Genomic DNA, 57077 nt, shown 5'->3' with positions numbered 1-57077 from the left:
ACCGTCGCCTTGGCGCAGACCATCGAACATTCCGACAAATTCGATGTCGAGCGCGCGATCAAGGCGACAGCCCAGACCCATCTTGCCTATGTCGAAACCGGTGACGCGGCGGAGGACGACAAATCCGAGGCGGGTCTGCGCGGCCTCACACGCTATATCGCCGCCAAGACCGCGCTCGAGCCCGGCGCGCCGATGGGCGTCGACATCACCAAGGACGAACTTGCCTTCTATCCGCTGATCTATTGGCCGATCAGCGCCACCGATCCCATGCCTTCGACCGACGCGATCAGTCGCATCGACGCTTATATGAAACAAGGCGGGACGGTGTTGTTCGACGTTCAGGGCGACACGCTATCGTCCCTCAATGGCGACGTCTCGGCGGGACAACGGCGGCTGCGGGACATTCTCGGCGACCTCGACATCCCCCCCCTGGAGCCGGTCCCGGCCAATCACGTTTTGACCAAGGCGTTTTATATTCTCAACAGCTTTCCCGGCCTCCACGACGACTCGCCGCTCTGGGTGGAATCGCTGGTGCAGGACGCCGATGGCAACAAACGCCCGGCCCGCGGCGGCGACGGCGTCTCCTCGATCATGATCACCGCCAATGATTTCGCCGGCGCCTGGGCGATCGACGACCAGGGCCTGTTTCTCTATCCGACGGATTCCTCCGACCCGCGCCAGCGGGAAATGGCCTATCGGGCGGGGGTCAACATCGTGATGTATGTGCTGACCGGCAACTATAAGGCCGATCAGGTCCATGTGCCGGCGCTCTTGGAAAGGCTTGGCCAATGAGCTGGTCGATCGCCTTCGCCCCGTTCTTTTCCTGGACCATCCTCGTGGCGCTCGCGGTGCCCGCGGCGCTCCTTGCGCTGGCGTTGTTCGTCGCCCGCACGCCGGGCGCGCTGATCCGTATCCTGGCGATCGCGGCGCTGATCCTCGCCCTCGCCAATCCGGTGATCCTGCGCGAAGAGCGCGATCCGATGAAGAGCGTTGTCGCTCTCGTCGTCGATCGCAGCCAGAGCCAGTCAATCGAGAACCGAACCGCCCAAACCGATCAGGAAGAGGCGGCGCTGAAGAAGAGCCTCGCCCGCTTTCCGCAGTTCGACGTGCGCACGGTCGAGGCAAAATCCTCAGGGACACCGTCGAGCGATGCGACCACGGCGCTGTTTGGCGCCCTGTCCGAGACGCTCAAAGACGTCGCCCCCTCGCGGGTTGCCGGGGCGATCATGATCACCGACGGCCAGGTGCATGATATTCCCAAGGATGTCTCGAAACTCGGCTTCGATGCGCCCATTCACGCCCTGATCACCGGCCATGCCGACGAGTTCGACCGGCGCATCGAGGTCACGCGGAGTCCCCGCTTCGGTCTCGTCAATCAGGATCAGCGCCTGACCTATCGGGTAATCGAAGAGGGCAAAGGCGCGGCGCAAGCCCCGGTCCCCGTGCAGGTCTATCTGAATGGCGATCTGATCGCCCGCGAGCAGGCAACGCCCGGGGCCGACGAAGCAGTAACCTTCCAGCTGCCCCGCGCCGGCAAGAATATCCTGGAGCTAACGGTCGCGCGCGATAAAGGCGAGATCACCGGCGTCAACAACAAGGCGATCGCCGTCGTCGATGGCATCCGCGAGAATCTGCGGGTGCTTCTCGTCTCGGGCGAACCCCATGCCGGCGAGCGCACCTGGCGCAATCTGTTGAAGTCCGACGCCGCGGTCGATCTGGTGCATTTCACCATTCTGCGTCCGCCGGAGAAGCAGGACGGCACGCCGATCGACGAACTTTCGCTGATCGCCTTTCCGACCCGCGAGCTGTTCGTGGAAAAGATCCACGACTTCGACCTGATCATCTTCGATCGCTACCAGGAACGCGGCGTCCTGCCCTCGCTTTATTTCGACTACATCGCCCAATATGTCGAAAATGGTGGCGCGATGCTGATCGCCGCCGGACCGGAATATGCCGGCCCCGAAAGCATTGCCAACACGCCGCTGCAGGCCGTTCTGCCGGCACTGCCGACCGGCCAAGTCGAGGAGAAGGCGTTCTATCCGGACGTCTCCGACCTCGGCAAAAAGCATCCCGTCACCCGCAATCTGCCCGGCTCGGACTCGACACCGCCCGACTGGAGCCCCTGGTTCCGCTCCATCGACGTCGATCAGCCGAAAGGCGAGACGGTGATGACCGGGCCAGACAAGAAACCGCTTCTGGTGCTCAATCGCGTCGGCGAAGGCCGGATCGCGCTGCTTCTGTCGGATCAGGAATGGCTCTGGTCGCGCGGCTTCCAAGGCGGCGGCCCGCATGTCGCGCTGTTTCGGCGCCTCGCCCATTGGCTGATGAAAGAGCCGCAGCTCGAGGAGGAATCCCTCGACGCCTCGGCCCGTGGCTCCGATCTCGTCGTTACCCGCCAGACGATCGGCGACGATCCGGGGCCCGCGACGGTGATCACGCCGTCGGGCAAGGCGGTGAAGGTGCCGATGAAAAATGTCAGCTCCGGTCTTTGGGAAGGCGTTTTGAAGACCAACGAGATCGGGCTCTTCCAGGCCGCGAATGGCGATCTGCGGGCGCTTGGCACCGTCGGCCCGGTCAATCCCCGCGAATATCGCGACGCGATCTCCACCACCGCCAAGCTGCAGCCGATCGCCGATGCCAGCCATGGCAGCGTCCGGCGCATCGGCAGCGCGGACACCAGCGATGTCGTCGTGCCGCGGATCGTCCCGATCAGCGGCCGGGCCGATGGCAACGGGCGCGACTGGATCGGCCTGAAGACGACCGATGAGACAATCCTCAAGGGCGTCGATCGCACCCCGCTGTTTGCAGGCTTCCTCGGCCTCGCCGTCCTGCTGCTGGCGCTTTCAGCGACGTGGTACCGGGAGGGACGATGAATGACCGCTGTAACGTTAGATACAATTTATTTTAAAGAAATCGAAATCGGCGTGGCTATGATTTGCTCGCAGGGATCTGCGCTCTTTGTGGAGGCAATATTTCATTTTGCATCCATAAAACTCACGCAACACTGACGTTTCTAGAGTTGGTTATTTTGAAAAGTTCACTAAAAATATGAAATTTCAATAATTTATTCACTTTCTATTGCGTAGACGTCTCGACGACTATTGAAAATTCGCACGAAGGCATTAGGAGAAATCCAGTAGCTGCGTTGCTAAGCGTGTCGGTATGCAAATTTACGAACAACTTCAGGATATGCAGAACGTCGCTCTCGCGGCGATGGCCGATGGTGCGCACTTCGACACCGTCGCCGACATGGTGTGTCGTCAAGCCGAAGCACTCTCGCACGACTCGATCTGCACCATCGCCGTGATCGAGCCGAACGGGCGGATGCGAAGCGTCGCGGCCCCCTCGCTACCGAAAGAATACGCGGCGGCGGTCAACGAACTGACGATCGGCCCGATGGTCGGTTCGTGCGGGAGCGCAGCCTATCATCGCCGTCCGATTCAGGTCACCGATATCGAGACCGATCCCAGATGGGCTTCCTACAAATCGCTGGCTCTGTCGCTCGGGCTGCGGTCCTGCTGGTCGATCCCGATCATGCAGTCGGATGGCAAGGTCGCCGCGACCTTCGCGTTCTATTCCAGAGAAAGCCGGGAAGCGAACAAGATCGAACGTGCGATCGCCCAGACCTGCGTGCATCTTTGCCGGGTCTCGATCGCCTTCGGCGATGTCTTGAAACGCAATTTCACCCTGGCTCATTTCGATCGCCTGAGCGGCCTACCGAACCGCCATCGCTTCGAGGAAACTCTCCTCAGTAAGCTGACGATGCCGGACGGCTTCGGGCTAATCATACTCGACGCCGATCATCTCAAGACAGTCAACGACACATTCGGGCATGCCGCCGGCGACGGGCTGATCGCCGAAATTGCGAAACGCTTGTCTGGCCTACCGCCGGAATTTTCCGCCTATCGAATCGGCAATGACGAATTCGCTGTGCTGCTCGACAATTGCTCGGATCGGCAAGGGCTCGAGGCGATGGCCGAAACGGTTCGCGCTTTGATGACCCGGCCATTCGAAACAAATGGCCACAAGCTGCAACCGTCCCTGTCCATGGGCGGGGCGGTGCGCGGCCTTGATGGGGAAGACAGCCAGGCTCTCCAGCGCAACGCCGATCTCGCGCTCAGTCATGCCAAACAGACCAAGCGCGGCGGGTTTGTCGCCTTCGACTCCGACCTGCGCAACGCCATCACCCGACGACGTGAGACGATCCTGGCGGTCAACGAAGCGCTGGGCGACAAGCGGATCGTCAGCTACTATCAGCCAATCACCGACATCGCCTCCGGCGAAATCCTCGGCCTCGAGGCTCTGGTGCGCATGCGCTGCCCGGACGGGCGAGTCGCGGTGGCGAGCGAGTTCGGTGATGCCTTCATGGATCGGCAGGCCTCGATCGGCATCACCCGGTACATGGTCGAGCAGGCTGCGGCCGACATGGCGCGCTGGCTGGCCCTCGGGATCGAGCCGCAGCGGCTGTCGATCAACCTGTCCAGCGCGGATTTCGCCGAAGACGGATTCTGCAACGATATCATCAATGCCTTCAAGCGTCACGGCGTCCCCCCCAGCAATATCGCCTTTGAGATCACTGAGACCGTGATCATTGAAGGCGGCGCCTACCGCATTGCGCCAATGGTCAGCGCCCTGCATCGCCAAGGCTTTCAACTCGAGCTCGACGATTTCGGCACCGGCTACGCCTCGCTGACCCATCTGCTTGAATTGCCGATCGACGCGATCAAGATCGACAAGTCCTTTATCTCACGCATGGAGAGCGACGCCGGCGGCGGCGCGATCGTCGAGGCGCTGATCAATATCGCCGATCGGATGGGCCTGAAGGTGGTCGCCGAGGGAATCGAACACGCCAGCCAGGCCCAACGCCTTTTGGGCTACGGCTGCAAACTCGGACAGGGCTACTATTTCGGCGCACCGGCCGATGCGGCGACAACCGAACAGCGCCTCATCGACACCCACGCGCTGTTCTAGAGCGCCCGGCGTCCTATCGGACGTAGAAAGGTCGCTCTGACCCTTTGGATCGACGCACCGGCCCGAAAATCGATTCCGATTTTCGGGCCGGTGCTGTAGAGCGCCGTGCGTGCGATGGGACGCACACAGACAGGATCCGCACTCTGATGGAGTCGAGCATCGGGCTCTCCCGTCTTGAATTCCATCGCCGAACAATCTTGGGCGGCCCCGCGCGAACGAAAGCCGGCTTATCTGAGCGATGACGAACGGGCGCGAATTGCGCCTGCCACGCCGTCAAGGCCGCCGGCGACGAGTTCCAGCCCGAGCAGCCGCCGCGGATCCACCGGGCCGGGCATTGCAATGGTCCCCGGCGGAAGGGGATAATAGCCGAGCGGCTCGTAATAGGGCGGATCACCGACCAGGATGATCGAGCGCTCGCTCTTAGCCTTCGCCGCCTCCGCCGACAGCCGCATCAGCGCCTTGCCCGCGCCCCTGTTCTTATAGGCCGGGCGAACCGCGAGCGGCCCGAGCAACAGGCTCGGCGCCGCGCCGACGAGGATCGGCGTCAGCCGCACCGATCCGATGATTTCGGCTTCATGCTCGGCGACAAAGGACAGTTCGCGGTCGTGCGGCGCCATTTCGCGCACGCGCTCTGCAGCGCGCGCAAAGCGACCGGGTCCGAAGGCTTCGTCGGCGATCAGCTCGATCGCGGCGTCATGGTCGGGGCGTTCGGGCAGAAACCGGACGTCGTTCAGGTGAAACATCGGGGGAGCAGTCCAGAGGCAGGTGTCGAGCGGTCGCGCCGCTCGCAGAGCCCGGACGCGCGCCCGGGTGCCAACGACGAGAATTCAGCGCCCAAAGGCGCGAAGCGTCTTTCGTCGTCGGTTGATGGTCATGACAAGCGTTCCCCAGAAACAAGTGGTGCCGCCGTTAGCACCTTCCCGTAGCAAGAGCAATCGCCACGACGCAGGTTGCGGATGCGATTATCCCGTGTCCGGCGTCGCGCCGCCCGCAGCGGTGACGCACCGTCGCGTCGAAAGCAGGAACACCGCAACGCTCCTTTCGGTTACCAACCAGCGACCAACCGGACCGCGCGCGAACCGGTGGCCTCTTAAAACACGCCAATCCAGGAGACGGCGCATCATGGGACTTCTCGTCGACGGCCAGTGGCAGGACAAATGGTACGACACCGACAAGACCGGCGGTAAGTTCGAGCGAACCACAACGACGTTCCGAAACTGGATCACGCCCGATGGCGCGCCTGGACCGGATGGCAGAAGCGCCGTTCAAGCCGAAGCCGGCCGTTATCATCTCTATGTCTCGCTCGCCTGCCCCTGGGCGCATCGCACGCTGATCGCCCGCAAACTGAAGAAGCTCGAAAACGTCATCTCGCTGTCAATCGTCGACGATCACATGGGCGAAGAGGGCTGGGTGTTTTCCGAGCGGCCGGGCACGATCCCCGATACGGTGCTCGGCAAGCGACGGCTCTACGAGATCTATCTCGAAGCCGAGCCGCGCTACACCGGTCGGGTCACCGTTCCGGTTCTGTGGGACAAGAAGCAAGGCACGATCGTCAACAACGAGTCGGCCGAGCTGATCCGGATCTTCAACACCGGCTTTTCCGCCTTCGCCGACAACAGCGTCGACCTGACACCCGCCGAGCATCGCGCCGCGATCGACGCGATCAACGAACGCGTCTATCACACCGTCAACAACGGCGTTTACAAGGCCGGTTTTGCGACCACGCAAGAGGCTTATGAAGAGCCGTTCCACGCACTCTTCGAGACGCTCGACGCGCTCGAAGACCGTCTCTCGAGCCAGCGCTATCTCGTCGCCTCGCACGCACCGACGGAAGCGGACTGGCGGCTGTTCACCACACTGATCCGCTTTGATCCGGTCTATCACGGCCACTTCAAATGCAATCGGCGCCGGATTGCCGACTATCCGGCGCTCTTCGATTATATGCGGGAGCTCTATCAATGGCCGGGCGTCGCCGAAACGGTGAATTTCGACCATATCAAGGGCCACTATTATTGGAGTCACAAGACGATCAACCCGACCGGCATTGTCCCGCTCGGCCCGGACCAAGATCTGAACCGGCCGCATCGCCGCGACAGCGTCCCCTTCGGCGACTGATCCGGCGCAGCCTTTGCCGGCCCACGGCCCCTGCGCGGTGCTCAGTCGACGGATGCGCCGCGCGAAAGTTGCGGCGCAGGCGTGACCGACAGCGCGGACCGGTTTCCAAAGCGCGGCATCTCACCTGCCAACCAAGCGCTCGGCGCCAGGCCGGTGACGCGGCGAAAGATGCCGCCGGGCTCTACCAGTAGCGGTCGATCGGCTGCCGGCCGGCGAGTTCGTCGAGCCGGCGGCGCGTGGCGTCGGTCAGCCCGTCCGGGAGATTGTCGAGGGTGAAAAAACCCGACTCGGCGATCTCCCGATCCGGCGTCTTCACTTCGTGTTGCGTCACGCCGTCACAGCGATAGAGGATGACGTGATCCCGCTTCGACTGGGTGTTGTTGCAATAGACGCCGATCAGCGTCGGGCGCGCCTCAACCTCGAGATTGCCCTCTTCCGAAAGCTCCCGCAGCAGCGCGTCCTCGGCCGCCTCACCGGCATCAACGCCGCCGCCGGGCATGTACCAACCGCGGATATAAGTGTGGCGAACCAGAAAGATCCGGCCTTGCGCATCGAAGGCCGCGCCGCGCACGCCGAGCGTCATCGGGCGCGTCAAAAGATGAACGCCATGCATGGCCCCGACCAGGATTTTCTGAAGTCGCACGGTTCACCTCTCCCTCATGGCGTCTACAATTCGAAGAGCGACCAATTGTGCGGTTTTACAGCCGCGCCGTTCGCATGACAGAACACGCCCGTCGCACGGCGCTGGTGGTCTGATTCCGACATTTGGTCCCGTGTTGTGGAAACCGCTCGGCAACTGTCGGAGTCGCAATGACCACGAGCCAAGGTTATGATCCTCGTGGATTTTTCGAATTTGACATTTCATTCAACGGACGAACCCAACTGGGATGCAAATGTCAAATTCAATCCACGAGCAGAGGCCGCGCCTCTCCCGCGCGCGGTCTTGCAACGGCCATCGAGAAAGCCCGCTTCATGTTCCGACTCGCCCATCTTTCCGACATCCATCTGGGGCCGCTGCCGGAACTCTCCTTTCGCGAACTCGCCTCCAAACGGGTCACCGGCTACGTCAACTGGCATCGCAACCGCCGCCGGGTGATGTTCGGCGACACCCTGACCAATCTCCTCCAGGATCTCAAGGAAGAAGCGCCGGACCATGTGGCCGTGACCGGGGATCTCGTCAATCTCGCCACCAAGAAGGAGACGGCCGCCGCCCGCCTGTGGCTCGAAGATCTCGGCACGCCTCACGACGTCTCCGTCGTCCCCGGCAATCACGACGCCTATGTGCCCGGCGCGCTGAAGCGCTCCTATCGCGAGTGGAACGCGTATATGGTCGGCGACAACGCCCTTTCGGCAATCGGCAGCTCGTTCCCCTATATGCGCTGCCGCGGACCGGTGGCGATCCTCGGCGCATCCAGCGCGGAGGCAACGGCGCCGTTCTTTGCCACCGGCACCTTCAAGCGACACCAGGCGCTCGCCCTTGCTCGGCTGCTTGAACGGGCCAAGGCGACCGGCCACTTCCGCGTGGTGATGATCCACCATCCGCCGATCTCGGGCGCGACCGCCTGGCACAAGCGGCTGATCGGCAAGCAGTTTTTTTCCAAGGTCATGCGCGAGGTTGGGGCCGAACTCGTGCTGCACGGCCACACCCATCTCGACACACTCTATTGGTTGGACGGACCGGAGGGAAAAATCCCGGTCGTCGGCGTCCCCTCGGCGAGCCAGGCGCCCGGCGGCGAGCATCCGGCCTCGCGCTACAATCTCTTCGAGATCACCGGCGAGCCCGGCAATTGGTCGCTGATCCAGCGCGAGCGCGGCGCGCGCGACCATGAAAGCGGCATCGGCTGGGTACGCGAGCGCGAGTTGTTGTCCGACGGACGGACGATCGATGCCCGCCCGCGCGAGGATGCCAAGGTCGCCGTCTGAGCGATGCGTCGATTCAAAGAGGTAGAGCGACCTTTCTGCGTCCGATAGGACGAAGGGCGCTAGGCGCCGGCGCCCTTGCCGAACAGGGCGTTGGCGTTGGCGAAAGCGATCTTTTCGACGATATCGCCAGCCAGTTCGAAATCCGGCGGCATCAGCCCCTCTTCCATCCAACCGCCGACAAGATCGCACAGCACCCGGCGGAACAGCTCATGGCGCGGGAAGGACACGAAGGAGCGCGAGTCGGTCAGCATGCCGATGAAGGTGCCGATGACGCCGGTGGAGGCGAAGTCGCTCATCTGCCGGCGCATGCCGTCGACATGGTCGGCATGCCACCAGGCCGAGCCGAACTGCATCTTGCCGGCGACGCCGTCGCGATTGAAGCTGAAGGCCATCGCCGCCATCGCGACATTGCGGGCCGGATCCACGTTGTAGAGGATCGTGCGCGGCAGGCCGTCCTCGCGGTCCATCGCGTCGAGCAGCCGGGACAAGGGCTCCATCATCGGCCGATCGTCGATCGCATCGAAGCCCGTATCCGGCCCAAGCTTTGCGGTCATCAAGCTGGAATTGCGCCGGCGCGGGCCGCAGTGGAACTGCATGACCCAGCCCTTCTCGACATAGCGACGGGCGAGATGACGCTGGATCTCGGTCTCGAAGGTGGCGATTTCCTCGTCTTCGAGCCGATCGCCGCTTCGCGCCCGCTCGATCAGCCGATCGAAGGACGAGCCGGAGGCACGAGCAAAGCGCACCACGTCGAGGCCATGATCGGCGGCAAGGCAGCCATGGGCGGCGAAATGCTCGATCCGCCTGTCGAGCGCCTCGACAAGGTCGGTAAAGCGGCGGATCTCGATATCGGCCGCGCGGCCGAGCCGATCCAGCGCCGCGCCAAAGCCCCGCGCGCTGATCTGGATCACCTTGTCGGGCCGGAAAGTCGGCCGCACCAGAACGCTGCAGTCAGGATCATCGGCGATCGACCGATGGTCGGCCAGATCATCCGCCGGATCGTCGGTGGTGCCGATCATCTCGACCGTCATCCGCTCGATCAGCCGGCGGGTGGCAAATTCCGGCGCGGCGAGCTGCTCGTTGCAGGCCTGCCAGATGCGATTCGCACTGTTGGCCGACAGCGGCTCCTCGATGCCGAAAAAGCGCCGCAGCTCCAAATGGGTCCAGTGATAGAGCGGGTTGCCGATCATCATCGGCATCGCAGCTGCATAGGCGTCGAACTTCTCGCGCCAGGATGCATCGCCCGTGATCAGCCGCTCGTCGATCCCGCAGGCCCGCATCGCCCGCCATTTGTAGTGATCGCCCTCCAGCCACAGCGACCCGATGTCGGAGAAGCTGCGGTTTGCGGCGATCGCGCGCGGCGGCAGATGGGAGTGATAGTCGACGATCGGCGCATCCTTGGCGACCTCGTGAAAGAGCCGCCTCGCCGGGTCGTTCGAAAGCAAAAAGTCTTCGCCGAGAAAGGGCTTCATCGCTTGCTCTCCCCTGCCACCTTTGCCACGCTGCGCACCGCTCCGTCCTGAATCAAGCCGCCAAGCGCCTGGCTCAGCGTGTCGAGGAACGCCCCATCGCCGGCCAGACGCGGCGGGAAGATGCCGCTCGTCTCGACAACGGCACGCACGCGCTCGACCGGGGTCTCGCTGCCGTCAGCCTTCAGCCGCGCGGCCATCGGATCGCGCACGTCGATCGCCTGCCCGCGCTCGTCAATGCCGCCGACATAGCGGATCCAGGCCGCGACACCGAGGGTCAGGAGCGGTGCCGGGCGGCCGTGTTCGACATGCCACTGCAGCGAGCTCAGCATGCGCTGAGGCAGCTTCTGACTGCCGTCCATGGCGATCTGCCAGGTGCGATGGCGAATGGCCCGGTTGGTGAAGCGCGCGATCAGCTCGTCGGCATAGGCGGTGAGATCAATGCCCTCGGGCGCAGCGAAGCTCGCCGCCTGCTCGCCCAGCATCAGCGCCCGCGCCGCCGCAGCGTAATTGAGATCCGCCATGGTGTCGGCGATGGTCTCGAAACCGCCGAGATAGCCGAGATAGGCAAGGAAGGAGTGCGGCCCGTTCAGCATCCGCAGCTTCATCATCTCAAACGGGGCAACATCGCGAGTAAAGGTCGCGCCGGCCACGTCCCACGCCGGCCGCTCGCCGACGAAGTCGTCCTCGATCACCCATTGGCGGAACGGCTCACAGGCGACGCCGTCTGGATCGGGCCGGCCGATCACGTCGAAAATCCGCGCCTCGGTCTCCGGCGTCGTCGCCGGCACGATGCGGTCGACCATCGTCGAGGGGAAGCGCCCTTCGCCTTCGATCCAGGCGGCGAGATCGGCATCGCGCTCACCGGCAAAGGCGAGAACCGCATCGCGCGTCCTGGCGCCGTTGTCCGGGAGGTTGTCGCAGCAAAGAATGGTGAAGGGCTTCAGGCCCTGTCGCCGCCGCTCGGCGAGTGCCGCCACCAGCACGCCGATCGCCGAGCCCGGCCGGCCCTGATCGGCAAGATCCGCCTTGACCTCGGGATGGTCGAGATCGAGCCTGCCGCCCGGCGTCAGCATGTAGCCCTTTTCGGTGACCGTCAGCGAGACGATCTCGACGCCGGCGTCGGCAAGACCGGCAACCACGCCTTCGCGCCCATGGGTCTCGGGATGGCGGTGATCAATGACCGAGCCGACGATCCGCGCCTGATCACCCTGGCGCGAATCGCGCTTGAGAACGGTGTAGAGATAGGCGTTTTCGGCGAGCCGCTGCAGCGCCTCGGCGCCGCTCTTCAGCTTGACCACCCGGTGTCCCCAGTCGCCGCCGATCGCGTTCAGCATCACATCGGTGTAGACTGCCTGATGGGCTCGATGAAACGCGCCGAAGCCGAGATGGACGATGCGGGATCTCAGGGCAGCGCGATCGTATCGCGGTCGGGTCACCAGAACTTCTTTGTTCTCGTCGCTCATGGCATGTTCCCCCTCCCTTCGGGCGGCCGGTGGGTCGCCGATCGAATGTCGGGGGGTGGCTTGCCATGCCAGCCGATCGGTCGCAAGCGCCAAGGCCTTCGAAGGTCACTCCACGACGCTTGCATCCGCCTCCGCTTCGCAGAAGATGCCGTAGAGGCTCTCCATCAACGGCCGGATCTGGCCCTCGCCCAGACGATAGTGGATCGCCTGACCTTGCCGCCGTGAGGCAACGAGATCGCCGGCCCGCAGTTTTGCCAGATGTTGCGACAGGGCCGACTGGCTCAGACCGATGTCATCTGCAAGCGCGCCGACCTGCCGTTCTCCCTTGGCAAGCGCGCACAAAATGCGCAACCGCGCGGGATTGGCGATCAGCGCCAGCAATGACGCGACCTCGGCAGACCGGGCCTCCAGATTTTTTATATTAGCATCTTCTAATTTAGACATACCTGATATATATAGACCTCACACACCCTTTGCAATGTCTGTTGGAACGACACCATGCTCACCCGTCACAGCCCATCGACCGGCCCCGCCTCCCCTGACGTCTGGGGCTTTTATGAGGAAAAGAGTGGCTCGATCCAGTATCTCGTCGCCGATCCTGCAACCCGGCGCGCCGTTCTCATCGACGTCGTGCAAGATTTCGATCCCGCCGACGCCCGGACGAGCCACAACAGCGCCGAGGAGATCCTGGCGTTCGTCCGGCGCCAAGGTCTGACGGTCGAGCGCATCCTCGACACCCATCCCCATGCCGACCACTTGATGGCCGCGGCTCATCTGAAAGCCGCGCTGAAGGTTCGCAACGGCATCGGCGAAAAGGTCATCGAGATCGCCAAGCTGTGGGAGGGCCTTTATAACCTGCCCGGCGCCTTCGCGCCCACCGAGGACTTCGACGATCTCTTCACCGACGGCGACCGCTTCAAGATCGGCGATCTCGAAGCCCGGGTGATGCTGTCGCAAGGCCACACGCTCGGTTCGATTACCTATATCGTCGGCGATGCCGCCTTCGTCCACGACACGCTGATGTATCCGGACATGGGCTCCAGCCGCGCCGACTTTCCCGGTGGCGACGCCGGCATGCTCTACGATTCAATTCAGGCGATCCTCGCCCTGCCCGAACAGACCCGCCTCTTCGTCGGCCACGACTACGGAACGAAGCAGCGCACCGAGATCCGCTGGGAGGCGACGGTCGGCGAACACCGCGAGCGCAACGCCCATGTCGGCAACGGCCGGAGTCGGGCGGAGTTCGTCGCCATCCGCGACACCCGGGATGCGGGCCTGAGCCTGCCCGATCGCATGCTCGCGGCGCTGCAGATCAACCTGCGCGCCGGACGCCTGCCGCCGTTCGAAAGCGACGGCAATGCCTATCTGAAAATTCCTCTCAACCGCTTTTAACGGAGCCGAAGATGGCAAAGACCATGAAGGATTTCATCACCGAAGCACGCGACAAGACCGGCGGGTCGGTTTCGCCGCGGGATGCCGAAGGCGCGAACGCGCTGATCCTCGATGTCCGCGAGGCCGAGGAACTGGCGAGCACCGGACGGGTCGCCGGCGCCCTGCACATCCCGCGCGGCCTCCTGGAAGCCAAGGCCGACCCATCGAGCCCGGCCCAGGCGGCGGAACTGACCGGCGCGCTGGCGGCCAACCGCCCCGTCAACGTCCTCTGCGCGTCCGGCGCCAGAGCCGCGCTCGCCGCCGCCCGGCTCGTCGAGATGGGCTACACCGCCAAACCCATCGAGGGCGGGATCAAGGCCTGGCAGGACGCCGGCCTGCCGATCGCAAAGGGCGGCTCCGCCTGAGCGAGGGTTTGCGCCGTCTGCCCCGGATCTCTTTCGTTCAAAGTCGAATTTATGGAACAGTTTACGCCACTCTCCGCCCTGATCGGCGGCGCGCTGATCGGCCTGTCCGCCGTGATGCTGCTCGTCTTCAACGGTCGCATCGCCGGCATCAGCGGCATTTTCGACGGCGCGCTGCGCTTGCACACACGCGGTCTTGGCTGGCGCCTCGCCTTTCTGGCAGGGCTGTTCGCCGCCGCTCCCCTTCTCGCGCTCATTGGCAACGACCTTCCGAACGTTAGCTCCGGCGCCTCGACTTGGGCGATGATCGCCGGCGGCCTGCTCGTCGGCTTCGGCAGCCGGCTCGGCTCCGGCTGCACCAGCGGCCACGGCGTCTGCGGTATCGGCCGCGCGTCGCCCCGCTCGCTGGTCGCCACCGCGACCTTCATGGCGGCCGCGATCGTCACCGTCTTCGTCTCGCGTCATCTTTTGGGAGCTTGATCCCATGATCCAGATTGTTTTCGCCCTTGTCTCCGGCCTGCTCTTCGGCGCCGGGCTGGTGATCTCGCACATGGTCGATCCAGCCAAGGTGCTGGCTTTTCTCGATCTTGCCGGTGACTGGGATCCGAGCCTCGCCTTGGTGATGGGCGCGGCGGTGGCGGTCTTCTTCGTCGGCTATCGCGCCGCGATGCGGATGGATCAGCCAGTCTTTGCGCCGCACTTCGAAATCCCCGATCGACGCGACTTCGACCGCCGGCTGATCGGCGGCAGCATCCTCTTCGGTGTCGGCTGGGGGCTGATCGGCCTGTGCCCAGGGCCGGCCCTTGCCGATCTGACATTGGCGCCGCAGAGCGTGTTGTTGTTCGTCGCGGCAATGATCGCCGGGATCGGACTGTTCCATCTCCTGCCCAAGCCTGCGCCCCGCATCGCGCAAGCCGCCGCTTCGGGAGCGGTCGACGCATGACCCTCACCACCTTCGTCACAGCCGCGGCGCTCAGCTCCGGCCTCACCGTCGGCTTGGTTCTCGGGCTGTTCGGCGGCGGCGGATCGATCCTTGCGGTGCCGCTCCTCGTCTATGTGGTCGGCGTGAGTTCGACCCACTTGGCGCTCGGCACCAGCGCCGTCGCGGTCGCCGCCAGTGCGCTTGCCAATCTCGTGCCTCACGCCCGTGCCGGCCACGTCAAATGGCGCTGCGCCGCCGTCTTTGCAGCCAGCGGCATCCTCGGCGCACTGGCCGGCGCCCACGTCGCCAAGGCGATGAACGGCGAACGGCTTCTCGCCCTCTTCGGCATCGTTATGATCGTCGTCGGCATCGCCATGCTGCGGCGCCGCTCCACCGAAGGCAATTCCGCCGTTCGGCTCACCAACGAAAGCGCGCTGAAATTGCTGCCGCCGCTCGTCGCTACGGGCTTTGCTGTCGGCTTGTTTTCCGGATTCTTCGGGATTGGCGGCGGCTTTTTGATCGTGCCAGGCCTGATCTTGGCGACGGGCATGCCGCTGGCCTTCGCGATCGGCACCTCGCTCGTCGCCGTCGCCGCTTTCGGCGCCGCGACGGCCGCGAGCTACGCGGTCTCCGGCTTCGTCGACTGGCGGCTGGTCGGACTGTTCGTCGGTGGCGGACTGGTCGGCGGCTTCGCCGGAACCGCACTCGGCAAAGGGCTGGGCGACGGCAAGCCCTGGCTGAGCCGCGCCTTCGCCGTCCTGGTGATGGCGGTCGGCGTCTCGATCGTGATCAAGGGACTGCCGGCATTGATCGGGCGTTAGCGCTCTGCGTTCGATCGGACGCAGAAAGGTCGCTCTCACCCTTTGAATCGACGCATCGTGCTCTGCCTCACCTGCCCTTCAGCACAGCGACGGGCCGGCCGTTCTTCGGAAGCTCGGCCCGGCCTGATCCCCCTCGATTCGCGCTCAGCGAGAGGCAACCAGCGGCGCTTCGTTGGCCGGAACCAGCCGCACGACCTTGAACCCGCGGCTCTGAAGAGCCGCAAGGAAGCTCGGCAGCATGGTCGCTGTGCGCGCCTGGATGTCGTGGAACAGAATGATGCCGTGGTTGTGGACGTCGAGAGCATGCAGAACCCGCGTCCTCACCATTTCCGGCGTTCCATGGAAATAGTCCTTGGAGTCGATATCGACATCGATGGCGACAATGCCCTCGTTCGCCAGATGGTGGCGGATGCTGGTGGTGCTGGCGAGATAGGGGAAGCGGAAGAATGGCGCCGGGGTCACGCCGATCGGCGCCAACGCCTCGGCAACGCTGATCTGTCCTTTGCGGATTTCGGCCATGGCGGCCTCATCGCTCATCATGCGCAGATTGGCATGGCGAAAGGTGTGCGTGCCGATCGTGTGGCCGGCCTCGGCGACATCGCGGGCGATCTTGGGATAGGCCTTCGCCATCTCGCCGACCATGAAGAAGGTCGCGCTAATGCCGTAATCGCCGAGAGTCTTCAGAATCTTGTTGGTCTTGCCGGGCATCGGGCCATCGTCGAAGGTGAGCACCACCTCCTTCGGCTTCAAGGCGATATCGGAATAGCGCGAGACGGCGATCGTCCTCCCGGCGAGCGGCGACGCGACCACCGGTTCGAAGGACTTGAACAGCGGAAAGCGCTGATCGTCCTCCCGGGACTGATAGGCCAGAGCCGGAGCGGCGTCGACCGCCGGATCCGCCGTCCTCTTGATCGCCATGGAAAAGCGTTCATTGCTGGCACAACCGGCGAGCAGCGTCGTTGAGACGATGGCGGTGAGGAGAAGTCGCACAACGCGCATTGTGACCGGCCCAGTTCGATTGCTGACCCGATCGTAAGTAAATTGTTAGGGTTAATAACTTGTTGAGCTCGCCCCGACGTTGCGCAAGCGCTTTCAACTCTTGGGACGTCGCTACTCTTGGGATGTCGCTCCAGCATCGGCCCGAAAATCGGAATCGATTTTCGGCAAAGCACGATGCGTCAATTCAGAGAGTGAGAGCAGATCTTCAGGATGCGGAAGCATCTTGCTGCGACGTGGTGCGCGCTTCGAGCGGCGCCGCCGGCCGGCGAATTTCGGGTTGCGCCTCGATCACCAGCGGGTGCATGCCTTCGGTCCGGCCTTCGTCGAAGCGTTCGAAGAGCTGGGTTCGCATCCGCGGCTCCCAGAATTTGTTGATGTGGTCGGCAACCCCTTGCGAACGCGCACCCTCGGGCGACGACTCGAAAAACTTGGCAATCTGATTGGCCATGTAGACGAGCTTGTCACGCTCCATAAACCGCTCTCCCTTGTCTTGTCGTTTCCGGATCGGCCGGTGGCGCGGCGGTCTGCGTCGCCCGCGCGATCCGCTCCGGATGACTGAACACCTCGAAATCAGCCCCTCGCGCGACCGCGACGAGGGTGATCCCGGCCGCCTCGGCCTGCGAAATGGCAAGCGTCGTCGGCGCGGAGACCGCTGCGATCAGCCCGCAACCCATTCGAGCCGCCTTCTGGATCAGCTCCACAGAAACCCGGCTGGTGATAGTCAAAAAGCCACCTGCCGGATCAATTCCAGCGCGGGCGAGATGCCCGGCCACCTTGTCGAGCGCGTTGTGCCGGCCCACGTCCTCGCGGCTGACGACCAGCCCCCGGCTCACATCGTGCCAGGCGGCGGCGTGGACGGCGCGCGTCAGCCGGCCGAGTTGTTGCTCGCGCCCCATCGCCGCAATAGCCGTCGCGATTGTCCCCGGCGAAAACGCACCCTCATTGCCCGCCGCGACCTCAGGCAACTGCGGCGCGGCTAGCTCCAGCGACTCGACCCCGCACAGGCCGCAGCCGACCGGGCCGGTCATCTGGCGGCGGCGCGCCACATAAGTCGCGGCCCGCGCGGCAACGAGGCGGACCTGGCAGTCGATGCCGGCCGCTGTCTCGACAATATCGAGATGCTCGATCTCTTCGGCGCGATCGACGATGCCCTCGTTGAGAACGAGCCCCATCGCCATGTCTTCCAGGTCGGCGGGTGTCGCCATCAGCACGGCGTGGGTCGAGCCGCCGACCGAAATCGCCACCGCGACCTCCTTCGGCACCGCCCGGCTTGCAGAGGCAAAGGCACCGTCGCGAAAGACGAGCCCCTCAACACGCTGTGCCCTTGCATCGCTCATCGAACGACCCTACTCGCCAATCTGGCCCGCGTCTCACTCCGCCGCTTCGGAAGGAACGATCCGGCGACTTTCCATCGTGAGTTCGCGATAGTCCTCCTGCCACTCGGTCGGACCGTTGGACGGCGAGATCTGCACCGCGGTCACCTTGTATTCGGGGCAGTTGGTCGCCCAATCCGAAAAGTCGGTAGTGATCACATTGGCCTGGGTCATCGGATGGTGGAAGGTCGTATAGACGACGCCCGGCGCGACCCGATCGGTGATCTTCGCCTTGATCGAGGTTTCACCGGCGCGGCTCTGCAGCTTCACCCAATCGCCGTTGCGCACGCCCCGCTGTTCGGCATCGTGCGGATGGATTTCCAGAAGATCCTGGTCGTGCCAGACGACATTTTCGGTGCGCCGGGTCTGGGCGCCGACATTGTACTGCGACAGGATCCGCCCGGTCGTGAGAAGCAGCGGGAAGCGCGGCCCCGTGCGCTCGTCGGTCGCGACATATTCGGTGACGATGAACTTGCCCCGCCCCCGCATGAATTCGCCGACATGCATGACCGGCGAGCCCTCGGGATGAGTCTCGTTGCAGGGCCACTGGACCGAGCCCTTTTCGTCCAGAAGATCGTAGGTGACATTGGCGAAGGACGGCGTTGTCGCCGCGATTTCCGCCATGATCTCCGACGGATCGGCATAGGTCATGTCCATCCCGATCGCCTGGGCGAGCATCTGGGTAACCTGCCAGTCCTCGTAGCCGTTCTTCGGGCTCATCACCTTGCGCACACGGTTGATCCGCCGTTCGGCATTGGTGAATGTGCCGTTCTTCTCCAGGAAGGAGGAACCTGGCAGGAAGACATTGGCGTAGTTCGCCGTCTCGTTCAGGAAGAGGTCGTGGACGATGAGCAGTTCCAGCGCTTCGAGGCCCGCCGACACATGCTTGGTGTCGGGATCGGACTGCAAGATGTCCTCGCCCTGGCAATAGAGGCCTTTGAAGGTTCCCTCGACGGCCGCGTCGAACATGTTCGGAATGCGCAGGCCCGGCTCGTTGTCGAGCTTGACGCCCCAAAGCTCCTCGAAGCTCTCGCGCACCGCGTCGATCGAGATGTGCCGGTAACCCGGCAGCTCGTGCGGGAACGAGCCCATATCGCAGGAGCCCTGGACGTTATTCTGGCCCCGCAGCGGGTTCACCCCGACACCCTCGCGGCCGATATTGCCGGTCGCCATGGCAAGGTTGGCGATGCCGATGACGGCGGTTGAGCCCTGGCTGTGTTCGGTGACGCCGAGACCGTAATAGATCGCCGCATTGCCGCCGGTGGCGTAAAGTCGCGCCGCGTTTCGCACCTCGTCAGCCGGCACGCCGGTGATCGCTGCGGTGGCCTCCGGCGAATGCCGCTCTTCGGCAACGAAGGCCGCCCATTCCTGGAACTCGTCGAGCTCGCAGCGTTCGCGCACAAAGCGCTCGTCGATCAGGCCCTCGGTGACGATGACATGGGCGAGCGCGGTCAGCATGGCGACGTTGGTGCCAGGTTTCAGCGCCAGATGGTGGTCGGCCTTGATATGCGGCGTCTTGACGAGATCGATCCGGCGCGGATCGATGACGATCAGCTTGGCGCCCGGCTGGCCCGGCTTACCGCGCAGCCGCTTTTTCATCCGCGAGCCGAAGACCGGGTGCCCGTCGGTCGGATTGGCACCGATCACCAGGATGACGTCGGAATGCTCGACGGAGTCGAAATCCTGCGTGCCGGCCGAGGTGCCGAAGGTCGAATTGAGGCCGTAGCCGGTGGGCGAATGGCACACCCGCGCGCAAGTGTCGATATTGTTGTTGCCGAAGCCCGCCCGCACCAGCTTCTGGACGAGAAAGACCTCCTCGTTGGTGCAGCGGGAGGAGGAAATGCCCCCGACCGCGCCGCGGCCGTATTTCGCCTGAATGTCCTTGATCTTGCCGGCCGCGAAGGACAGCGCCTCGTCCCAAGAGACCTCCTTCCAGGGTTGGCTATAATGATCGCGGATCATCGGGTTGAGGATGCGATCCTTATGGGTCGCATAGCCGAGCGCGAAGCGGCCTTTGACGCACGAGTGGCCGCGATTGGCCTTGCCGTCCTTGTATGGCACCATGCGAACCAGTTCCTCGCCGCGCATCTCCGCCTTGAAGGAGCAGCCAACGCCGCAATAGGCGCAGGTGGTGACGAGCGAATGCTCGGGCGTGCCGATCGCGATGACCGATTTTTCCTCCAGCGTCGCGGTCGGGCAGGCCTGCACGCAGGCGCCGCAGGAAACGCATTCGGACGACAGGAAGTCGTCGAACTGCGTGCCGGCGGAAATGATCGAGTCGAAACCCCGTCCTGAGACCGTCAGCGCAAAGGTGCCCTGCACCTCGTTACAGGCGCGCACACAGCGCGAGCAGACGATGCATTTCGACGGATCGAACTGGAAGTAAGGGTTCGAGACGTCCTTCGCCTTGCCGAGATGGTTTTCGCCATCATAGCCGTAGCGCACCTCGCGCAGGCCGACGGCGCCGGCCATGTCCTGCAGTTCGCAGTCTCCATTGGCCGCGCAGGTCAGGCAGTCGAGCGGGTGGTCGGAGATGTAGAGCTCCATCACCCCCTTGCGGATCGCCTTCAGCCGGTCGGTCTGGGTGGAGACCTTCATGCCCTCGGCGACGGGGGTGGTGCAGGAGGCCGGTGTGCCGTTGCGCCCCTCGACCTCAACGACGCAGAGCCGGCAGGAGCCGAACGCATCCATCATGTCGGTGGCGCAGAGCTTGGGCACCTGCACCCCCGCCTCCATCGCCGCCCGCATCAAGGAGGTTCCCTCAGGTACCGTCACCGCACGGCCGTCGATGCTGAGCGTGACGTCCTTTTCGGCCTTCGAGGCCGGCGTGCCGTAGTCGATTTCGTGAATGAGGCTCATAGGTTCCTCCCTGGCGCCGCCGCGCCGAATTCAAAATCTTCAAGATGGTCTTCGAGCAACCGACGTAAGATGTCGCCCTCCGCGACCCCATCCTGTTTCGCTTTCGCAGACAGCTTTCGAACAAGATCCGGCGAAAGCTCGAACGTCATGCGATCCGCCTGGCCCAATCTGCGGAAAGTCATAGGCTTGAACTGAGCTGGATCGCATTCTGTCAGATCGGCCTCTTCGATGAAGCGCTCCGCATCCTCATCTGAGTGCAAAGGTGGCAGAGGCTTAAGTTTGGTGTCGCTCATAAAAACGCACCTCCTTCAAACGCATGTAGCGCGCGCTCATCGGCCGAATAAGTCGACGCCCATCGCGATGGCGAAAGGTGCAGACGACCAGGACATGACGTCCGTTCGAACATCGCCCAATGGCGCGGAACCACAGCTCGCTCCGTTTCCAAAAGCTACTCCGCCGCCACCTTCATCGGCTCACCATGAAAATCCTCCGGGAAATGCCGGATGGCGCTCATCACCGGATAGGGGGTGAAGCCGCCGAGAGCGCAAAGCGACCCGAACTTCATCGTGTTGCAAAGATCCTCGACGAGAGCGAGATTGTCCGCCGGCTTCTCGCCGTCGATGATCTTCTCCATCGTCTCGAAGCCGCGCACCGCCCCGACCCGGCAGGGCGTGCATTTGCCGCAGGATTCGATCGCGCAGAACTCGAAGGCAAAGCGCGCCTGATGCATCATGTCGACCGTGTCGTCGAAGACGACGATGCCGGCATGGCCGATCAGCCCGTCTTTGGCCGCGAAGGCTTCGTAATCGAACGGCGTATCGAACAGCGAAACCGGAAAATAGGCGCCCAGCGGGCCGCCGACCTGCACCGCCCGCACCGGGCGTCCAGAGGCCGTGCCGCCGCCGATCTCCTCGACAATCTCGCCGAGCGTCATGCCGAAGGGGGCCTCGAAGAGACCGCCGTGCTTGACGTTGCCGCCGAGCTGGATCGGGATGGTGCCACGCGAGCGGCCCATGCCGAGCGTCTTGTAGCTCTCGGCACCTTCGGCAACGATCTCCGGCGTCGAGGCCAGCGAGATGACGTTGTTGATCACCGTCGGCATGCCGAACAGCCCCTGGAGCGCCGGCAGCGGCGGCTTGAAGCGCACTTGGCCGCGCTTGCCCTCGAGGCTGTCGAGCAGCGAGGTCTCCTCGCCGCAGACATAGGCGCCCGCCCCGACCCGCACCTCGATATCGAAGGCATGGCTCGAGCCGAGCACCGAGTCGCCGAGAACGCCGGCGTCCTTGGCCCGGCGGATCGCCTCGCGCATGACATCGATCGCGATCGGATATTCCGAGCGCAGATAAATGTAGCCTTTGGTCGCACCCGTCGCGACGCCGGCGATCGCCATGCCCTCGATCAGGCAGAACGGATCGCCTTCCATGATCATCCGGTCGGCGAAAGTGCCGGAGTCGCCCTCGTCGGCATTGGCGACGATATATTTGCGCGCGCCCTTTGCCTCGAAGACGGTCTTCCATTTGATCCCGGTCGGGAAGCCTGCGCCGCCGCGGCCGCGCAGGCCGGAGTCGGTGATCTCGGCGATGATCGCCTCGGCGCCGATGCCGATCGCGCGCTTCAGCCCGTTCAGGCCGCCATGAGCCTCATAGTCGGCAAGCGACAGCGGATCGATCACGCCGCAGCGCTTGAAGGTCATGCGCGTCTGGCGCTTGAAGAACGGCTGGTCCTCGACCGCCCCGATCCGCTTGGCATGGCCGGCACCAGACAGGATACCCGCATCCAACAAACCACCGGCCTCGCCAGACTCGATCGGGCCGTAAGCGATCCGCCCGGTCGGCGTTTCGACCTCGATCATCGGCTCCAGCCAGGCGAGCCCCCGCGAGCCATTGCGCACGATCTCGAAGGACAAGCCGCGCTCGGCCTTCAGCTGCGCGAACTCCTCGGCAATCATGTCGGCGCCGCAGGCGACGGCGAAGGAATCGAGTGGAATGAAAAGCTTGGTCACAGCCGGGCCTCCTCGATCAACGCACCGACCCGCGACTCGCTGAGCCGCCCGACGACCCGGCGATCGAGCATGGCCGAGGGCGCCGTCGCGCAAAGACCGAGGCAATAGACCGCTTCCAGCGTCACCTGCCCGTCCGGAGTCGTCTCGCCAAAGCCGATGCCCAGCGCCGCCTCGATGGCCCCGGCCACCCGGTCACCGCCCGCCGCCTGACAGGCTTCCGCCCGGCAAACCTTCAAGACGTGCCGGCCGCGTGGTTCCTTGTGGAAGTCGTGATAGAAGCTGACCACGCCATAGACTTCGGCCCGGGTCAGATTGAGCGCCGCCGCGATCTGGCGCACGGCTGCGTCGGGCACATGACCGAAGCGCGCCTGGATCGCGTGCAGGATCGGCAGCATCGGACCTTCCAGCCCGCGCCGCTCCTCAATCAGCTCCGCAACCTCTGCCTCGTCGTATCTCGCTTGCGAAACCAAGCGCTTACCTCCCGCAACCGTATTTGAATCCTTCTAGGGACCGAACACCCCCGTCGGCCTTGAATCAAGTGATAATCCTCGTCTTGCGATAGAAGATTTCTATCACAACGATAGAAGGCGACGCTTAGCCAACGCGCCATGGGCTCGATAACCGGACGCTCGAAGCCGCCTGGGGACGAAAAAACTCGGCTGGGCAAAGCCCCGTCGATCACGTCCCCCGGACGAGTCAAATCGCCTCGACCAAACGTGCATCCTCCCAGAACGAGGCAACGATCGGGGGGCGCAGCTCGCGCTTGGCGGTAACGAGACCGATCTCGTAGCCGACATCCGGACCGGTGATCGGAATCGCGACCAGCGGTTCGGCGAGGCCAAGGAGCGCCGCCGAGCGATAGGGCATGACCGTGGCGATGCCGGCAAGGCGAGCTTGCGACAACAGCGCGATCATTGAGTTCGATTCCATCACCGCGCGAACCCGCCGTCCCCCGGCTTCAAGATGGCGATTAAGAATTTGACGGTTCTGCATCGACGGGCTCAGCATGCCGAGCTTCAGCCGCGCCACCTCTTCCCAACTGACCGCATCGCGCTTGCCGAGCGCGCCATCGCGGCGGGTTACCAGGCAATAATTTTCTTCATAGAGCACCCGCGTATCGAGCCGACGCAGCCGGACGTCGTCGAGATAGGTGATGCCGACGTCGATCTCGAAATTTTCGATCGCCGCGAGGATTTCGGTGGCCGTCTGGGAGAACACCTCGAAGGTAACGTTCTCATGCTTTTGATGAAACGGCGCGGTCAATCGAGAGACGATCGCCAGACTCGTCGGGATCGCGCCGATGCGCAAATGCCCGGACAGCCCCCGCCGAACCGTGTGCACCTCTTCGCGCATGGTCCGCACGTCATCGGTGATACGCCGCGCCCAGGCCAAGGCGCGCTCGCCCTCCTCCGTCAGCCCGCGAAAGCGCGAGCCGCGATTGACGAGAGTCGTTCCGAGCCGCTCTTCGAGCTGGCGAATGCCCGCAGACAAGGTCGGCTGGGTAATCCCCAGTCGATCCGCGGCGCGTCCGAAATGCTTCTCGGCCGCGAGCGCGATTAAATATTCCAGCTTGTCGAGCAACAATGCCTCCTCACGTCTGCAAACCTGCGTCATGATCGCGGTGCGGACCAGACGCGGGACGCAGAGATTCCTTCAGCATGCCCCACCGTTCGGGATCGGACCACTTGTCAACGGGAACGGCAAGCGGCTTAAAGCGGATCACCTCTGCGCATCTGCCTTTGGAGTTTGGGCCATGACCACGGAAAACCTTACCCAGCTTGGCCGCGACAGCCGGCCGGCCGCCTCGCCGGAAGAGGCAGTGCTCGAGACCGTGCCCTACAGGCGCGGCGACGGACCACCGGCGATCGTGCGCTTCACCTGTCCGGAATTCACCTCGCTCTGCCCGGTGACCGGCCAGCCGGATTTCGCCCATATCGTGATCGACTACGCGCCGGATGCGCGCCTCGTCGAGTCGAAGTCGCTGAAGCTCTTCCTAACAAGCTTTCGCAATCACGGCGCCTTTCATGAGGACTGCACGGTGATGATCGGGCGCCGGGTGATGGCGGCGACTGAACCTTTGTGGCTGCGGATCGGCGGCTATTGGTATCCGCGCGGCGGCATTCCGATCGACGTTTTCTGGCAGTCCGGCCCGGTCCCGGAGGGCGTCTATCTGCCGGATCAAGGCGTGCCGACTTATCGCGGTCGCGGCTGACAGCCGAACAGGCCCACACGGTTGCTTCTTCCCCGCCGCGGGCCGTAAAACCCCGGCACGCTGCCTCCAACGCCTGGACCAGACGCTCGGGTCCGGCGCCTTCACGGACAGGGACCGACCATGACCGAACAGGATCTGACGCTCGACCGGATCGAGGACGCGATCGCCGCCATCGCGCAAGGGGATCTGGTCGTCGTCGTCGACGACACCGACCGGGAGAATGAAGGCGATCTGATCATGGCGGCGTCCAAGGCGACGCCGGAAAAGATGGCGTTCATGATCCGCCACACCAGCGGCATCATCTGCGTGCCGATGACCGGCGATCGGGCCGCGGCGCTGAATCTGCCGCCGATGGTCGCCAACAATCTCGATCCGATGCGCACTGCATTTACCATCTCGGTCGACTACAAGGTCGGCATGACGACGGGCATCGCGGCGGAGGAGCGTGCCAATACCTGCCGGGCGCTGATGAACGGCAATTGCGCCCCGACCGACTTCATCCGCCCCGGCCACATCTTCCCGCTGATCGCCCGCGAAGGCGGGGTGCTCATCCGCTCGGGCCACACCGAAGCCGGTGTCGATCTCGCCCGCCTCGCGGGGCTCGAAGCCGGCGGCGTGCTTGCCGAGATCGTCAATGACGACGGCACGGTGAAGCGACTGCCGGAGCTAGTTGCGTTCGCGCGCGAACACGGCCTGAAGATCATCTCAATCGAGGATCTGATCTCCTATCGCATCCGGCGCGAATCCTTCGTCTCTTGCGTCCGCGAGGAAAACTTCAAGCTCGGCGGTCTTGCCGGCAAGATCCGGATCTACGAGACTCCCTTCGACGAAACCCAGCACGTCGTCTTCGTCCATAGCGAGGTGCGCGGCCGCGACAACGTTCCGACCCGGATCCATCGCGAACAGCCGGTGCTCGACATGCTGTCGCGGGTCGGCGACAGCCGCAGTTGGATGGATATCGCGATCGAGACGATCAAGGCCGCTGGCCAGGGCATCATCATGCTTCTGCGAACCCCGCAGATTGATGACTTTGAAGCCCCAGCACAGGCAAGCGACGAGCCGATCGCCGACGGCGAGCGCCATCAGAGCGCCCGTGTCCGGCAGCAGCGCTGGCGCGAGGTTGGCGTCGGCGCGCAGATCCTGCGCGATCTCGGCGTCGGATCGATCGCGGTTCTGGCCACCCATGAGCGGGCCTATGTCGGCCTCACCGGTTTCGGCATCGAGGTTCGCGACACCATCCTCGTCAAGGAATAATGCCTGAAGCGCCCGTCAGTTCGACAGATGCAGCGCGGTGACGGTGCGTCGCACCGCCTCCATGAACAGCCGCAGCGCCGGCGACGGATCGCCGTCGCCGCGCATGGTCAGCCCCACCGGCCCAAGCGTTTCCGGCATCCGGATCGGCAGCTCGACGAGCATGCCCTCGGCGACGTCGAGGGCGACGACGCCCGACGAAATCACCCACACCGCGTCGCTCTTGCGCACATAGGCGCGGCCGAACGTCTCCGCGACGGTCTCGATGCGATGGCCGCCGCGGGGGATCGCCTGCGCGATGAAGAACTGCTCAGCAAGGATGCGGATCGCCGCATCGCGGTTGGGAAAGATGATCTCGTAATCGGCGATGGCGTTGATATCGCTGCATTCGACCAGCGGGTGGCCCGGCCTGACAACAAGGCTGATGCGCTCGGAATAAAGCTGCGAGAAACTCAGCCCGCTCATCGCTTCCGGATGGCCCAGCCGGCCGATGATCAGATCGAGAGTACCGCCGGTGAGTTCGCTCGTCAGATAGGCGCTCGGCCCGGTGACGATTTCCAGCCCGACCTCCGGCGCGATCCGCCCCATCTCGACCGCGGCATCCGGCACGATCCGCGCGGCGACCGATGGTAGGGCGCCAATCGACAGGCGCAGCCCGCCCGCGACCAAGGTTTGCGACACCCCCTCGATGCCCTGCCGGAGCGCTGCCAAGCTTGAGCTTGCATAAGCGTGGAACATCTGGCCGACCGGTGTCAGCGAAACGCCGCTGCGATTGCGCTCCATCAGCCGCGCACCGAGAATGGACTCGAGCTCGGCGAGGGTCTTCGAGACTGCGGGTTGGGACACGTGCATCCGTTCGCCGGCGCGGCCGACACTCGCCGAACGGGCCACTTCAACGAAGGTCCGCAGATGCCGAATCTTGATCCGCTTGTCTATTTCCATAATCTAACGGTTATATAAAATCAGTTTTAATTCATTTTACATGAATTTTTCGAACTTTCATATTGGCGGTCCGGGAGGAGTGCAACGCCAATGTCTCAAGACGCCGACGATCGCTACAGGCTTGGAATGGCGACGCGGCGCGCCGTTCTGGGCGATGCTCACGTCGATCGCGCGCAGGCGGCCGCCTCGCCCATCGACCGCGACTTCCAGACCTTCATCACCGAGGGCGCGTGGGGATCGGTCTGGTCGCGGCCGCATTTTTCCAAGCGCGAGCGCTCAATCGTGACCATCGCGCTGCTCGCCGCCCTCGGCCAGGACGAGGAGTTGGCGATGCATATCCGCGCCACGGCAAACACCGGCACAAGCTGCGAGGATGTGGTCGAAGCCCTTTTGCATGTCGCGGTCTATGCCGGTGTCCCGGCCGCCAATCACGCGATCAAGATCGCCAAGCAGGTCTATGGCGAGATGAAGATGCCGCATGGAGGAGAAAGCCGATGAGCGCAGGATCCTTCTATCAGCGCGATCGCCGCTGGCATCCGCCGGCCCTCAGCCCCGCCTATAAGACCAGTGTCACCCGATCACCGCAGCGGGCGTTGGTCGCCCTCGACAACACGCTGTCGGAGATGACCGGTCCGGTCTTTGGCCAGGAGACGCTCGGGCCGCTCGATGACGACATGATCCGCAATTTCGCCAAGGACGGCGATCCGATCGGCCCCCGCATCATCGTCCATGGACGGGTGCTCGACGAGGATGCGCGGCCGGTGCCGGGCGCTCTGATCGAGGTGTGGCAGGCCAATGCCGGTGGGCGCTATCGACACAAGAAGGAAACCTATCTGGCGCCGCTCGATCCGAATTTCGGCGGCTGCGGCCGCACCCTCTCGGCAGAGGACGGCTCCTATCGCTTCCGCACCATCATGCCCGGCCCCTACCCCTGGCCGAACGGTCCGAACGATTGGCGTCCGGCGCACATCCACTTTTCGATCTTCGGCCATGGCTTTGCCCAGCGGCTGATCACCCAGATGTATTTCGAGGGCGACCCGTTGATCTGGAAGTGCCCGATCGTCTCGACCATTCCCGACCGAGCCGCGATCGAGCGGCTGATCGCACCGCTCGACCTGGCCAACACCGTGCCGATGGACGCCCGGGCCTACAAATTCGACATCGTCCTGCGCGGCCGCCGCTCGACGCTGTTCGAAAACCGGATGGAGGGCAACTGATGGTCCAGTCTCTCGACCGCCTGAAGGAAAGCCCGTCGCAGACCGCCGGTCCCTATGTCCACATCGGCTGCACACCAAATGTCTGCGGCATCGAGGGCGTCTTTCCACGCGATCTCGGCGCGATGATGCTGCAGCCAGAGACCCGCGGCGAGCGGATCCGGATCATCGGCCGGGTCTTCGACGGGGTCGGCATCGCTTTGAAGGATGCGTTGGTCGAGGTCTGGCAGGCCGATGCCGACGGCCTCTATCCCTCGCCCCAGGAAACCCGCGGCAAGGCCGATCCGCATTTTACCGGTTTCGGGCGCTCGGCCGGCGACATGACGAGCGGCGAATTCACCTTCGACACGATCAAGCCCGGCGCCGTCCCGTTCAAGAACAGCCGGCCCCAGGCGCCGCACATCACGCTCTGGATCGTCGCGCGCGGGATCAATATCGGCTTGCACACGCGGCTTTATTTCGGCGACGAAGAGACCGCCAACGCGGCCGATCCGATCCTGTCGCGGATCGAACATCGCTCGCGGGTTCCGACGCTGATCGCGCCGCGGGCAATGGAGGACGGCCGCCCGACCTATCGCCACGACATCGTCTTGCAAGGCGAAAAGGAGACGATCTTTTTCGATATCTGATCGCGGGTTCCGATCGTACCCCACGCGTCATTGAGAAGCCATCACGCGATCCGGTCGATCCGCCTGGGGAGGTGAACATGAGCGCCATGTCGGCCAAGGCCGTCAAGCGGACACAGGTGGTGGTGGTCGGCGGCGGCCCGGCGGGTCTTCTGCTCGCCCTGCTGTTGCATCGCGCTGACATCGAATGCGTCGTGCTGGAGCGCAGAAGCCGCAACTATGTTCTGTCGCGCATTCGGGCGGGCGTGCTGGAACAGGGCACGACCGACTTGCTGCGCAGCGCCGGGGTCGGCGCGCGGATGGACCGCCAGGGCCTCGTTCATGACGGCTTCGACATCGCCTGGCGGGGCGCGATGCTGCATATCGATCTGCGCGACCTCACCGGCGGCAAGACGGTCATGGTCTACGGCCAGACCGAAATCACCCGCGACCTCTACGACGCCCTCGACGCGGCCGGAGTTGCCGTCATCCATGAGGCACTGGACGTCCAGCCCGGGGACGTGGCGACGACCACTCCCTTCGTCACCTTTCACACCGAAAGTGGCGGCACGCAGCGGATCGACTGCGATTTCGTCGCCGGCTGCGATGGCTTCTATGGCGTTTGCCGCAGCATCATTCCGCCGGCGGCGCTGGAAACCTTCGAGCGGGTCTATCCCTTCGGCTGGCTCGGCATCCTGGTGCGCAAGCCGCCGATCCAAGACGAGCTGATCTACGCCCATCACGCCCGCGGCTTCGCCCTCTGCTCGATGCGCAATCCGCAACTGTCGCGCTATTACGTTCAGTGCCGCCTCGGCGAGCGCGTCGAGGATTGGTCGGACACGCGCTTCTTCGACGAACTGTCCGCGCGGCTGCCGAGCCATGTCGCCGACCGTCTGCAGCGCGGCCCGTCGATTGAAAAATCGATCGCGCCGCTGCGCTCCTTCGTCGCCGAGCCGATGCGCCATGGCACGCTGTTCCTTGCCGGCGACGCCGCCCATATCGTGCCGCCGACCGGCGCCAAGGGCCTCAATCTGGCGGTCTCCGACGTCCACTATCTCGCCCGCGCCTTCATCGCCCATTATCAAGATCGCGACGACGGCCTGCTTGGCAGCTATTCGCCGGATGCCCTTGCAAGGGTCTGGAAGGCCGAGCGCTTCTCTTGGTGGTTCACCGCGATGATTCATCGCTTCGAAGACGACGGCAGCTTCGGCCATCGCATCCAGGAGGCCGAATTCGACGTCCTCGCCGGATCCAAAGCGGCGCAGACGGCGCTTGCGGAAAACTACGTCGGCCTGCCCTTCTGACGCGGCGCCGCGCCGCGCAGAACAAGCGGGTCAGTTGGCCTCGGGATCATAGGCAAGCGCCGAGACCGGGACGATCTCGATGCCGCGCTTTTCAGCCTCCGGAATCCATGCCGCGATCGTCTCGATAGACTGCTCGAAGGCCGAGGCGACACCGATCGCCGAGCCCTGCGCCCGAGCGATGTTCTCCAACGTGTCGAGCTGCTTGTCGATCGCCGCCGGATCCTGGCTGTCGTCGAGCAGGATATTGGCCGTTGCCGCCGGCACGCCATCGACGAGCGCGGTGTCCTTACCGAGCGAGCGCGGCTGCGACCCGTCGTCAAAATACATCAGGCCGCGGCGGCCAAGCTCTGAGATGAACGGATCCATCGCCGCCTTGTCGCCGACGAAACGGCCGCCCATGTAGTTCATCACGCCGACATAATTCGTCATCGAGCCGAGCGCGGCGTAAAGGTCGGCGAATTTGCCGGCCGCGGCCTGCGCGACGGTGAAGGTGCCACGGCCTGGATTGACGGACGGATAGCCGAACGGCTCCAGCGGCACCTGGAGAAGCAATTCGTGGCCGCCGCGGCGCGCAGCATGCATCCAGCGATCGAGACTGTTGCCGGTGGGCGAAAAGCCGAAGGTCACGCCTTTCGGCAACTGATCGACAGCCTCCATGCTGCCGGTCTGACTGATCCCCATGCCGCCGACGACGATGGCGATGCGGGTGGCTGGCTTGCCGCTCCAGCTGCCGCGATAGACGTCGAACGGCCGCCGCCCATCGGCCGCGCGGATCGGCAGCGGACCGTATGGGCTTTTTTCGATTAAGGCCGGATCGGGCATATAGGCCATCGATGGCGGCTGGCGATAATCGGTGGGATCCTCGACCCGGAACGTCGCCGGCTGACTGATTCCGTTGGGCGTAATGATTGTCGGGCCCTGGGGCACGGCCATCGGACGCGCGACGATCTTCGGTCGCTTGTCGACGACGACCGGCGCCGGCCGCGCCGCTGGCTCGGCGAGAATATCGGCCATCCGCCGCGGCGCATGGCCATGCATCACCACCCACACGGAGGTGGCTGCGAGGGTGAGCATGCCGACGACAAGCAGCACTTCGGACGACGTCGGCAGCCGCCATGCGACGGGACGCCGTTCATGCTTCAGCCCTAATGGCCGGTAAAGTTCACCTTCGATGGACATGGGCCCATCACTAGCGTTCGAGGCTTTCGCCAGCCTCGCCTTAGGCTCCGCGCAGCCAGCCCACAGCATCGGCCCAAAAACCAGAATCGATTTTCGGCAAAGCCCGATGCGGAGGCTCAATCAGAGTGCGCGCCAGCAAAACCTCCGGCATCGGTAAACCGCCGTGCCTCGGCGCGCTTTCAGACCGACGCAAAAAGCCCGGCCGCAGGATGGCGGCCGGGCTTTCGATTGGCTCGAACGGGCAATGCGGCGCCAGCGCGCCGCACCATTCGCGTCAGTTCTTGGCGTTGTTGCTGGCTTCCGTGTCGGTCACCGCCTTGGCACTCGCCTCCTGCTTCGGCGGGAACATGGCGTTCTGCTTTTTCCCGTTCAGAAGATCGATCGCATAGTTCAGCTGGATGTCGTCCTTCGTCTCCGGCGGCACATAGTCGAGCGAGCCCGAGCCCTCGGAGGTCTCGTTCTTGCCCTGGATGTGACCGCGCAAGGACGATTCACCGCGCGACAGCTCATCCTCGCCGTCGAGACCCATCTGCTCGCGGATCTCCTTCGGCAGCGGCTGAGCGACCGTGATGTCCGGATTGATGCCCGTGCCCTGGATCGATTTGCCCGACGGCGTGTAGTAGAGCGCCGTCGTCAATCGCAACGCACCGTTCTGGCCGAGCGGGATGATGGTCTGCACCGAGCCCTTGCCGAAAGACCGGGTGCCGATCAGCGTTGCCCGGCGCTGATCCTGCAGCGCACCGGCGACGATCTCCGATGCCGATGCCGAACCGCCGTTGATCAGAACGATCAGCGGCTTGCCGTCGATGTCGTCACCGGGCCGGGCATTGTAGCGCCGGGTCTCGTCGGGATTGCGCCCGCGGGTCGAGACGATCTCGCCCTTCTTCAGGAAGGCATCGGAAACCGAAACCGCCTCGTCGAGCAGACCGCCCGGATTGCGGCGCAGATCCAGGATGTAGCCCTTGAGGTTCTTCTCGCCGACCTTCTGCTTGATATCGGCAATCGCGTCCTCGAGGCCGACCGTCGTCTGCTCGTTGAACTTCAACAGCTTGATGTAGCCGACATCGCCCGCCTCGACCGAGTGGCGCACCGACGGCACCTTGATTTCGGCGCGAGTCAGCGTCAGGCGGATCGGCTTGGTCGCGCCCTGACGGATGATGGTCAGCGTCACCGTCGTGCCGATGTCGCCCTTCATCTTGTCGACTGCCTGGCCAAGGGTCAGGCCGCGAACCTGCTCGCCGTTGATCTCGGCGATCAGATCGCCGGCGAGAACGCCCGCCTTGTCGGCCGGGGTGCCCTCGAAAGGCGAAACGACCTTGACCAGATCGTCCTGCATGGTGACTTCGATGCCGAGGCCGCCGAATTGGCCGCGCGTCTCGGTGCGCATCTCGGCCGCTTCCTTGGCATTCATGTAGCTCGAATGCGGATCGAGCGAGGTGAGCATGCCGTTGATCGCCGACTCGACCAACTGCTGATCATCGGGCTTGGTGACATACTGGGCGCGAACGCGCTCGAACACGTCACCGAAAATCGCAAGCTGTCGATAGGTATCGGACCCGGCTGCATTGGCAACGCCTTGGCTCTGACTGACCACGGTCATCGCCGTGGCCCCCATCAGCACGCCGGCGAAGAGTATCGAGAGCTTACGAATCATTCCTCGTCCTTCCAGAGGGTTCTTCCGTCCACCAAGGGGTCGGATCAACCGGTTTTCCGTCCTTGCGAAACTCGACATACAGTGTGGGTTCGGCCGCGCCGAACTCGGCAACCTGCACGCTCGCCAGTCGTCTAGCGCCCATCAACGCCACGGGCTCACCCGCCGAAACGAACTGGCCACTCGCAACGTCGATCCGCTCCATACCGGCCAAGACGATATGATAGCCGTCGCCGGCGTCGAGGATCAAGAGTTGACCGTAGGACCGGAAGGGACCGGAATAGAGCACCGTCCCGTCTGCCGGCGAGATGACGACGTCACCCGCTCGCGCGGCGAAGGAAACCCCCGTCGCGAGCCTACCGATATCGTCCTTGTCGCCAAATCCAATGGTCTGTCTCCCAAGCACAGGCTTCGACAAACGGCCCTTGAGTGTCGAAAATGGGGCAGCGGGGGCGAGTAACGTCGTCTTGTTTCGTAATGCGGCAATATCGTAACGGCCAGCCCCGTCTGGCGAGGGCTGCAACGCCGCCACCTTGGTGTCACCGGTCGCAGTCCTGGCCGATGCGGCGTCTGCGGCTTGGCTCACAGCCGGACCGTTCGACGGGCCCGCCGTCTCGGCCGCGGTCACGCCCGAATCCGCGCCGGGCGTCTCGCTCGGCAGGGATGCGACGACCCGGCCGGTCTGGCCGTTGGCCGTATGCGTCGTCTCATTGGCGCGCTCGAGCGCCAGCCGCTCCGTCGCGGCGGCGCGATCGGCATTTGCTTTGGCTGCGCGCTTTTGCGCCAGGGCAAGCTGACGCTCCTGCTCCTTTTGCGCCGCCGCCTCGCGGGCTCGCGCCGTGTCCGCTTCGCTCTGCAGCGAGGCAATCAGGTCTTTCAGATCGCGGGCCTTGCGTGCGAGCAAAGCCGCCCGCTCGCCTTCGCTCGCGCGCTGCTGGCGACTTTCGGCTTCCAGCCGCTGCTTTTCCTGAAACAGCTTGGAGAGCCGCAGCTCTTCCTCGCGATGGTCCTTCATCTGCGCGGCAAAATGGTCCTTCTCTGCGACGATCGACGCCTTGACCTTGGCGAGGCGGTCCAGATCGGCGACCAGCGCCTCGGTTTCCTTCCGCAGCGACGGCACGACGGCCCCCAGCAAAATCGCGCTGCGCACGGCGCCGAGCGCGTCGCGTGGCCGCACCAACAGCGCCGGCGGCGGTTTGCGGCCCATCCGTTCGAGCGCTCCCAGCACCTCGGCGAGAACGTCCCGGCGCGAGGCGAGCGACGAGCGAATGCCGTCTTCTTCCGTGGCAAGCGTGTTGATTCGCTTCTCGGTCTCTTCGAGCTCGCCGCTGACCTTGCGCTGGACCGCGGTCGCCGTCGCCAATGCGGCGCGCAGCTTGGTGCGATCGGCCGCGACCGTCGAGATCTCATCATCGAGCTTCTGGATCGTCGCATGCGAAAGCTCGATGCGGGCTGCAAGATCGGCGAGTTCGGCCGAGGTCTTTTGCTGCCGCGCTTCGATCGCCGCCGATGTCGGCGGCGCGATGGACGCGACCTCGGTGGCGTCGATGTCAGGCGGCGACGTCGCGACCGCCGGCGAGAGCGATGCCAGAGCGAGCGCGGCCGCGCAGCACAACACGGCCGTCAGGCGAGCGCGGCATCCGCGCGCCGCAAGGCCTCGCCCCTTCTCGCCGCTTCGCCGCCTCGCCGTCACCGTCTTCCGTCCCGTTTGCAAACCAAGCGATCATGGCGTGCGGCCGTTAACAAACCATCAACCATGCAGCAGTCCGACATCGTCATCCAGCAGCCGGCGTGCACGCCGCGTCGCGCCTTCCGCGCCGGAGCGAAAACCGCGTCCGCCAAGGCGACCAGGCCGCCGCAAGGAAAATCCGTGCCGTCGACCGTTGGCGGTCATCGGATAACACCGCACAACAGTAGCAAATCGCAACGTTCGCGACGAGGATGGGCAAGACGGTTTGGTATCGATTGAGGCCCCCACGCAACGCCGTCGCGCGATTGCCTCGAGGTGGAAGAGCGTTCTGACGGATCAGGCGCGATGATAGGGATGACCGGCGAGAATCGTTGCCGCGCGATAAAGTTGCTCGGCCAGCATCAGCCGCGCGATCTGATGGGGAAAGGTCATCTTGCCGAAGGCGATGAGCCGTTCCGCGCCGTCTGCGAGGTCCGGATCATGTCCGTCCGGTCCCCCTAGAAAAAAGCAAACCTCGCGACGGCCGGCGTCGCGCCAGTCGCCGAGCAGCGCCGCAAAGTCTTCCGAAGACAGGCTCTTGCCACGCTCGTCGAACACGACCCGCACGCAGTCCTCGGAAAGACCTGTCGTCAACCGCGCCGCTTCGTCCCTGCGCCGGGCAGGAACGGTGTCGAGCCGCGACTCGACGGTTTCCTTGAGGCCACGAAAATCCAGCCCAACCGCGCCGCCGACCTTTGACAACCGGTCGAGATAGCGATCGACCAAGGCGCGATCCGGTCCCTGTTTCATGCGCCCGACGGCGGCGATGGCCAGCCTCACCGGTCCCGCCCCTCGGCAGGGCCGGTCGAGCCTCGTTGCCACGTCGCGGAGGTCAATGGACCGTCGCGTCTCCGGCGTCGCCGACCGTCCACATCTTCTCGATATTGTAGAAGCTGCGGATTTCCGGCCGGAAGACATGGACGATGATATCGCCGGCGTCGATCAACACCCAGTCACCATTTTGCAGGCCTTCGACCTTGGCGGTCCCGAAGCCGTGATCTTTCAGGTGGCGAAGCAGATGATCGGCGATGGCCATGACATGGCGGTTCGATCGTCCGGAGACGACCACCATGAAGTCAGCCAGTGCCGACTTTCCGCTCAGATCGATGGAGACGATGTCCTCGCCCTTTGAGTCTTCAAGACTCTGCATCACGAGGTCGATGGCGGTCCCGCCGACCGAAACGTCGGTGGCAGGCGCTTCAGAAGGGGAGATCTCGAAGACACCCTTCGTTTGAGCCGCTTGTCTCAGTGTCGTTTTCCCTTTCTCCGGGGCAACTGACCGGGCCGGAATGGCACCGGCAGACGTAATGTAGGCAATGTTCCGTGTCCGTTTCAAGACGGCGATGACATCTTCCCACGCAGTTTCGTCGACGACATCGCGTTGCGCGGCCCAAACAGAAATGTCCAGGCCGGCGCCGGACGATAGGGCAGGCTGCTTGCCTCATGCTGGGGGACCCGCGCAAAGGCATAACGCCGGGCAAAAGGCGAGGCGAGCGCGGCGAAGGTGATGTTCGGCCGGTCGACCACCGCAATCGGGACGTTTTCGGCGATCCAGCGCCATTCCTGCCACCGATGAAACGTCGCCATGCTGTCGGCGCCCATCACCCAGACCAGCCTCAGATCGGAGCGGCGCTGGCGCACGATGGCCAGCGTGTCGGCGGTATAGCGCACGCGGAACCGCGCCTCGAAGGCGGTGACGTCGGTGCGGGTGCGCGAGGCGAGCGCCCGGACGCGATCGAGGCGTTCGTCGATCGGCGCCAGCACGCCGTGGTCCTTGAGCGGATTGCCGGGGCTGACGATCCACCACAGCCGGGTCAGGCCAAGACGGCGCATGGCCGTTTCCGCCACCAGCCGGTGCCCGTCATGGGGCGGATTGAACGATCCGCCGAACAGACCGACGCACATCCCGCGATGGCCGGGCGGAATCGCCAAGGCCGATGCCGCGCGGGCGCGTTCGAAACTCGTCCCGTCGTTCTTCAAGGACGCGTCTGGCCATTGCCGCGGACGCGGTAGTTGAAGCTCGTCAGCTGCTCGACGCCGACCGGACCACGGGCATGCATCTTGCCGGTGGCGATGCCGATTTCCGCCCCCATGCCGAATTCACCGCCATCGGCAAACTGGGTCGAGGCGTTGTGCAGCAGAATGGCCGAATCGATGCCGTTCATGAAGGCCGCCACCGCCGCCGCGTCGTCGGCGACGATCGCCTCGGTGTGGTGGGAGGAATGCCGCTCGATATGCGCGATCGCCCCGGCAACACCATCGACCAGAGCCACCGAGATGATCGCGTCGAGATATTCGGTGTCGAAATCGACCGGCTCGGCCCGTTCGCTTGCGGCAAACAGCGCCCGCACCTCGTCTGTCGCGCGGATCTGGCAGCCCTTTTGCGCCAATGACTCGAGGATCGGCACCAGATGAGTCGCCGCCACCGCTCGATCGACGAGCAGCGTTTCCGCCGCGCCGCAAATGCCGGTGCGCCGCATCTTGGAATTGACGACGATGTCGATCGCCATGGAGAGATCCGCCGACGCGTCAACATAGACGTGGCAAAGGCCTTCGAGATGGGCAAAGACCGGCACCCGAGCCTCGTCCTGGACGCGCGCGACGAGCGAGCGCCCGCCCCGCGGCACGATAACGTCGAGATTGCCGGACAGCCCTTTCAGCATGTCGCCGACGGCGGCGCGATCGGTGGTCGGCACGATCTGGATCGCATCCTCGGGCAAACCGGCAACCGTCAGACCCGCAACGAGCGCGGCATGGATCGCACGAGCCGACTGCGCCGAATCCGAGCCGCCGCGCAGGATCACCGCATTGCCGGCTTTCAGGCACAGGGCGCCGGCATCGGCCGTGACATTCGGCCGGCTTTCGTAGATCACGCCGATGACGCCGAGCGGCGTGCGCACGCGCTCGATCGCAAGGCCATTCGGGCGCTCCCACGCGGCGATGGTCGTGCCGACCGGATCAGGCAGCGCGGCGATCGTGCGCAGCCCTTCCGACATGGCAACGACGCGGGCCGCATTCAGCGTCAGCCGGTCGATGAAGGCGGCGCTCGCGCCGCTCTCCTGGGCCCGCGCGACATCCGCGCCGTTGGCCTCGAGGATCGCCGGGATCGCGGCATTCAAAGCCGCGGCCATGGCAAGCAGCGCGGCATCCTTTTGCGAAGCCGGCACCGTCGCGAGTTGACGGGCGGCGCTGCGGGCGCGGCGTCCGATGGCGCCCATCATGTCCGAGACCGAAATCTCGCCGCTTATGGTCTTGTCGAGCATCTTCGCTCTCCCTACTGCGTCGCGACCGTTTCCCGGTCGTTCGTCGTGTTCCCAGCCCCCTCCGCGCCGCCGGCTTCGAGCGCCAGGCTAAGCACCAGGTCGTCGCGGTGGATCATCGCCGCGCGCGCCTCATAGCCGAGGGCCGCGCTGACCGCCGAACTGCGCAAGCCGGCGATGCGCCGTGCGTCATCAGCATCATAGGCGACGACGCCGCGCGCCACCTCTGAACCATCGGCGCGCGTCACCAGCACCGGATCGCCCCGGGAAAAATCGCCATGCACCGACACCACGCCGGCCGACAGCAGGCTCTTGCCGGAGGCGAGCGCCGCCACCGCGCCCGCATCGACCACCAGCGAGCCATGCATGTTGAGGTGCCCGCCGATCCACCGCTTGCGGGCACTGCGGGGCGTGCCGCGGGCGCTGAACATCGTCGCCCGCTCGCCGCGCTCAATGGCCCCGAGCGGATAGAGCCGCTGACCGGCGGTGATGATCATCGCGGTTCCCGCGCTGGTCGCGATCTTGCCGGCATCGATCTTGGTCTTCATGCCGCCGCGCGACAGCTCCGATCCGGCCGCGCCCGCCATCGCCTCGATTTCCGGCGTGATGCTCTCGACGAGCGGGAGATGCCGCGCATTCGGGTCCTCCGCCGGGGGAGCGGTGTAAAGCCCGTCGATGTCGGAGAGGAGAATGAGCAGGTCAGCGTCGATCATCGTCGCGACGCGGGCCGCGAGGCGGTCGTTGTCGCCATAGCGGATTTCGCTGGTCGCGACCGTATCGTTCTCGTTAATCACCGGAACCGCGCCCATGTCGAGCAAGGTCGCCAGCGTTGCCCGGGCGTTGAGATAGCGCCGCCGCTCCTCGGTGTCGCCGAGGGTGAGCAGCACCTGGCCGGTGAACAGGCCATGGCGGCCGAAAATCTCCGAATAGGTGCGCGACAGTTCGATCTGCCCGACCGAGGCCGCCGCCTGGTATTCTTCAAGCTTCAGCCCGCCGCGCGGCATTTTCAGCACCTGCCGGCCGAGCGCGATGGCGCCGGACGACACCACGACGAGCTGCCGGCCCGCGGCCACCAGCCGGGCGATGTCCTCGCCCAGCGATTCCAGCCAGGTCCGCTTCATCCCCCGCTCGCGATCGACGAGCAGCGACGAGCCGATCTTGACGACGATCCGGCGATGACCTTCGAGAAGATTGGTCAAGCCTCCCTCCCCTCGTCGGCGTCGGCGCTTTCGCGGTCGTCCCCAGTCTTACCGTCTTCGGATCCGCCAAGCATCGTCATCTCCGCCCGCATCCGCCGCAGCGCCTCGGTCATGCCCTCACGGCTGACCGACGACAGCGCCAGAGGCTGGACACCGGCGGCAGCGGCGAGGTCTGCAAGCTTTGCCCCCCGATCGTCACCCGACACCGTATCGATCTGCGACAGCGCGACGATCTCAGGCTTATCGGCAATGCCGTGGCCATAGGCTTCGAGCTCTCGGCGTACGGTTTGGTACGCCTTACCGACATCCGCCTCCATCGCCGAGACGAGATGCAACAGGATCGAGGTGCGCTCGACATGGCCGAGGAAGCGGTCGCCGATGCCGACTCCCTCATGGGCGCCCTCGATCAGGCCGGGAATGTCGGCGATGACGAATTCCGCGTCGTCGACCTTGGCAACGCCCAAGCCGGGATGAAGCGTCGTAAAGGGATAATCCGCGATTTTCGGCCGCGCCCGGGTAACCGAGGCGAGAAAGGTCGACTTGCCGGCATTCGGCAGCCCGACGAGCCCGGCATCGGCGATCAGCTTCAAGCGCAGCCAGATCGTCATCTCTTCGCCCGGCAGACCCGGATTGGCGTGACGCGGCGCCTGATTGACCGAAGACTTGAAATAAGCGTTGCCGAAGCCGCCATTGCCGCCGGCGGCGATGCGGTGCTTCTCGCCGATCTCGGTCAAATCGAAGAGCAGGGTCTCGTTGTCTTCGGCAAAAACCTGGGTGCCGGCCGGCACCCTCAGCGTCACGTCGCTGCCCTTGCCGCCATTGCGGTTGCGGCCCATGCCATGCATGCCGGTCTTGGCCTTGAAATGCTGCTGGTAGCGATAGTCGATCAGCGTGTTGAGGCCTTGCACGGCCTCGATCCAGACATCGCCGCCGCGCCCCCCGTCGCCGCCGTCCGGCCCGCCGAATTCGATGAACTTCTCGCGCCGGAACGAGACGGAGCCCGCGCCGCCGTCGCCGGACCGAATGTAGACTTTCGCCTGATCGAGAAACTTCATCGTCTTTCCGTTTCGAACGTCTTGCGCGCCGGGCCTTGTTGCCGCCTGCCCGCGCATCTCATGCATGGCCGGCGCCGCCCTTCGGCCCGCCGCCGCGTCGTTTCCGTCATCGCTTCGGCTTGCCGCCGGCGCGCCGGAAGATGACCTCGGCCTTGGCGATCGGCAATCCAAATTTAAAGATCGTCACATGGTTTTCGACCGTCTCCCGCGAAACCGGCCGCATCACGTGCCGAAATCCGAGTCGGGTGTGCCCGCCGCCCGGCGCATAACCGTCATACGCAAGGACGACACCGCCTGCAAAGCTGCGCCCCTTCACCGCCGCCGGCGGTGCCATGGTGCCGTCGGACAATTCGGTGCGCACGGTGCCACGATAGGTGCCATCGGCAAGGCGCTGGAGATCCCAGCGCTGCAGACGCATGCCGTCCTTGAAGCGAAACCGCTCGTCGAGCCGCAGCCGGTTACCTGAAACCTTGCCGGCAAATCGCGCGGTAAACGCCTCGGAAAAGACGAGGGCCGTGGTGATCATCCCGCGCGAGGTGGCATCGCCGTCAAAGAAGGTCAGCAGTGAAAACCGTGGCTGCTTGCCCCCTGGGGTAACGCCCGTTCCAGCCGCCTCAGCGCCGACGCAGCCCGCCAACACGACCACCGCACTGAAAAGAAGGACAACCGCGAGATGGGCATGACGGCGGATCTCTCTGCCCAAGCTGCCCAGCTCTTTGCGCCTGTCGTGTTGTGCAGCGCCGACCATCACGCCTCCCCCCAGGATTTGAGCGAGCGCCAGCAGGAGCGGTCGAGAACGAAATGCTCCGCCGCGACCCGTCCGGCCGCGACCGTGTCGATCATGCCGTTGCCGCGAAAGCGAAAGCCGCACTTCCAGATCACCCGGCGCGAGGCATCGTTGATCACCCGGCAGTTCACGGTGATCTCGTTGAGCCGAAGCGCGGTAAAACCGTAGTCGATCGCCGCATGCGCCGCTTCCGTTGCATAGCCGTTGCCCCAATGCGGGCGCCCGATCCAGAAGCCGAGTTCGCCGCGATCCATCCGCGTCTCGTCCGGCTGAAGGCCGCAGAGACCGACCAGACCCCCGCTCGCTTTGACGCAAATCGCGAAGACGGTCTCCTCACCATGATCGGCGATGAAGCTCTCGGCGTCGTCGAGGCTGTAAGGCCAGGGCAACCGCGACAGCATCTTGACGATGTCGTAATCGTCGAGCAGTTTCGCGACCGTCGGCGCGTCGCCAAGTGCCAGCGGCCTCAATCTCAGTCTCGGCGTCACGATCGCCCGGGTGACGCGCTCGCGCGCCCTCGGTCTCTCGGTCGTCTCCTCGTCCGTCATCGCATCGTCCTTCCTGTCAAGCGAAAAGGGGAGACGGCGGTCCATCTCCCCTTTCGCTCGATCCGTCAGGCGATGCCTTCTGGTCTTCTCAGCGCCGGGTCGTTGGAACGCCGGCGCTTCGAAGCTCCGGTCATTCGGCTGCTTCTGCTTTCGGCATAATTGCTACGTAGGTTCGGCCGTTGGCCTTCTTCTGGAAAGCAACCGTGCCTTCCGCCTTGGCAAACAGGGTATGGTCCTTACCAAGGCCGACATTGACGCCCGGATGCCAACGCGTGCCGCGTTGACGCACGAGGATGTTGCCCGGGATCACGGCTTCGCCGCCGAATTTCTTCACGCCGAGACGTTTGGATTCCGAATCGCGACCGTTACGCGAGGAACCGCCAGCTTTTTTATGTGCCATCGTTCAATCTCCTTGCCTGGGTCAGGCAGCAGGCCAGCGCGCGGCGGCCCGTCGAATTTGCATCTTACTCGGCCGCGAGGGCCTTGGCCTGCTCACGCCACTCGGTGATCTGCGCGGCGCTGAAAGGCATCGCCGCATCAATCTTGGCAATCTCGTCATCGGTGAAGCCGGCGATCTGCGCGAAGGTGGTGATACCCTGCGCATTCAGCTGCTTCTCGGCGACCGGACCGATCCCCTTGATCTTGGTCAGCTTATCCGCCGCGCCAGCCGGCGTGGTGAACATCGGCGTCTCCGCGCTCTCGACAGCGGTGTCGGCCGTCTCTTGCTTCGGCGCCTTGGCAGCCTTGGTTTTGCCGGACGGCGCCTTGCCGTCGGTGAGGATCTCGGTGACGCGGATCATGGTCAGATCCTGACGATGACCACGGGTGCGCTTGGAATTCTGCCGGCGGCGCTTCTTGAAGGAGATAACCTTCTTGCCACGGGTCTGTTCGACGATCTCGGCCGCGACGCTCGCCCCTTCGACGAAGGGAGCGCCAATCGAAGAGCCGACCATCAGCACTTCGTTGAAGGTCACGAGATCGCCCGCCTCGCCGGCGATGCGCTCGATGGTGAATTTGTCTTCAGTGGCGACGCGGTACTGCTTGCCACCGGTCTTGATGACTGCGAACATTTTTTCTCCGTTCGTCAGACCAGCTCTCGTGCCGCGAAAGGGCGCGGGCCGTCTTCTTGTTCAGTCGGTTGCGGAATAGGGCGAGAAGGACCGGATGAACCGATCCCTGGAATTGCGATCGTATAGTGACAGTGCGGCCGTTGGTCAAGGCAAAGCCGCACTATCGTTAGGTCATACACAGCAGGCGTTTCAATTCGCCCCGTTGCTCGCCCCTTTGCTCGCCTTGTCGCGGCCGGGGGCCGTATCGGTCTGAGCCCCCTCATCGGCAGGCTCCGACACAGCGGGCGGCGCCGCGACGGTGGCGGGAGGCTGCTCGCTCGAACGCTGCTGATCGTTTGCCCCGGCGGGCGCCGAAGCGCCGCTCGCTTCGGCCCCATCGCCCGGCTTGGACCGCTCGTCATTCATCAGCAGCGTCCAGAGCTTGGCGGTCGCCGCCTGCGCCCGATCAAGCGGCAGGACAATCTTCCCGGCGCCTGCCGCGCGAGTCAGCTCGTCGCGCAGCTTGGCGGCCAGGCGATCGCCCCCGGCTGCCGCCATCGACGCCCAGCCATAGGCGCGCATCAGATTGCGGGGCATGTCAGCCCCTTCGTAATAGGCATAGGCGAAGCGGCGCACCGTATCCCAGTCCTGCAAGCGGAATGCCGCGGTCTCCGCCGCGCGTTGCCGGCCGCCGACGGGCGTCTTGCGCCACGTCGCCACCGCCTCGTCCTCCGCCGCGACCACCTCCTCGGGACTGAGGCGTCGGCCGATCGCCGCAAGGCTCTCATCCGCGAAGGGCAACCCTTCGGCTACCGCAAGATCCAGAGCAACATAGACCGGTGCGAGCTTTTCCTGGGGAATGGTCGCGTATGGATCGACAGCGATCGCCTTGGCCAACAGACCGACGGCCGCCCGATTGCCGCTGATCGCCACCGGCATGATCATCTTCAGCGCGCCGTCGATATCCTGCGGCGTCCCGCGTCCGCTGAGCAACGTCTCGGCGACGGCGAGCACCTTGGCCAGCGGTGCATCCGGCGGCAGCGACAGATCGGCGGGCTTGATCATCACCGGCGCGGCAGAACGCCCGTTGACCACCTGCGGATTGAGATCCGCAACGACCCTGGCGTCCAGCGGACCATCCGTCAGACGCTGCAGATCGAAGGGCTGAGTCGGCTTCAACATGAGAAGAATGCGCTCGGGATCTTTGAGAAAGGCCTGCACCGCCGCCGACCAAGCCTCGGCCGTCTTGCGAAGCGCTGGCGTGGCGCCGCCCGGCAGCTTATCCATCGAACCTGCCACCGCCGCCCCGGCAATTCCGACGGCCAGAGCCTTCGCCGCCTCGGGCTTCAGCCCCTGTTTACCGCCCAGCACATCATAGAGCGCCTCGACCAGTCCGCGATCGGTAAAGGCGAGATCCGCCGAAGCGAGACGGCCGCGCACCTCCGGCGGCTGCCGGCCGTTGGCCGCAGCGCCGCCCTTCATCGTCGACAACGGGGCGAGCACGTGAAAACCGCGGAGATCGGCATTGATGTCGAACGCCCCGATGCCCGTCAGCCGAACTGCCCCCTGCACGAGATAATTCGCTTGCGGCGCATCGACATTGATCGCCACCGCCACGTCACCGCCAATGATCTGTCGCTTCAGATGCTTCAACACCTGGCGCAGGGTTGGGTCGAGCGGCAGCGGACGCGTGTCGATGGCGACGCCGTCAAGAATCAGTTGATCGGCACCAAGGCGCATCTGGCCGACGCGGAAATGCACCTTGTCGCGATGGACTTCGAGGCCGGTCACCACCAGCGAGCGGGTGATCGGATCATAGCGCCGGCCGGTATAGGTGATCTCGGCGACGCTGCGCAGCGACATCACCGCAAAGTCAAAGAGATAGGGCGTATAGGGCAGCACCAGCTCTGTCGCATTGGCTGCCTTGGCAGGAGGTGCGGATGGCAGCGCGGGCAGCGTCACCGGCTCAGCCTCGGCGCGCGCCATCAGGCACGGGACGGCAATTGCCATTGCCAAAAGCTTCGCTGCGACGCCCCGCGCCATCGTCATTCCTCCAACAGGGAAAATCGGGGCACGACCTTAGACCGGCAAGACGTTCCAACGAAAGCTGGATTCAACCAATCAAGACATAAGCAAATGTTTATATCCTCTTGTCGGCAGCGCGCTCGCCTGCTAAAGGCAGCCGGAAGATCGGGGCAATCCCGGCCGTCATTCGCCCGAAAACACCGACAACGGAGTTCCGACACCATGAGCGAACAGACCGACTACGTCGTGAAGGACATTGCGCTCGCCGATTACGGCCGCAAGGAAATCATCATCGCCGAGACCGAAATGCCCGGCCTGATGGCCTGCCGCGAGGAATTCGGGGCCGATCAGCCGCTGAAGGGCGCGCGGATCACCGGCTCGCTGCACATGACCATCCAGACCGCCGTGCTGATCGAGACACTGAAGGCGCTCGGCGCCGAGGTCCGCTGGGCCTCCTGCAACATCTTCTCGACCCAGGACCACGCCGCGGCGGCGATCGCCGCCGGCGGCACGCCGGTCTTCGCCATCAAGGGCGAGACGCTGGAAGAGTACTGGACCTATACCGATCGCATCTTCCAGTGGCCGGACGGCCAGCCGTCGAACATGATCCTCGACGATGGCGGCGACGCGACGATGTACATCCTGCTCGGCGCCCGCGCCGAAGCCGGCGAGGACGTCCTGTCCAATCCGGGCAGCGAGGAAGAGGAAGTGCTTTTTGCTCAGATCAAGAAGCGCATGGCCGCGACCCCGGGGTTCTTCGCCAAGCAGCGCGACGCCATCAAGGGCGTGACCGAAGAGACCACGACCGGCGTCAACCGGCTCTACCAGCTGCAGAAGAAGGGCCTCCTCCCCTTCCCTGCGATCAACGTCAACGACAGCGTCACCAAGTCGAAGTTCGACAACAAATACGGCTGCAAGGAGTCGCTGGTTGACGGCATCCGCCGCGCCACCGACGTGATGATGGCCGGTAAGGTCGCGGTGGTTTGCGGCTATGGCGACGTCGGCAAGGGCTCAGCGGCCTCGCTCGCCGGCGCCGGCGCCCGGGTGAAGGTCACCGAGGTCGATCCGATCTGCGCCCTGCAGGCGGCGATGGATGGTTTCGAGGTCGTCCAGCTCGAAGACGTCGCGGCGACCGCCGACATCTTCATCACCACCACCGGCAACAAGGACGTCATCCGCATCGAGCATATGCGCGAGATGAAGGACATGGCGATCGTCGGCAACATCGGCCACTTCGACAACGAGATCCAGGTCGGCGCCCTGAAGAACCTGAAATGGACCAACATCAAGCCGCAAGTGGACATGATCGAATTCGCCAAGGGCAACCGCATGATCCTTCTTTCGGAAGGCCGCCTGCTCAACCTCGGCAACGCCACCGGCCACCCGAGCTTCGTGATGTCGGCCTCCTTCACCAATCAGACGCTGGCGCAGATCGAACTCTTCACCAAGGGTGAACAGTATGAGAACCAAGTCTACGTTCTGCCGAAGCATCTCGATGAAAAAGTCGCCCGGCTGCATCTCGGCAAGCTCGGCGCAAGGCTTTCGGAGCTGTCGGAAGAGCAGGCAGCTTATATCGGCGTAACGCCGCAAGGCCCCTACAAGCCAGAGCATTATCGCTACTGATCCGCACCACGAAGCAGGCCGCGATTCAGAAGACCCGGTGCGGCGCAAGCCACGCCGGGTCAATTTGTTTCAAATAAAGTTAAATATTGAGATTGCACCCGACTCGCGAGCCGCTAATATGGCCGAATCAAGGCTTTGAGATGCGGACCTGAAAGCCTGATCGAAATGCGTTGAGTTTCAGTCTCGACAGCAGCGGGATTAGACGAGGGCAGTTTCATATGTCGAAAGCCATTCGACCCGGGCGCGGCGGCGCCGCCGGGTTGCGTATGGATTCGGGGCTCCAAATCCCCCCGATGCCTGGCGCGGGCACAATCCATCGGACGATCGGTTCGATCGCCATAGCCATGCTGATTGTTGGCATGACGCCGACAATCAGCGCGGCGCAGGATGCCGGCCTGGCCGCCAATGTCAATCGGATCCTTTCCGAAATCGACGTTCTCTACCTCTCATCCATCGCTTTTCTTGTGGGTATCGCCATGCTGGCGGCCACTTTCTTCGTTCGCCAAAGAGCGAACTTATTGGCGGAAAAGGAACTTCTCGAAAGCGACCTGCACGAGGCCCGGCTCGAGGCCGACCGGCGTACCGCACTGTTGATCGCCGGCGATTCGCGCATCATCGTCTATTCCGGTTCGGACAAGCCGGAGATCATCGGTCAGATCGACGGACCGCGACAAATCCCGCTCGACGGCGAGCGCTTCCTCACCTTCGCCGACTGGATGCCCGCCGAGGCGGCCAGCACCCTCGAAGCCGCGATCGCCGCTCTGTTGCAGACGGCCAAACCGTTCCGCTTCGCCATCGACCTCAATGCCGACTGTGTCGTCGAAGTCGTCGGCCGCACCAGCGGCGGCCTTGCCATGGTGACGTTCTCGGTCCTCGAAGGTTTGCGCCGGGAGCTGAAGGATCTCACCGAGTCTGAGGCCCGCTCCCAAGCGACCGTCAAAACCATGCAGCAATTGTTCGATCAGGCGCCATTGGCGATCTGGCTGCGGGATAGAACCGGCCGGCTTGCCTGGGTCAACGAGACTTACGCCAAGGGCGTCGAGGCCAACTCCGTCGCTGACGCTGTCGAGCGTCAGCTCGAACTGATCAACGCCCAGGACCGCCTGCGCATCGCCAAGAACCTGGCCGAAGGCCGGACCTTCGCCGCCAAGCTGTCGACCGTCGTCGACGCCGACCGCCGCAACTTCAACGTCGTCGAAACCCCCGGCCCGCTCGGCTCGGCTGCGATCGCCATCGACGTCTCCGAGACCGAGCAGGTTCGCATCGAACTGCGCCAAACGATCGAGAGCCAGTCGGAAACCCTCAATCAGCTGACCACGGCGGTGGCGCGCTTCGACGAGAAGACCCGCCTTACCTATTACAACGCCGCCTTCCAGCGGCTGTTCGATCTCACCAATGCCTATCTCGAGACCGAGCCCGATCATCTGGCTCTCCTCGATCACCTGCGCACCTGCGGCATCTTGCCGACCGAGCGGCTGACGCGCTCGGAAATGGTCGAGCAGGATCTCGCCGCCTATCGCGCCACCGAGCCGAGCGAGGCAATGTGGCATCTGAGCGACGGCCGCACCCTGCGTGTCATCGCCACGCCGCAGCCGCGCGGCGGCGCGACCTGGGTGTTCGAGGACATCACCGAGAAGCTGGAACTGGAAAGCCAGGTGCGGGCCACCGTCCAGCTGCAGCGCGAAACCATCGACTATCTGTCGGAAGCCGTCGCCGTGTTCGGCAGCGATGGGCGAATGCGCCTGTCCAACCCAGCCTTTGCCGAGATGTGGGATATCGATGCCGGCATCCTCGCCGCCTCGCCCCGCATTCAGCTTTTGCCCCACCGCGCGTCGGTCGGCATCGACGCGATGCGCCTCGCCAGCGAAACCGGGCTGATGCAGGACGCCCACGGCTGGCAGCACTTCATCGAACAGGTCACCGCCTTCGATGAAAACGGCCGCAACACCTCGCGCGGCGAGTTGACCCTCTCTGACGGCCGAATCTTCAACTACACCATCGTTCCTCTGCCAAACGGCCTGACGATGCTGACCTTCTCCAACATCTCCGAGGCCCGCGCCGCCGAACTGGTGCTGCGCGAACGCAACGACGCCCTGGAGCAGGCGAACCAGATCAAGACCGACTTCGTCCAGCATGTGAACTACGAGCTGCGCTCGCCGCTGACCAACATCATCGGTTTCTCGGCACTGCTGCGCTCGCCTGAGACCGGCCATCTCAACGAGCGCCAGAGCGAGTATCTCGACTACATTTCTTCCTCAACCTCAACGTTGCTGACCATCGTCAACGACATTCTGGATCTGGCGACCGTCGATGCCGGCATCATGGAACTGGAGCTGTCGGAGGTCGACATCGCCCGCACGGTCGAGCAAGCCGTCGACGGCGTGCGTGATCGCTTCGAGGCGGCCGACATCCAGCTGCGGATCGACATCGCTCATGCCGGCGACACCTTCCTCGCCGATGGTCACCGGCTGACTCAGATCCTCTTCAACCTGCTCTCCAACGCCGCGAATTTCGCGCCCGAAGGCTCGGTCGTCGACGTGCGCGCCTGGCGCCACCAAGGTATACTATCCTTCGAGGTCGCCGATGACGGCCCGGGTATCGCCTCCAATCAGATCGACAAGATGTTCGAGCGCTTCGAGGCCAATCCGAGCGGTGGACGCCAATCCGGCGCGGGGCTCGGCCTGTCGATCGTGAAAAGCTTCGTCGAGCTGCATCACGGCTATGTCGAAGTGCGCTCGGTGCCGGGCCGTGGAACCTCGGTGACCTGCCACTTCCCGCTCGGCAACTTCCCGCCCGACGAGGATACCGGCAACCAGACGCGCTTCAAGGACGCTGCCGAATGACGGACGCAATCGGGGGAACGAAAGACACGGTCATCGCGCCGGGGGACAAGGGGCGGGCGGCGACCGCCAGATCCACCTCCATCGCTCGCCTCGTTCTTCCTGATACGGCCGCCACCGAACGGCTCGGCGCCGATCTCGCGGTCGTGCTCGCGGCGGGGGACGTGATCGCCCTGTCCGGCGATCTCGGGGCCGGCAAATCAACCCTCGCCCGCGCTCTGATCCGCGCCCTGGCTGGCGATCCCCAGCTTGAGGTTCCCTCACCGACCTACACGCTGGTTCAGCCTTACGACACCGAGCCACCGGTTGCCCATTTCGATCTCTATCGCCTCGCCAAAGGCGAGGAACTCGACGAACTCGGCTTCGACGACGCGGCGGCGACGGGCATTGCGCTTGTCGAATGGCCCGAGCGAGCCGAGGCGGACATGGCCTGCGCTACGGTCGCGATCAACCTGACGCTGCATGAGACCGGCGGCCGCGTCGCGGTGATCTCGGCTGCGGGCAATGCGCAGGAGCGAATCAGCCGCACGCTGGCGATCCGCGGCTTTCTCAGCGATGCCGGACTGGATGATGCGCCCCGTGCCCGGTTCTTCGGCGATGCCTCGACGCGGCGCTACGAGACCCTGACGGCGAATGGCGTGACCTTTGTGCTGATGGACGCGCCGCGCCGCCCGGACGGTCCGCCGATCAAGAATGGCCTGCCTTACAGCCGCATCGCCCATCTTGCCGAAGATGTCGCGCCCTTCGTCGCCGTCGCTGATGCCCTGCGACAGGCGGGCTTTGCCGCGCCTGCGATTCGTCGCGCCGATCTCGATAGCGGCCTGTTGCTGACCGAATATCTCGGCGACGGCGGGATCATCGATGCCGACCGCCGGCCGATCCCGCAGCGCTACCACGAATGCATCACCTGTCTCGCCGCGCTGCATCAGATCGAATGGTCCGCCGAACTTCCCTTCCAAAGTGGTGCGATCTATCGCCTTCCTCGGTTCGACCGTGGCGCGATGACGGCGGAGATCGAGCTGCTTGTCGACTGGTATGTGCCCTACGCCCTCGGCCGCGCCGCGAGCGATGACGAACGGCGGCTGTTCACCGAATGCTGGACGGCGATCTTCGATGAGTTGCAGAGCGCCGAGACCAGCCTCGTGCTGCGCGATTTTCACTCACCGAACGTGATCTACCGGCCGGAAGCCGAGGGCATTCAAAGGATCGGCCTCATCGACTTCCAAGACGCCCTGATCGGCCCCGCCGCCTATGACGTCGCCTCGCTGGCGCAGGACGCCCGCACCGACGTATCGGCCGACCTCGAAGCCGCGCTGACCGCCGCTTATATCAGCCACCGACGCGAGCAAGATCCCGCCTTCGCCCCCTTCGCCTTCGAGCGCGACTACGCGATCATAGCCGCCCAACGCGCCTCGAAGATCCTCGGGATTTTCGTCCGCCTTCTGCAAAGGGATCATAAGCCGCAATATCTACGTCACATACCGCGGATTAAGACTTACCTGGCCCGGACGCTAGGACACCCTTCGCTCTCGGCTCTTCGCCGACTGTATGGCGACTGGGGGATCTTCGATCACGACGATCCCGGGCGGCATGTTTGAAAGATCGCTGACACGATGACACTTCAAAGCACCAAGGCTCATCTTAAGCCGAAGACCGCCATGATCCTCGCCGCAGGTCTCGGCAAGCGCATGCGTCCGATCACCTCGACGATGCCGAAGCCGCTGATCGAGGTTCGCGGCAAGGCACTGATCGACTACGGCCTCGATGCCCTGGCGCGCAACGGCGTCGAAAAAGTCGTCGTTAACGTGCACTATCTCGCCGATCTGATGCGCGCCCATCTGCGCAAGCGCAAGGACATGAAGATCGTCGTCTCGGACGAAACCGACGCCCTGCTCGATTCCGGCGGCGGAATCGTTAAGGCGCTACCGGACATCGGCTCCGATCCGTTCTACCTCATCAATGCCGACACCTTCTGGATCGACGGCTATCGCGACAATCTCGACCTTCTCGCCGAGCTCTGGCAGCCGGAACGAATGGATGCCTCCCTGCTGATCGCCGACATGCGGCAATCCTATGGCTATGACGGCCGGGGCGACTTCGTGATGGACCCCACCGGGCAGCTCGCTCGCGTCCAGGAGCACAATCTGTCGCCCTTCATCTATGCCGGAGCGGCAATCCTCAAACCTGAACTCTTCGCCGGACGCAGCGCCGCACGATTCTCGCTGAATGCGATCTTCGATACGACGATCGAGGCCGATCGGCTGTTCGGCGTGCGGCTCGACGGCGTCTGGATCACCGTCGGCACGCCGTCGGCGATCTCGATGGCCGAGGCCGCCTTCCTCGCCAGCGCCGCCGCCTGACGGTCCCGGGGCGGCCGATACACGCCAAACCCGGTTCAAAACGATCGCGCCCCGCAAACCGGCATGGTCTGCGAGGCGCTTGTTTGTGTGACAATCGGGCCGGTCGCGCGACCGATGCGGTTACTGATGGGCAAGGATCGCCAAGAGCAAGAGCGCGACGATGTTGGTGATCTTGATTGCCGGATTGACCGCCGGCCCCGCCGTATCCTTGTAAGGGTCGCCCACCGTATCACCGGTGACCGAGGCCTTGTGCGCCTCCGAGCCCTTCATATGCCGGATGCCGGCTGAGTCGACGAAACCGTCCTCGAAGGACTTCTTGGCGTTGTCCCAGGCGCCACCGCCGGACGTCATCGAAATCGCCACGAACAGGCCGGTAACGATGACGCCGAGCAGCATCGCGCCGACCGCCGAAAAGGCTTCGTTCTTGCCGGCGATCAGATAGACGACGAAATAGACGACGATCGGCGCCAGAACCGGCAAAAGCGAGGGGACGACCATCTCCTTGATCGCCGAGCGGGTGAGAAGATCGACGGCGCGGGCATAGTCTGGCCGCTCGGTGCCTTCCATGATCCCCGGCTTCTCCTTGAACTGCCGGCGCACCTCGACGACGACCGAGCTGCCGGCCCGGCCGACAGCCGTCATCGCCAATCCGCCGAACAGGAACGGGATCAGGCCGCCGAGGAGAAGACCGACCACGACGAAGGGGTTGGTCAGGGCGAAGTCCGGCGAAACACCCTTGAAATAGCCGTATTGGCTACCGTTGGCGCTCTGCTCGATGAAGTAGCGCAGATCGTAGTTATAGGCGGCGAACAGCACCAAGGCGCCGAGACCGGCCGAGCCGATCGCATAGCCTTTGGTGACCGCCTTGGTGGTGTTGCCGACCGCGTCGAGCGCGTCCGTCGAACGTCGGACATCCGCCGGCAGGCCGGACATTTCGGCAATGCCGCCGGCATTGTCGGTGACCGGGCCGAAGGCATCGAGCGCGACGATCATGCCGGCGATCCCCAGCATCGCCGTCACCGCGATTCCGGTGCCGTAGAGGCCGGCGAGCTGATAGGTCGAGATGATGCCGGCGACGATGACGATGGTCGGCAGCGCCGTCGCTTCGAGCGAGACGGCCAGGCCCTGGATGACATTGGTGCCGTGACCGGTAACCGACGCCTCGCTGATCGAGCGCACCGGCCGGAAACCAATGCCGGTGTAGTATTCGGTGATCCAGACGATCAGTCCGGTCACGACGAGGCCGATGATGCCGCAGACGAAGAGATTGAGGCCGTTGATCGTCACGCCCGCGCTGGACTGCCCGACATCGCCGAAGCCGATGGTGACATAATTGGCGATGGCAAGACCGACGATCGACAGCAGCGTCGTCACCCACAGCCCCTTATAGAGCGCCCCCATGATCGAGCCGTTGGCGCTGAGACGCACGAAGAAGGTGCCGACGATCGAGGTGATGATGCAGGCGCCGCAGATCGCCAGCGGATAGACCATGACGGTTTCGATGGCGCTCGAGCCGGCAAAGAAGATCGCCCCGAGCACCATGGTGGCAACGACGGTGACCGCATAGGTCTCGAACAGGTCCGCCGCCATGCCGGCGCAATCACCGACATTGTCCCCGACATTGTCGGCGATCGTCGCCGGATTGCGCGGATCGTCCTCCGGAATGCCGGCCTCGACCTTGCCGACGAGATCGCCGCCGACATCGGCGCCCTTGGTGAAGATGCCGCCGCCGAGGCGGGCGAAAATCGAGATCAGCGAGGCGCCGAAGCCGAGCGAGACGAGCGCGTCGATCACCGTGCGATCGGCGGGCTTGAAGCCGAGCCAAGTGGTCAGGGCGAAGAAGTAGAGGGTGACGCCGAGGAGCGCCAGACCGGCGACGAGCAGGCCGGTGATCGCGCCGGACTTGAAGGCAACGGACAGGCCCTGCCCCAGCGACCGGGCGGCCGCCTGCGCGGTGCGGACATTCGCCCGTACCGACACATTCATGCCGATGAAGCCGGCGAGGCCGGACAGGATGGCGCCAATGGCAAAGCCGATGGCGGCATAGAGCGACAGGAGAACCCAACTGAGCGCGAAGACGACGACACCGACCATCGCGATCGTGGTGTATTGCCGGGCGAGATAGGCCTGCGCCCCTTCGCGGATCGCGCCGGCGATCTCCTGCATCCGCGCCGTGCCCTGATCGGCGGCGAGGATCGAGCGGGTCGCCCACATGGCGTAAACGACCGCGAGCAGCCCGCACAGGGCCACGACCAGTAGAATTGTCTGCATGCCGTTTCCTCGACTGCGTCGCAGGCACGAGGCGGGCCGGCGACGTTCCCGTTGTTCTTCGTGAGCCCTGGCCGCACATGCTCCCCCACGGCGCAAGGCAGTGGGAGGTTATATGAGGCGCGGGCCGCGTCAAGCGCCGGGAGCGTGCGGGAAAAAGCGGCGGCGTCAGAAGACGGTTGCGGGGCGCAGAGCGGCGCGTCTCGCCTCGAGGGCCAAAGCCGCCATGCAAACCAGCGCGATCGGCAAGGCAGCGAGGTTCATCATGTCCCAGCCGCTGGCGACGAACACCCGCCCCGACATGAAGGAGGCGAGCGCCACGGTGGTGAAGAGGACGAGGTCGTGAAACCCTTGCGTCTTGTTCTTCTCAGACGCGCGATAGGTCTCGGCGACCATCGCCGTCGCCCCGATGAAGCCGAAATTCCAACCAAGACCGAGCAGTATCAGACCGAGCCAGAACTGCCAGACGGCAATGCCCGACAAGAAGACGCCGAAGCTCGCGAGCAGCATGACGAGGCCGGCCCCGATGATCCGCTCCTGGCCATAGCGGGCGATCAGCCGGCCGGTGAAGAAGCTCGGGCCGAACATCGCCATGACATGCCATTGAATGCCGAAGAAGCCGACCTGTTGCGAATGGCCGCAGGCGACGATGGCAAGCGGCGCGCCGGTCATCACGAAGCTCATCATCGCGAAGCTGCCGACACCGCATAAAAGCGCCGTCAAAAAGCGCGGCTGGGCGATGATCGCTGCCAGCGCCCGCGCCGGCTCGCTGATCTCCGGCGCAACGGCATGGCTGGTGGCGTTCGGCACCTTCAGCCCGGACAGAACGAACATACCCAACAGCCCGAGGATCGACACGCCGAAAAACGCCCCGGCAAATTCCGCCGGGCGGAACAGACCGGTGGTGAAGTTCACCATCTGCGGCCCGATGACCGCCGCGAACATCCCACCGGCAAGCACGATCGCGATTGCCCGAGCCTGATAGTCGCGCGGCGCACCATCGGTCGCGGCAAAGCGATATTGCTGGGTAAAGGCGTTACCGCAGCCGATCAGAAGCAGCGACAGAACGAAAGGCCAGAAGGCCTGGGCGAGCAGGGCGAAGGCCGCGCAGAGGCCGCCGAGCGAGACCAACAGGGCGCCGGCCGAAAAGCCGAACCGCCGGCCGATCACCCGCATCAGCACCGCCGCCGGCAGGGCGCCGATCGCCACGCCGACATTGAAGCCGGTGACGGGCAGGGTCGCCAGCGACTTATCCTGAAGCAAAAGCCAGGTGCCGGCGAGCCCCCCGGTGGAGATCGCCACCGGCGCGGCCGAGCCGACCACCGCTTGGGCCGTGGCCAGCACGAAGGCGTTGCGTCGCGCGGTCAGGTGGCTGCCAGAATCTGCGTCTGGGGCTGCGGCGCGCGTCACTGTCCGCTCTTTTCGGTGCGGTTCTCCTTGGCGATGCGATCGAGCACCGCATTGACGATCCGCGGCTCGTCATCGGTGTAGAAGGCCCGCGCGACGTCGACATATTCGTTGATGATCACCGCCACCGGAACATCCAGGCGCGAGCGGATCTCGAACACGCCCGCGCGCATGATCGCCCGCAGCGTCGTGTCGAGGCGCGACAGCGGCCAGTCGGTCGGCAGAGCGGTATGGATCAGCGGATCGATGGTCTTCTGCTGGCGCACCACGCCGGAAACGACGTCGCGAAACCAGGCCGCGTCCGCCGCGCGATACTGCTCGCCGTCGATCTCCCGCCCGAGACGGAACGACTCGTATTCGGCGACGGTTTCCATCAGCGTGCTGCCGCCGACATCCATCTGATACAGCGCCTGCACGGCGGCAAGCCGCGCCGCGCCGCGCTTGTTGGCGGCTTTCACCGGCCGTTGAGGCTGGGCGGGATCGACCATCGATCAGGCTCCGAAGTGATCGCGAAGGGCGATCATGCGCAACGCGGTCTTCGCCGCCTCACCGCCCTTGTCCTTGCGGCCGGGCTCGGCACGCACCAGCGCCTGCTCCTCGTTCTCGACGGTGAGAATGCCGTTGCCGACGGCGATCCCCTCGTCGACCGACAGCGCCATCAGCGCCCGGGCCGACTCATTGGCAACGATGTCGAAATGATGGGTCTCGCCGCGAATGACGCAGCCGAGCACCACGAATCCGTCGAAGTCGGTTCCACCATCGTCGGCGCCCGACAGGGCGAAGCCGATCGCAGCGGGCGCTTCCAACGCACCGGGGACGGTGACGACGTCATAGGTCGCGCCCGCCGCCTCCAGCGCCGCCTTGGCGCCTTTGAGAAGATGATCGGCGATATGCTCGTAATAGCGAGCCTCGACGATCAGAAGATGCGGGTTCTCCGCCATGGCGATAAATCCTTTCAAGGGCCGAAGCCAGGCGCGACGCCATTACGGGTCTACGGGCATCGGCAAGATCAATGGAGCGGCTCGGAGCGGCGAATCGAAGGCGGCGCGCCGCGGATGAAAAATCGATCGTCTCGACTTCAAGCCGCCGGAGCGCCGAACAAGCGCTCCGCATACCGCGCAATCTGATCGATCTCAAGATTGACGCGGTCGCCGACCCTGCGTTCACCCCACGTCGTTACCTCCAGCGAATGCCGGATCAACAGAACGTCGAAGACATCGTCCTCGACCGAATTGACGGTGAGCGAGGTTCCATCGAGGCAAACCGAGCCCTTCGGCGCGATGTAGCGTTTGAGGTCTTGCGGCACCCGCAGCCGGAAGCGGACGGCCTCGCCCTCCTCGTCCTGCGCGACGATCTCAGCGAGACCGTCGACATGGCCGGACACCAGATGCCCGCCGAGTTCGTCTCCAACCTTCAGCGCCCGTTCGAGATTGATCCGCGAATCCTCCCGCCAGTCGCTCGCCGTCGTCAGCCGCAGTGCCTCTTCCCAAGCCTCGACTTCGAACCAACGCGAATTGGAATCGGCTTCGGGCAGCGCCGTGACCGTAAGGCAAACGCCCGCACAGGCGATCGAGGCGCCGATGGCGATCGTCGCCGGATCGTAATTCGTGACGATACGAAAGCTCCGGCCCTCGTCGCGCGGCTCTGCGCGTTCGATCCGGCCGACGTCGGTGACGATTCCGGTAAACATCAAGCGCCCTCACATGCAAATTCGAACCAGCGATCCCCGCCGAAGACATCCTGACGCAGCAATTGGTAGCGTTCGCGCGCCGTCGCAATGTCGACCGGCGCGGCGACCCCCGCCTCACCGATCTCGATCGCACCTTCGATAAGGATCAAGCGGTCGACGAGACCGG

Annotated in this window: 54 protein-coding genes (2 of these 54 cut by a window edge); 20 read left to right on the top strand and 34 right to left on the bottom strand. The window is 64.4% G+C overall.

Features of this window, described 5'->3' with window-relative positions; genetic code table 11:
• The 3 genes from J1C48_RS11895 to J1C48_RS11885 form a co-directional block, all read left to right on the top strand.
• On the top strand, positions 1-792 hold the end of the coding sequence (locus J1C48_RS11895) for a DUF4159 domain-containing protein (RefSeq protein ID WP_207258070.1). The gene continues 2061 nt to the left of window position 1, outside the view; only the last 792 of its 2853 coding nucleotides appear in the window; the start codon falls outside the window, past its left edge; the stop codon is at positions 790-792.
• The gene (locus J1C48_RS11890) at positions 789-2873 is read left to right on the top strand and encodes a hypothetical protein (protein ID WP_207258069.1); all 2085 of its coding nucleotides are present in this window, start codon (positions 789-791) and stop codon (positions 2871-2873) included. Before J1C48_RS11895 ends, J1C48_RS11890 begins: the two co-directional genes overlap by 4 nt.
• Positions 2874-3162: 289 nt before the next feature.
• Entirely contained in the window at positions 3163-4971 is a 1809-nt protein-coding gene (locus J1C48_RS11885) for a bifunctional diguanylate cyclase/phosphodiesterase (RefSeq protein ID WP_207258068.1), read from the top strand.
• Positions 4972-5198: 227 nt separating this feature from the next.
• Here the strand turns inward: J1C48_RS11885 and J1C48_RS11880 are convergent, their stop codons facing one another.
• Positions 5199-5714 (bottom strand): GNAT family N-acetyltransferase, encoded by a 516-nt coding sequence (locus J1C48_RS11880; RefSeq protein ID WP_207258067.1) that lies wholly within the window; start codon positions 5712-5714, stop codon positions 5199-5201.
• A gap of 379 nt (positions 5715-6093) precedes the next feature.
• On the opposite strand from J1C48_RS11880, the gene J1C48_RS11875 reads away from it, so the two are divergent.
• Positions 6094-7086 (top strand): glutathione S-transferase family protein, encoded by a 993-nt coding sequence (locus tag J1C48_RS11875; protein WP_207258066.1) that lies wholly within the window; start codon positions 6094-6096, stop codon positions 7084-7086.
• Positions 7087-7267: 181 nt separating this feature from the next.
• Here the strand turns inward: J1C48_RS11875 and J1C48_RS11870 are convergent, their stop codons facing one another.
• The gene (locus tag J1C48_RS11870) at positions 7268-7699 is read right to left on the bottom strand and encodes an NUDIX domain-containing protein (RefSeq protein ID WP_207258121.1); all 432 of its coding nucleotides are present in this window, start codon (positions 7697-7699) and stop codon (positions 7268-7270) included.
• Between the two features lie 359 nt (positions 7700-8058).
• Between J1C48_RS11870 and J1C48_RS11865 the strand changes: the two genes are divergently transcribed.
• A complete protein-coding gene (locus tag J1C48_RS11865) occupies positions 8059-9009 on the top strand; it encodes a metallophosphoesterase family protein (protein WP_207258065.1) in 951 nt (316 codons plus the stop codon).
• Between the two features lie 59 nt (positions 9010-9068).
• Here the strand turns inward: J1C48_RS11865 and uxaC are convergent, their stop codons facing one another.
• The 3 genes from uxaC to J1C48_RS11850 form a co-directional block, all read right to left on the bottom strand.
• Positions 9069-10481 (bottom strand): glucuronate isomerase, encoded by a 1413-nt coding sequence (gene uxaC, locus J1C48_RS11860; protein ID WP_207258064.1) that lies wholly within the window; start codon positions 10479-10481, stop codon positions 9069-9071.
• Positions 10478-11944 carry a mannitol dehydrogenase family protein gene (locus J1C48_RS11855; RefSeq protein ID WP_207258063.1) on the bottom strand — a complete coding sequence of 489 codons (1467 nt, stop codon included), beginning with the start codon at positions 11942-11944 and terminating at the stop codon, positions 10478-10480. Before J1C48_RS11855 ends, uxaC begins: the two co-directional genes overlap by 4 nt.
• A 105-nt stretch (positions 11945-12049) precedes the next feature.
• Complete coding sequence (locus J1C48_RS11850) at positions 12050-12325, bottom strand: ArsR/SmtB family transcription factor (RefSeq protein ID WP_343217697.1); 276 nt, start codon at positions 12323-12325, stop codon at positions 12050-12052.
• Positions 12326-12442: 117 nt separating this feature from the next.
• Between J1C48_RS11850 and J1C48_RS11845 the strand changes: the two genes are divergently transcribed.
• Genes J1C48_RS11845 through J1C48_RS11825 form a run of 5 tightly spaced genes read left to right on the top strand, consistent with a single transcriptional unit; the run spans position 12443 to position 15480 of the window.
• A complete protein-coding gene (locus J1C48_RS11845; protein WP_207258061.1) occupies positions 12443-13336 on the top strand; it encodes an MBL fold metallo-hydrolase in 894 nt (297 codons plus the stop codon).
• Between the two features lie 11 nt (positions 13337-13347).
• Positions 13348-13740 (top strand): rhodanese-like domain-containing protein, encoded by a 393-nt coding sequence (locus J1C48_RS11840; protein ID WP_231081740.1) that lies wholly within the window; start codon positions 13348-13350, stop codon positions 13738-13740.
• A 51-nt stretch (positions 13741-13791) separates the two neighbouring features.
• A complete protein-coding gene (locus tag J1C48_RS11835) occupies positions 13792-14217 on the top strand; it encodes a YeeE/YedE family protein (RefSeq protein WP_207258060.1) in 426 nt (141 codons plus the stop codon).
• Between the two features lie 4 nt (positions 14218-14221).
• Complete coding sequence (locus J1C48_RS11830) at positions 14222-14680, top strand: DUF6691 family protein (protein ID WP_207258059.1); 459 nt, start codon at positions 14222-14224, stop codon at positions 14678-14680.
• Positions 14677-15480, top strand: coding sequence for a sulfite exporter TauE/SafE family protein (locus tag J1C48_RS11825; RefSeq protein WP_207258058.1), 804 nt, complete (start codon positions 14677-14679; stop codon positions 15478-15480). The genes J1C48_RS11830 and J1C48_RS11825 overlap by 4 nt, the downstream gene beginning before the upstream one ends.
• A gap of 144 nt (positions 15481-15624) precedes the next feature.
• Here the strand turns inward: J1C48_RS11825 and J1C48_RS11820 are convergent, their stop codons facing one another.
• The 8 genes from J1C48_RS11820 to J1C48_RS11785 all read right to left on the bottom strand — a co-directional run bounded on the left by J1C48_RS11820 (position 15625) and on the right by J1C48_RS11785 (position 24294).
• Positions 15625-16479, bottom strand: a complete 855-nt coding sequence (locus tag J1C48_RS11820) for a polysaccharide deacetylase family protein (RefSeq protein WP_207258057.1) — start codon at positions 16477-16479, stop codon at positions 15625-15627.
• Positions 16480-16684: 205 nt separating this feature from the next.
• Positions 16685-16951: a formate dehydrogenase subunit delta gene (locus J1C48_RS11815; RefSeq protein WP_207258056.1), complete on the bottom strand. Its 267-nt coding sequence runs from the start codon at positions 16949-16951 to the stop codon at positions 16685-16687.
• Positions 16941-17816, bottom strand: a complete 876-nt coding sequence (gene fdhD, locus J1C48_RS11810) for a formate dehydrogenase accessory sulfurtransferase FdhD (protein WP_207258055.1) — start codon at positions 17814-17816, stop codon at positions 16941-16943. Before fdhD ends, J1C48_RS11815 begins: the two co-directional genes overlap by 11 nt.
• A 33-nt stretch (positions 17817-17849) precedes the next feature.
• Complete coding sequence (gene fdhF / locus J1C48_RS11805; protein ID WP_207258054.1) at positions 17850-20711, bottom strand: formate dehydrogenase subunit alpha; 2862 nt, start codon at positions 20709-20711, stop codon at positions 17850-17852.
• Positions 20708-21004, bottom strand: a complete 297-nt coding sequence (locus J1C48_RS11800) for a CopG family antitoxin (protein ID WP_207258053.1) — start codon at positions 21002-21004, stop codon at positions 20708-20710. Before J1C48_RS11800 ends, fdhF begins: the two co-directional genes overlap by 4 nt.
• 155 nt (positions 21005-21159) lie before the next feature.
• A complete protein-coding gene (locus J1C48_RS11795; RefSeq protein ID WP_207258119.1) occupies positions 21160-22659 on the bottom strand; it encodes an NADH-ubiquinone oxidoreductase-F iron-sulfur binding region domain-containing protein in 1500 nt (499 codons plus the stop codon).
• Between the two features lie 50 nt (positions 22660-22709).
• Positions 22710-23183: a formate dehydrogenase subunit gamma gene (locus J1C48_RS11790; RefSeq protein WP_207258052.1), complete on the bottom strand. Its 474-nt coding sequence runs from the start codon at positions 23181-23183 to the stop codon at positions 22710-22712.
• Positions 23184-23409: 226 nt separating this feature from the next.
• A complete protein-coding gene (locus J1C48_RS11785) occupies positions 23410-24294 on the bottom strand; it encodes a LysR family transcriptional regulator (RefSeq protein ID WP_207258051.1) in 885 nt (294 codons plus the stop codon).
• A 172-nt stretch (positions 24295-24466) separates the two neighbouring features.
• On the opposite strand from J1C48_RS11785, the gene queF reads away from it, so the two are divergent.
• Both queF and ribB read left to right on the top strand, forming a co-directional pair.
• Positions 24467-24925, top strand: coding sequence for a preQ(1) synthase (queF, locus tag J1C48_RS11780; RefSeq protein WP_207258050.1), 459 nt, complete (start codon positions 24467-24469; stop codon positions 24923-24925).
• 120 nt (positions 24926-25045) lie between these two features.
• Positions 25046-26179 (top strand): 3,4-dihydroxy-2-butanone-4-phosphate synthase, encoded by a 1134-nt coding sequence (ribB, locus tag J1C48_RS11775; RefSeq protein WP_207258049.1) that lies wholly within the window; start codon positions 25046-25048, stop codon positions 26177-26179.
• Between the two features lie 15 nt (positions 26180-26194).
• Here ribB and pcaQ read toward each other — a convergent pair whose 3' ends face one another.
• Complete coding sequence (gene pcaQ, locus J1C48_RS11770; protein WP_207258048.1) at positions 26195-27118, bottom strand: pca operon transcription factor PcaQ; 924 nt, start codon at positions 27116-27118, stop codon at positions 26195-26197.
• Positions 27119-27208: 90 nt separating this feature from the next.
• Between pcaQ and pcaC the strand changes: the two genes are divergently transcribed.
• The 4 genes from pcaC (at position 27209) to pobA (ending at position 30241) form a co-directional block, all read left to right on the top strand.
• A complete protein-coding gene (gene pcaC / locus J1C48_RS11765; protein ID WP_207258047.1) occupies positions 27209-27616 on the top strand; it encodes a 4-carboxymuconolactone decarboxylase in 408 nt (135 codons plus the stop codon).
• On the top strand, positions 27613-28335 hold the full coding sequence (pcaH, locus tag J1C48_RS11760; RefSeq protein WP_207258046.1) for a protocatechuate 3,4-dioxygenase subunit beta: 723 nt from the start codon (positions 27613-27615) through the stop codon (positions 28333-28335). Before pcaC ends, pcaH begins: the two co-directional genes overlap by 4 nt.
• Positions 28335-28961, top strand: coding sequence for a protocatechuate 3,4-dioxygenase subunit alpha (gene pcaG / locus J1C48_RS11755; RefSeq protein ID WP_207258045.1), 627 nt, complete (start codon positions 28335-28337; stop codon positions 28959-28961). Before pcaH ends, pcaG begins: the two co-directional genes overlap by 1 nt.
• A 77-nt stretch (positions 28962-29038) precedes the next feature.
• Positions 29039-30241 carry a 4-hydroxybenzoate 3-monooxygenase gene (gene pobA / locus J1C48_RS11750; RefSeq protein ID WP_231081739.1) on the top strand — a complete coding sequence of 401 codons (1203 nt, stop codon included), beginning with the start codon at positions 29039-29041 and terminating at the stop codon, positions 30239-30241.
• Positions 30242-30271: 30 nt separating this feature from the next.
• Here the strand turns inward: pobA and J1C48_RS11745 are convergent, their stop codons facing one another.
• From J1C48_RS11745 to J1C48_RS11680, 14 genes are all read right to left on the bottom strand, one after another.
• Positions 30272-31420 (bottom strand): divergent polysaccharide deacetylase family protein, encoded by a 1149-nt coding sequence (locus J1C48_RS11745; protein WP_207258044.1) that lies wholly within the window; start codon positions 31418-31420, stop codon positions 30272-30274.
• A 274-nt stretch (positions 31421-31694) separates the two neighbouring features.
• Entirely contained in the window at positions 31695-33074 is a 1380-nt protein-coding gene (locus tag J1C48_RS11740; RefSeq protein ID WP_207258043.1) for a S41 family peptidase, read from the bottom strand.
• Positions 33064-34764: a peptidoglycan DD-metalloendopeptidase family protein gene (locus J1C48_RS19175; RefSeq protein WP_207258042.1), complete on the bottom strand. Its 1701-nt coding sequence runs from the start codon at positions 34762-34764 to the stop codon at positions 33064-33066. Before J1C48_RS19175 ends, J1C48_RS11740 begins: the two co-directional genes overlap by 11 nt.
• A 333-nt stretch (positions 34765-35097) precedes the next feature.
• Positions 35098-35580: a 23S rRNA (pseudouridine(1915)-N(3))-methyltransferase RlmH gene (gene rlmH / locus J1C48_RS11730; RefSeq protein WP_207258041.1), complete on the bottom strand. Its 483-nt coding sequence runs from the start codon at positions 35578-35580 to the stop codon at positions 35098-35100.
• Positions 35581-35632: 52 nt separating this feature from the next.
• Complete coding sequence (gene rsfS / locus J1C48_RS11725; RefSeq protein ID WP_425523500.1) at positions 35633-36091, bottom strand: ribosome silencing factor; 459 nt, start codon at positions 36089-36091, stop codon at positions 35633-35635.
• Positions 36092-36132: 41 nt separating this feature from the next.
• Positions 36133-36726, bottom strand: a complete 594-nt coding sequence (locus tag J1C48_RS11720; RefSeq protein WP_207258117.1) for a nicotinate-nucleotide adenylyltransferase — start codon at positions 36724-36726, stop codon at positions 36133-36135.
• 50 nt (positions 36727-36776) lie between these two features.
• On the bottom strand, positions 36777-38063 hold the full coding sequence (locus J1C48_RS11715; RefSeq protein ID WP_207258039.1) for a glutamate-5-semialdehyde dehydrogenase: 1287 nt from the start codon (positions 38061-38063) through the stop codon (positions 36777-36779).
• An 11-nt stretch (positions 38064-38074) separates the two neighbouring features.
• Positions 38075-39259 carry a glutamate 5-kinase gene (gene proB / locus J1C48_RS11710; protein WP_207258038.1) on the bottom strand — a complete coding sequence of 395 codons (1185 nt, stop codon included), beginning with the start codon at positions 39257-39259 and terminating at the stop codon, positions 38075-38077.
• Positions 39256-40314, bottom strand: coding sequence for a GTPase ObgE (gene obgE / locus J1C48_RS11705; RefSeq protein ID WP_207258037.1), 1059 nt, complete (start codon positions 40312-40314; stop codon positions 39256-39258). The genes proB and obgE overlap by 4 nt, the downstream gene beginning before the upstream one ends.
• A gap of 106 nt (positions 40315-40420) precedes the next feature.
• Positions 40421-41017 carry a DUF3833 family protein gene (locus J1C48_RS11700; RefSeq protein ID WP_207258036.1) on the bottom strand — a complete coding sequence of 199 codons (597 nt, stop codon included), beginning with the start codon at positions 41015-41017 and terminating at the stop codon, positions 40421-40423.
• A 44-nt stretch (positions 41018-41061) separates the two neighbouring features.
• Positions 41062-41649, bottom strand: a complete 588-nt coding sequence (locus tag J1C48_RS11695; RefSeq protein WP_207258035.1) for a GNAT family N-acetyltransferase — start codon at positions 41647-41649, stop codon at positions 41062-41064.
• A gap of 130 nt (positions 41650-41779) precedes the next feature.
• On the bottom strand, positions 41780-42049 hold the full coding sequence (gene rpmA / locus J1C48_RS11690; protein ID WP_207258034.1) for a 50S ribosomal protein L27: 270 nt from the start codon (positions 42047-42049) through the stop codon (positions 41780-41782).
• 64 nt (positions 42050-42113) lie between these two features.
• Positions 42114-42719 carry a 50S ribosomal protein L21 gene (locus tag J1C48_RS11685; RefSeq protein ID WP_207258033.1) on the bottom strand — a complete coding sequence of 202 codons (606 nt, stop codon included), beginning with the start codon at positions 42717-42719 and terminating at the stop codon, positions 42114-42116.
• A gap of 189 nt (positions 42720-42908) precedes the next feature.
• The gene (locus tag J1C48_RS11680; RefSeq protein WP_207258032.1) at positions 42909-44741 is read right to left on the bottom strand and encodes a hypothetical protein; all 1833 of its coding nucleotides are present in this window, start codon (positions 44739-44741) and stop codon (positions 42909-42911) included.
• Positions 44742-44945: 204 nt separating this feature from the next.
• Between J1C48_RS11680 and ahcY the strand changes: the two genes are divergently transcribed.
• From ahcY to J1C48_RS11660, 4 genes are all read left to right on the top strand, one after another.
• The gene (ahcY, locus tag J1C48_RS11675; RefSeq protein ID WP_207258031.1) at positions 44946-46346 is read left to right on the top strand and encodes an adenosylhomocysteinase; all 1401 of its coding nucleotides are present in this window, start codon (positions 44946-44948) and stop codon (positions 46344-46346) included.
• Positions 46347-46705: 359 nt separating this feature from the next.
• Positions 46706-49189, top strand: coding sequence for a sensor histidine kinase (locus J1C48_RS11670; RefSeq protein WP_210345379.1), 2484 nt, complete (start codon positions 46706-46708; stop codon positions 49187-49189).
• The gene (gene tsaE / locus J1C48_RS11665; protein ID WP_207258030.1) at positions 49186-50784 is read left to right on the top strand and encodes a tRNA (adenosine(37)-N6)-threonylcarbamoyltransferase complex ATPase subunit type 1 TsaE; all 1599 of its coding nucleotides are present in this window, start codon (positions 49186-49188) and stop codon (positions 50782-50784) included. Before J1C48_RS11670 ends, tsaE begins: the two co-directional genes overlap by 4 nt.
• A 15-nt stretch (positions 50785-50799) precedes the next feature.
• Positions 50800-51546 (top strand): nucleotidyltransferase family protein, encoded by a 747-nt coding sequence (locus J1C48_RS11660; protein WP_207258029.1) that lies wholly within the window; start codon positions 50800-50802, stop codon positions 51544-51546.
• Between the two features lie 120 nt (positions 51547-51666).
• On the opposite strand, the gene J1C48_RS11655 is transcribed toward J1C48_RS11660, so the two are convergent.
• The 6 genes from J1C48_RS11655 to ribD form a co-directional block, all read right to left on the bottom strand.
• On the bottom strand, positions 51667-53817 hold the full coding sequence (locus J1C48_RS11655) for a sodium-translocating pyrophosphatase (RefSeq protein ID WP_207258028.1): 2151 nt from the start codon (positions 53815-53817) through the stop codon (positions 51667-51669).
• 165 nt (positions 53818-53982) lie between these two features.
• Positions 53983-55224, bottom strand: coding sequence for an MFS transporter (locus J1C48_RS11650; RefSeq protein ID WP_207258027.1), 1242 nt, complete (start codon positions 55222-55224; stop codon positions 53983-53985).
• Complete coding sequence (nusB, locus tag J1C48_RS11645; RefSeq protein ID WP_207258026.1) at positions 55221-55709, bottom strand: transcription antitermination factor NusB; 489 nt, start codon at positions 55707-55709, stop codon at positions 55221-55223. The genes J1C48_RS11650 and nusB overlap by 4 nt, the downstream gene beginning before the upstream one ends.
• Before the next feature lie 3 nt (positions 55710-55712).
• On the bottom strand, positions 55713-56162 hold the full coding sequence (locus tag J1C48_RS11640; RefSeq protein WP_207258025.1) for a 6,7-dimethyl-8-ribityllumazine synthase: 450 nt from the start codon (positions 56160-56162) through the stop codon (positions 55713-55715).
• Positions 56163-56299: 137 nt separating this feature from the next.
• A complete protein-coding gene (locus tag J1C48_RS11635) occupies positions 56300-56911 on the bottom strand; it encodes a riboflavin synthase (RefSeq protein WP_207258024.1) in 612 nt (203 codons plus the stop codon).
• Positions 56911-57077, bottom strand: the final stretch of a protein-coding gene (gene ribD, locus J1C48_RS11630) for a bifunctional diaminohydroxyphosphoribosylaminopyrimidine deaminase/5-amino-6-(5-phosphoribosylamino)uracil reductase RibD (RefSeq protein ID WP_207258023.1). It continues 976 nt past the right edge of the window; 167 of the gene's 1143 nt are visible here — the last part of the coding sequence; its start codon lies off the right edge, out of view — the gene reads right to left on this strand; its stop codon occupies positions 56911-56913. The genes J1C48_RS11635 and ribD overlap by 1 nt, the downstream gene beginning before the upstream one ends.

The organism is Jiella flava (assembly GCF_017349315.1).
In the GTDB taxonomy this organism is placed as follows: domain Bacteria; phylum Pseudomonadota; class Alphaproteobacteria; order Rhizobiales; family Rhizobiaceae; genus Jiella; species Jiella flava.
This window is presented reverse-complemented; position numbering and strand designations above follow the sequence as displayed.

Bases quoted from the DNA above. Each gene is read 5' to 3' on its own strand.
- pcaH (WP_207258046.1), top strand. From the start codon at position 27,613: ATGAGCGCAGGATCCTTCTATCAGCGCGATCGCCGCTGGCATCCGCCG.
- uxaC (WP_207258064.1), bottom strand. From the start codon at position 10,481: ATGAAGCCCTTTCTCGGCGAAGACTTTTTGCTTTCGAACGACCCGGCG.
- J1C48_RS11660 (WP_207258029.1), top strand. From the start codon at position 50,800: ATGACACTTCAAAGCACCAAGGCTCATCTTAAGCCGAAGACCGCCATG.
- J1C48_RS11840 (WP_231081740.1), top strand. From the start codon at position 13,348: ATGGCAAAGACCATGAAGGATTTCATCACCGAAGCACGCGACAAGACC.
- J1C48_RS11890 (WP_207258069.1), top strand. From the start codon at position 789: ATGAGCTGGTCGATCGCCTTCGCCCCGTTCTTTTCCTGGACCATCCTC.
- ahcY (WP_207258031.1), top strand. From the start codon at position 44,946: ATGAGCGAACAGACCGACTACGTCGTGAAGGACATTGCGCTCGCCGAT.
- obgE (WP_207258037.1), bottom strand. From the start codon at position 40,314: ATGAAGTTTCTCGATCAGGCGAAAGTCTACATTCGGTCCGGCGACGGC.
- J1C48_RS11865 (WP_207258065.1), top strand. From the start codon at position 8,059: ATGTTCCGACTCGCCCATCTTTCCGACATCCATCTGGGGCCGCTGCCG.
- J1C48_RS11885 (WP_207258068.1), top strand. From the start codon at position 3,163: ATGCAAATTTACGAACAACTTCAGGATATGCAGAACGTCGCTCTCGCG.
- J1C48_RS11745 (WP_207258044.1), bottom strand. From the start codon at position 31,420: ATGTCCATCGAAGGTGAACTTTACCGGCCATTAGGGCTGAAGCATGAA.
- J1C48_RS11830 (WP_207258059.1), top strand. From the start codon at position 14,222: ATGATCCAGATTGTTTTCGCCCTTGTCTCCGGCCTGCTCTTCGGCGCC.
- fdhF (WP_207258054.1), bottom strand. From the start codon at position 20,711: ATGAGCCTCATTCACGAAATCGACTACGGCACGCCGGCCTCGAAGGCC.
- pcaG (WP_207258045.1), top strand. From the start codon at position 28,335: ATGGTCCAGTCTCTCGACCGCCTGAAGGAAAGCCCGTCGCAGACCGCC.
- J1C48_RS11870 (WP_207258121.1), bottom strand. From the start codon at position 7,699: ATGCATGGCGTTCATCTTTTGACGCGCCCGATGACGCTCGGCGTGCGC.
- J1C48_RS11880 (WP_207258067.1), bottom strand. From the start codon at position 5,714: ATGTTTCACCTGAACGACGTCCGGTTTCTGCCCGAACGCCCCGACCAT.
- J1C48_RS11855 (WP_207258063.1), bottom strand. From the start codon at position 11,944: ATGAGCGACGAGAACAAAGAAGTTCTGGTGACCCGACCGCGATACGAT.
- J1C48_RS11685 (WP_207258033.1), bottom strand. From the start codon at position 42,719: ATGTTCGCAGTCATCAAGACCGGTGGCAAGCAGTACCGCGTCGCCACT.
- J1C48_RS11845 (WP_207258061.1), top strand. From the start codon at position 12,443: ATGCTCACCCGTCACAGCCCATCGACCGGCCCCGCCTCCCCTGACGTC.
- J1C48_RS11800 (WP_207258053.1), bottom strand. From the start codon at position 21,004: ATGAGCGACACCAAACTTAAGCCTCTGCCACCTTTGCACTCAGATGAG.
- J1C48_RS11815 (WP_207258056.1), bottom strand. From the start codon at position 16,951: ATGGAGCGTGACAAGCTCGTCTACATGGCCAATCAGATTGCCAAGTTT.
- J1C48_RS11655 (WP_207258028.1), bottom strand. From the start codon at position 53,817: ATGCAGACAATTCTACTGGTCGTGGCCCTGTGCGGGCTGCTCGCGGTC.
- J1C48_RS11670 (WP_210345379.1), top strand. From the start codon at position 46,706: ATGACGCCGACAATCAGCGCGGCGCAGGATGCCGGCCTGGCCGCCAAT.
- J1C48_RS11640 (WP_207258025.1), bottom strand. From the start codon at position 56,162: ATGGCGGAGAACCCGCATCTTCTGATCGTCGAGGCTCGCTATTACGAG.
- tsaE (WP_207258030.1), top strand. From the start codon at position 49,186: ATGACGGACGCAATCGGGGGAACGAAAGACACGGTCATCGCGCCGGGG.
- ribB (WP_207258049.1), top strand. From the start codon at position 25,046: ATGACCGAACAGGATCTGACGCTCGACCGGATCGAGGACGCGATCGCC.
- pcaC (WP_207258047.1), top strand. From the start codon at position 27,209: ATGTCTCAAGACGCCGACGATCGCTACAGGCTTGGAATGGCGACGCGG.
- J1C48_RS11635 (WP_207258024.1), bottom strand. From the start codon at position 56,911: ATGTTTACCGGAATCGTCACCGACGTCGGCCGGATCGAACGCGCAGAG.
- J1C48_RS11835 (WP_207258060.1), top strand. From the start codon at position 13,792: ATGGAACAGTTTACGCCACTCTCCGCCCTGATCGGCGGCGCGCTGATC.
- pcaQ (WP_207258048.1), bottom strand. From the start codon at position 27,118: ATGGAAATAGACAAGCGGATCAAGATTCGGCATCTGCGGACCTTCGTT.
- J1C48_RS11820 (WP_207258057.1), bottom strand. From the start codon at position 16,479: ATGCGCGTTGTGCGACTTCTCCTCACCGCCATCGTCTCAACGACGCTG.
- J1C48_RS11715 (WP_207258039.1), bottom strand. From the start codon at position 38,063: ATGCTCGACAAGACCATAAGCGGCGAGATTTCGGTCTCGGACATGATG.
- queF (WP_207258050.1), top strand. From the start codon at position 24,467: ATGACCACGGAAAACCTTACCCAGCTTGGCCGCGACAGCCGGCCGGCC.
- J1C48_RS11795 (WP_207258119.1), bottom strand. From the start codon at position 22,659: ATGATTGCCGAGGAGTTCGCGCAGCTGAAGGCCGAGCGCGGCTTGTCC.
- J1C48_RS11875 (WP_207258066.1), top strand. From the start codon at position 6,094: ATGGGACTTCTCGTCGACGGCCAGTGGCAGGACAAATGGTACGACACC.
- J1C48_RS11680 (WP_207258032.1), bottom strand. From the start codon at position 44,741: ATGGCGCGGGGCGTCGCAGCGAAGCTTTTGGCAATGGCAATTGCCGTC.
- nusB (WP_207258026.1), bottom strand. From the start codon at position 55,709: ATGGTCGATCCCGCCCAGCCTCAACGGCCGGTGAAAGCCGCCAACAAG.
- pobA (WP_231081739.1), top strand. From the start codon at position 29,039: ATGAGCGCCATGTCGGCCAAGGCCGTCAAGCGGACACAGGTGGTGGTG.
- fdhD (WP_207258055.1), bottom strand. From the start codon at position 17,816: ATGAGCGATGCAAGGGCACAGCGTGTTGAGGGGCTCGTCTTTCGCGAC.
- J1C48_RS11695 (WP_207258035.1), bottom strand. From the start codon at position 41,649: ATGACGGACGAGGAGACGACCGAGAGACCGAGGGCGCGCGAGCGCGTC.
- J1C48_RS11825 (WP_207258058.1), top strand. From the start codon at position 14,677: ATGACCCTCACCACCTTCGTCACAGCCGCGGCGCTCAGCTCCGGCCTC.
- J1C48_RS11740 (WP_207258043.1), bottom strand. From the start codon at position 33,074: ATGATTCGTAAGCTCTCGATACTCTTCGCCGGCGTGCTGATGGGGGCC.
- rpmA (WP_207258034.1), bottom strand. From the start codon at position 42,049: ATGGCACATAAAAAAGCTGGCGGTTCCTCGCGTAACGGTCGCGATTCG.